Here is a 54,888-nt window from a genome sequence, read left to right as displayed (position 1 = left end):
TCACAGTCTTCGCCTCGACGCTGGGCATTTACATCTATCTCGTTTTCTACCTGCCCTCCGGCGTTGCCCATCTCTGGGATACGCTGAAGAGCCTGTTCGAGAAGCCGGACCAATGGCGTTTCGAGACCGGGCCTGATGTCGTGGCGCTGTTCATGCGTCTTGGCTGGGAATCGACGGCGATCGTGGCCCCTGCCTTCATCCTGATGGCGACCTTCGGCGTCGGCGCCTCGGTGTTACAGAACCTGCCGAGCCCGGTGCTCGAGCGTATCGCGCCGAAATTCTCGCGCCTCAATCCAGTCTCCGGCTTCCAGCGCATCTTCGGCCTGCCAGGCTATGTCGAGTTCGGCAAGTCACTGGTCAAGGTGTTGGTTGTCGGGACGGTGGTCGTGCTGACGCTCAAGACCGAGTACTTCAAGTCGCTCGATGCAATGTTCTCGGACCCCTATTTTCTGATGAGCAAGCTGAGTTCCGACGTCCGGACAATCCTGCTGATCGTGCTGATCGCGTCGGGCGTCGTCGGTATCACCGACTATTTCTGGACCCATCATCAATGGTTCACCGAGCTGAAGATGACCAAGGAAGAGGTCAAGGAAGAGCGCAAGCAGATGGATGGCGACCCCATCATCAAGCAGCGCCAGCGCTCATTCGCCCGTGACCTCGCCCGCAAGCGCATGATGGCCTCGGTGCCGCGCGCCACGCTGGTCATCGCCAACCCGACGCACTTCGCGGTCGCGCTGCGTTATGTCCGCGAGGAGGATGCGGCACCGGTGGTGATCGCCAAGGGCCAGGATCTGATCGCGCTCAAGATCCGTTCCATTGCCGAAGAAAATGGGATCCCGGTCTTCGAGGATCCACCGCTTGCGCGTTCCATGTTTGCGCAAGTCTCCATCGATAGTGTGATTCCGTCGGTCTTCTACAAGGCGGTCGCCGAACTTCTGCAGAAGATCTACGCATCGAAGAGCACGAAGAGACGGATCAACGGATAGCAATGAAAAAATGCACCTATTCTGCCGAGCGCGAGAAAATCGTGGCGGAAGCGCTTCGCCCTATCGCCACCGAGTTGCGGCTGATCGATGCCGCCGACCTCGTCTCGTTGCTCAGGTATGAACGCTGGGGGAATCTGGCCGATCTCGTCTCATCGGCAGCGGAACTCTATTTCCTGCCCGGAACCGTGCGTTTCGGCGTCGGCGGCGATTATCATCTCGACTGGAACAGCCAGCCGGAAATCCTGCTCGACCTCGAGATCAAGCCTGAAGGCGTCAGCATCTACGCCAAGCTGTCGCTGACCGACGAACTCGCTGGCCTGGAAATCTCGCACATCGCCTTCCAGGACCCCTCCCCTGACCAGGACATCAACACCGCTTTCCTGGCCGAAAGCCTGCAGAAGGCGCGCTTCGTCGTGCCGCCACCGATAGCCAGCCTCAACTAAGGCGCGTCGCGTTTTTTAAATTCGGCTCCAGGCGCTTTAGTTCTTTGTTTTTTGCATGTCTCCCGAAACCGGTGACCACTTTCGGGAGACATGCGCTAAAAACTGCGATCAGGCGATATAGCCGAGGCGGATCGCCTTGGCGATCGCCTGGATGCGGTTGACGGAATCGAGCTTCACCGTCGCTGAGGCGAGGTAGGCGTTCACCGTATGCACCGAGAGTCCGAGCTGGCCGGCGATCTCCTCGCTGACCAGGCCGTCACCGGCGAGCTGCAAGCAGGCGATCTCGCGATTGGAGAGCACCTCATCCGGCGCCGAACGGCGCTCGTCGAGCACGAGCAGGTCCATCATCATCTGATGGCTGCGGGCGTGCAGGTCGATGATGATCTCACTGGTGATATCGAGATAGTTGGCGGCGAACACGGTATAGCCGTTGCCCATCGATCCCAGGCGGACCGGCAGCGCGATACCGCAGACCGGCAGGACCCGGTTCTTCAGGCGCATGACAAAGGCGGAGAAATCCGGCGTCTCCGCCGTCTGCGTGTCTTCCTTGCCATTCCATAAGAGCGGCAGCGACGAGACTTCGAGATGCTCGAGCAATGTCGGGCCATAAACGTCGAGGATGGAAGAGGCGCCAACTTCGCTGTCGCTGGGGAAATTGTCGAGGATGCAGGTCAGCTTGCGGCGGCTCGGCAGACCGGAATTGTTGGTCTTGAGGACGGCAAAATTGCGCGCATGGGCGAAGCGCTGCATCGCCACCAGGCGGGGAAAGAAATCCGAGCGGCTGACAGCCTTCATCTGCCGCTTTGTCGGTTCAGCGAAGCTTTTGGATTCCCGGGCACGGCTTTCAGTCATCAGCTAAACCAGATTGTGGCGGACCGCATAGGCGATCGCCTCCGAGCGCGTCCTCGTGGCGGTCTTGCGCATCACGCTGGTGATGTAATTGTTGATCGTATTTTTCGAAATACCAATAATGGTGGCAATTTCGTCGCTGGTCTTGCCCTCAGCGATCCAATAAAGGCATTCAAGCTCCCGATCGGTCAGGTCCATGTCCCGCGACGTGCGCGTCGTATCCTGGAAGAGCAGGCTGGCGAAATAGCTCGCGAGTACCCCCGTCTCCCTGAGACGCTGCTGCGACAGGATGACATCCGTCGGGCAGATAAACATCAGGACGTAGCGGTTGCGGCCGGAATTGAAGATGATTGTGCAATATTCGCGGCTGGAGCCTGCCGGCAATTCGCTTTCTTCCGGCAGCATCGAAAAGGCCGGATGCAGCGTCGACAGGCACTTGTCGAGCTCGGTCGTGCGCGAAAGCTGCGTGATCAGCTCGATACCACGCTTGCAGACAAGATCGAACGGCCAGTCGGACGAGATGACGTTGTCGAGGCCATTCTCGCTATTGAGCTCGTGGCGCGCCAGCAGATAGCCGTCGGCACCGACATAGTTCGCCAGGACACGCAAGCCGGCGGAGACATCAGCCGCCTCAGCGCTCGCCCTGAGACGCTCGATCAATTGCTCGGCCGATAAGGGGCGCCGGGCTGCCGCAGCCGGGGGGATTGCCGGCACTTCCTGCATGTCTCTGTCCAGTTTCGCGCTTGCCACAAAATCACCCAATAGACGGCGCTTCTGCTCAATAGACCGGCAAATGTTCGCAACGAGTGGCGAAATCTTAGTTTGGTCGTTCGAACCGGTACCTATTGATGGAATGTGCTGATTCGTCGCGAAATACAAATAATTATTATCCAAAATCGATCGGAACGGTGTTCGAACAAGTCTCCGTAACAGGAGTGCACGGTTCTCCAACGAAAAGGTAGAAATCTAATACCTATTTTGACAGCGGTATTTTTTTAGTATTTCGCTACGTCTTGGCTCATTATACTTGCGATCAAAAATACATTGCGCCGACGATGGATCGCCGGCGCAAGCATTGCTTGTTCTGAAACTGTGCGGATCAGCCGACCTTTTCCGGGATCGCCCATTTGCGCAGGATCTTGGCAGCACGCTCTTCGCTGATCTCGACCATGCGCGTGAGGCGGCGTTCCGGGCCTTCCTTGACGCGCTTGGCGATGCCGCTGCCATCGTCCTCGCCGGAGAGAAGGTCGTCGGTCGAGTCGAAGCCGAAGTCCGAACCGAAACCTTCCATGAGGGCCGAGCCAGGCCCGCCCATCGGCGGCGAGAAGTCCGGTAGTTCGAGGCCGGCGGTCTCGCCCGTGGGCAGGGTCGCCGGGGCACCGATGCCGGCAGCGGCCATTTCAGGTCCGCCGATAGCCTTGATAAGCGGCCGGAAGCCCAGCCAGACGATCAGGAAAGCAACCAGGACGAAGGCGCCGGCATTGATCATGCTGCCCATGTTGCGCATGAAGACATCCATGAAGGATTCGCCTGATGATGCCGTGTCCTGAAGCAGTTCATTTTCAAGGAAATTGACAGAGGAGACGTTGACCACGTCGCCGCGCTTGCCATCGACGCCGACGGCCGACGAGACGATCGCCTGCATCTGCGCCAGGAAGGCGTCATACTTGGTCTGGTCGAAGGGCGAGCCGATCAGCTTTTCGACACGGCCGCGGTTCAGCACGACGGCGATCGACAGCTTGTCGATCGTATAGCCGTTGCGCACCGTGGCGACAGTCTTCTGGTTGATCTCGTAATTGGTCTGCTCTTCCTTCTTATTGTTGGAGTCGGATGACTTCGGACCCGTCGTGGTACTCTGGTTGCCCTGCGGCACGTTCTGTTCGACAGTGGTCGCCTGATCGGCGTTCTGCTGTTCCGATTTCTGGTCTTCCTTGGTCGTGCGTACCGAGCGCTCGACTTTGGAATCCGGATCGAAAGTGGTTTCCTGGGTCTGCTGCGCGTCTGTATTGAGCTTGGCAGTCACCGAGGTGCGGAAATTGTCCATGCCGAGGAACGGCGCCAGCGCATTGTCGATCTTGCCTTCCATTTCGGTCTGCAGGTTCTGCTCGACGCTCAGCGAGCGGTTGAGCGCGCTGTTGGATGGATCGTCGCCGGAAGCCAGGAGCTGGCCGGCTGAATCGAGGATGGTCACGTCATCGACCGAGAGCCCCGGGACTGCTGCCGCGACGAGATGTCGGATGGAGGTTGCGGCCTGCCGGCCGGTCTGCTGCGATGCCCGGATCATGACCGAAGCGGTCGGCTTCTGCTCCTGCTGGCGAAAGGAGCCGCGGTCTGCCATGACGATATGAACGCGAGCGGAGCTGATGCCGTCGATGGTCTGGATGGTGCGGGCGATTTCGCCTTCCAGCGCGCGGACCCGGGTGACTTCCTGCATGAAGGAGGTGAGCCCCAGCGAGCCGACATTGTCGAACAGCTCATAGCCGGCATTGGTCGAACTCGGCAGCCCCTTCTGGGCAAGCATCAGGCGGGCTTTGCCCGTCATGCCGACAGGCACCTGGAGCGACGTGCCGTCGGTGCCGACCTTGAAGTCGACGCCGTCCTCGGCGAGCGCGATGCTGATCTGGTTGAGGTCAGCGGTTTCGAGACCGACATAGAGCGTCTCGTAGCCCGGCCGGTTGACGTAGTAAGTGCCCACCAGGATGACCAACAGCGTGACCGCGCCGACGATGCCGAGCGCGATGAGGCGCCCCATTCCCAGTTGGGTCAGGTTCTTCAGGATTGCCGTGAGCTGATTCAACAGATTCATTCTGTTCTCGCAAGATTGTGCAAAGCCAAGCCTGGGGCATATCATTCCCCGCTCGCACCCTACGCAGCCAAGCTTGCGCGAAGGTTTTCGTTTTTCAGCTCAGAGCTGGATTCGGGATGCCTTTGCCGAGGCTGCAATTTTCCGGCGGTCGGCCCATAAGCCGTTCCTCATACCAGTCGACCCATGCGTCCCAGCGCCTATGCCGCGCAGATGGCAACCCGCGAAACGTTCCTATGAGCTCCGACAATTCGGGCTGTTCGGTTTTGATGTCGATATTCGTCCCCCAGGCCGGCGCCATGGCAAGCGCCTGTGCGGCAGTTCCGGCCTCGACCAGACCAATGTCGGCGTCGAGCGCCTGCCAGAAGACGGCCTGACGCGCTGATGCCAGCGCAGGGTCAACAATTGCGGAAAGCGCCGAGCACGCCGTATAGGCGATTTCACCTGCCGGTCGACCCGTCGTCGCGTCACTGATGGCGTAGACCGCATAGACCGAGCCTGCGGGAGCAAGCGCGAAGGTGTCGCCGTGATCACGCAAGCCTTTGTTCTGGAGACCGGAGACGATGGAGGCCGCCCTCGCAGACGAAACAAAGGCAATGTTTCGAAGCCTCGAAGCATTCACGGCATCGATCGAGGAAAGCCACAGCGCGGATGAAGCGCGGGCGATGGACCGCGTCAGCCCCTCACGCCAGCTATCCTTGCCGTCCGGCTTGCCAGACATGGCGCGGAGGCCTGGAAGCACCCGCAGCGCCATTCTCATCGTCAAGACGGGTGACAAGGCGGCTTCTTGTCCTGAATCCAGGCGATAGAGCCACTGCTCGAAGTCTGTGCCGCCGCGGATCCGACTCATCTATACCTGCCTTCAGTTGCGTCGGCTGACGTGACCTGGACAATGCCACTCAAAATGAGGAGAGTCTATGAAAGGCAGGAAGAGACTGGCTTGCTTTAACTGCGCCGAAGAATTTGGCTGCGGCAAATTCTTCGAACAGACTTTTTTAATTAAAACAGGTCGAAATCGCCGACGGCGCGGGTGATGGGTTGCGAATGGCCATGGCGCAGGCCGCCGGCCAGCGCCTTCTGCATGTCGGCGAGCTTGACCAGATTGAGCGCGGTTGTGACGTCGACGAGAATCTCTTCGGGAATGGCCGCGGTCACCGTGTCGATGAATTCGGCAAGGCCGCGCGCCTTCTGAACGGCCAGGTCGATGCCCTGCATGACCATCATGCGGTCGGCGGTGTCGAGTATGCCACCTTCGGCATTGGTCAGAAACGGCTCGATGCGTTCAATCAGATAGGCGACATCATGCAGCTCGGACACCACACGCATCAGAACTTCGGGAAGCGACTCCTCGGTTGGGGTCAAGTGCGACGCGAGACTGGACTGCATAAGATTGACCCTTTTTGAACTCAGAAGAACTCGATTGAACTTTCGGCGGGCTTCGGCGTGGAAACGGTGCGGGTTTCCAGTTGCACGGTGCGCTGCGTTTCAGCGCCGTTCAACGCATATTGACGGGCGCGGCCGGAGACCGGCCAGAATTCCAACTTGCGGCCGGCGTCACCGCCGGTCGATCCACCGACGAGCTTGATGCCTTCGTCGCGTAGAAACTGCGTGGCGAAATCGGCGTTCTGCTGGCCGACATTGGAGAAGGAGGCGATCGTCTTGGCGCCGCCGAAAATCTTGGCCTCCAGCCGGTCGCGGCGGGCGCCCTGTTTCAACAGACCATTGATCAAGAGTTCCATGAGATGCACGCCGTAGCGCGAGACATCGCCGCCCTGGGCCATGGCTTCAACCGAGCCGGGCAGGAGAAAGTGGTTCATGCCACCGATGCCGGCCGTCGGGTCGCGCAGACAGGCCGCGACGCACGAGCCCAGAACCGTCGACAAAACGACATCAGGATCCTTTGAAACTTTCCACTCGCCTTGGATAACGTGCTGTCGGCGGAAGCCATCCGTGTTCATTTGAGCGACCCGAACACGGCTTCGATAGCAGCCTTCATCTTGTCGATGGTGAAGGGTTTGGCGAGCACGTTGTTGGCGCCGAGACTGGCGGCCTTCTGGACCAGCGCCCGGTCACCCTGTGCTGTGAGGATGATGAACGCCGCCTTTTTGGTGGTCGGGTTGGCTCGAACCGCCTGAAGGAAGTTGATGCCATCCATCTTCGGCATGTTGAAATCCGAGATCACCAGGTGGTGTGGCTGCTCGGCCATGATCTTCATGCCCTGCTCGCCGTCGCCCGCCGAGGTGATCTGCTTGAAGCCCAGCTGGGTCAAGGCGTCGCTCAACAGTAGGCGGCTCGTTACCTGGTCGTCCACGATAAGGACTTTGATCTTCTCAGCGATAGACATTAGTCACTTCCTTCTTTACGCGCGGCCGTAAGTTTCAATATTTCTTCTCCGATGCCGCCGAGAGGCAGCTGCGTTTCCACAGCGCCGATCTCGAACGCCACACGGGGCATTCCGTACACCACGCAAGTCTTCTCGTTCTGCCCGACGGTGCGGGCGCCCGCGTGACGCATCTTCAACAGACCCGTAGCCCCATCCCGCCCCATGCCGGTGAGGATCACTCCTACGGCATTGCGACCGGCGAGCTCGGCCACAGAGTCGAACAACACATCCACTGACGGCCGATGTCCGTTGACCGGCGGCTTTTCGATCAGCCGGATCGTCGGAGCATGGGGATTGGCCACGGCCATATGCCGTTCCCCGCCGGGCGCCAGGTAGATGCGACCGATCTCGAGCCTTGCGCCGTCGGTCGCTTCATTGACCTGGGGTGCGCAAAGTCGATTCAGCCTTTCCGCGAAACTCTTGGTGAATGTCGGCGGCATATGCTGAGTGATGACGGTCGGAGGGCAATTAACCGGAAACTTCTTAAGAACTTCTATCAATGCCTCGACGCCACCCGTCGAAGAGCCGATTGCGACGATCTTTCGGCCGACGCGATACTCCGAAGCCACATTCGCATTGGCTGGCGACGTCGGCTGTGCCTGCGGCGTGCGTGTGTACTGATGGCGATAGCTCGACTTGGCTGCCGCCTTGACCTTCTCGATCAGTTCGTGGAACGGGCGCGAGTCACCCGGCGCCGGCTTGCCGATGCAATCGAAGGCGCCGATCTCCAACGCGGAGATCGAGGCTTCGGCGCCGCGATGGGTCAGCGACGAGACCATGATCACCGGCATCGGCCGCAGCGTCATGATCTTTTCGAGGAATTCGAGGCCGTTCATGTTCGGCATCTCGATGTCGAGCGTCACGACGTCGGGGTTGAGCTCCTTGATGGCGGCGCGCGCTTCCATGGCATCGCTCGCCTGACCGACGACGCTGACATCCGGATCGGAATTGAGCACCGCAGAAATCAGTCCCCGCATGGTCGCGGAGTCGTCAACCACAAGAACTCTCGCTGGTGACATCATGTCCTCCTTCCGCCGGCCTTGCCGATGAACTTGTAGGTGGTGATGCCGGTATTATCGAACAGCGCCTTGGCTTCACCCGATACACGCTCGGAATGACCGATGTAGAGATGACCGCCCTCGGGCAGCAGTTCCGAGAAACGCGACCAAATGCGCATCTGGGTCGGCTCGTCGAAATAGATCACCACGTTGCGGCAGAAGATCACGTCGAACTTGCCCTTGAACGGCCAATTGGCCATCAGGTTGAGCTCGTTATAGGTGATCAGCCGCTTGACGGCGTCGGTGACCTGCCACTTTTGCTTGCCGTCGACGACGACCTGCTGGAAATATTGCTTGCGCATCGCCGGGCTGACGGTTTCCAGCGAGGCCTCGTCATAGGCGCCGAGCCGGGCGGCGGCCAGGATCTTCGGGTCGATGTCGGTCGCCAGGATCTTGAAATCGTAGTCGGCAATGTTGGGCAGCACGGAAAGCGCGGTCAGAGCGATCGAATAAGGCTCCTGGCCGTCCGATGACGCCGCCGACCAGATGCGAGCCCGGCCGCCGGCCTTGACGCGGGATACGAGACCCGGCAGCACTTCAGTCCTCAGATGGTCGAAGTGATGGTTCTCGCGGAAGAAGCGGGTGAAGTTGGTGGTGAGAAAAGACAGCATCTCGCGGCGTTCGGCTGCCCCCGCCTGCGAGGAAACCAAATCGCAATAAGAGCGGAAATCCTTGAGGCCAAGCTGGCGGATATGCTTGGAGAGACGCGAATAGACGAGCGAGGCCTTCGTCTCGTTGAGGTAGATGCCGGCGTCGGAATAGATCATCGCAGCAATGTCGGCGAGATCCTTGCGGGTCAGCGGGAATTCTCCTCCGGCGAGGATTTCCTCCTGACTGCGGCGCGGGTCCAGGGCAAGGCTCATCAGGCAGCTTCACTTTCGGTTTGCGGGAAGATGGCCTCGAGCTCGACAAGGCAGATCATGCGATTCTCAAGAGCAATGATGCCGCGCGCGAACGACTTTTCGAGGTCGGAGGCGACTTCCGGTACGGGTTGGACGTTATCGTCGGTGATCGTCAGAATATCGGAAACGCCATCGACCAGCAGGCCAACCATGGTCTCGCGTACCTGAACGACGATGATGACATGCCGAGCGGTCGGCGCGGCCGGCTTCATACCCAACCGCGCGGAGAGATCGACGATCGGCAGCACGACGCCGCGGAGGTTGATCACGCCCATCATGTAATTGGGCGAGTGGGGCATGGGAGTTGCCGTCGTCCAGCCGCGAATCTCGCGGACAGCCATGACATTCACGGTAAATTCCTGCTCGCCGATCCGGAAAGCGATAAGCTCGCGGCCGCCTTGCGATATGGATTTTGCGGTGTACGTCATGCCGGCTCGCTCCAACTCCTACGCTTTATTTACCCAACAGCTGCAAGTGCGCCGTCTATCTTCAAACCCTGCCCCCGCGATGCGGCGACCACCGAGTCCACGTCGAGGATGAGCGCCACGCGCCCGTCGCCGAGAATGGTTGCCGCGGCGATGCCCGGCACATGGGTATAGTTTGCCTCAAGACTCTTAATAACCACCTGACGCTGGCCCTGAATCGCATCGACCATCAGCGCACGCTGGCCGCCGCCTTCGGATTCGACCAGAAGGGCGACACCATCCACCGGATTGGCGGCATTGGCGCGGTAGTTGAGGATGCGGCCGACATCGACAAGCGGGCAGAAGGAGTTGCGGATGGCGATCAGTTTCTGCGACGCGCCGAAGGAGTGGATGGCCGACGCCTCCGGCTGAAGTGTTTCGACGATGGCCGTCAGCGGCACGACCAGTGTCTGGTTGGCGACCGTGACCACCATGCCATCGAGCACGGCGAGCGTCAGCGGCAGGCTCATGATGAAGCTGGAGCCATGGCCCGGGCGCGACTGGATGGAGATGCGGCCGCCGAGTGCCTGGATCGAACGCTTGACGACGTCCATGCCGACGCCACGGCCCGACACGTCGGAGATCTTGTCGGCTGTCGAAAAGCCCGGCATGAAGATGATGTTGTCGATTTCCTCGTCCGACAGGTTGGCGTCGGCAGGGATGAGGTCGTTGTCGATCGCCTTCTGCTTGACCTTTTCGCGGTTGATGCCGGCGCCGTCGTCGGAGAGTTCGATGACGATGCGGCCGGAACGGTGCTTGGCGGTCAGCTTGACCGTGCCTTCCGGGTTCTTGCCGGCCGCCTTGCGCTTTTCGGGCGATTCGAGACCGTGGTCGACGGCGTTGCGGATCATGTGGGTCAGCGGCTCGGCAAGCTTGTCGATGACCGTCTTGTCGACTTCGGTGTTTTCACCTTCGGTGACCAGGCGGACCGACTTGCCGACCATGTCGGCGACTTCGCGGACGATACGCGACATGCGCTGGAAGACAGGCTTCACCGGCTGGGCGCGGATCGCCATGACCGAATCCTGGATCTCGCGGGTGAGCTGCTGCAGCTCGTCGAGCCCCATATTGATGCCTTGGGTACCGCTCTGGTCGTTCTCGATGACGCTCTGAGCCAGCATGGCCTGGTTGATGACAAGTTCGCCCACCAGATTGATAAGGCGGTCGACGCGGTCGAGATCGACGCGGATGGTCGGGTTGCCGCCAGCGTCGCCACCCTTGGCGGCAGCCGCTTCGCGCTTTTCCGCCGGTGCTTCGCGCGGCGTGGCGGCCTTGGCGGAGATTGTCTCGCTGGCTGCGACTTCCTGGGCAGCCGTGGCGGCGAGCAGGGCCGAGGCGGCTTCCTCGTGGTTCTCTTCCTGCTCAACCGCCATAATCGGCTCTTCGTCGAGCATCGCCAGGTCGAACGGCACCGGCTGCATCGGCAGCTCTTCGTCGCTGCCCGCATGGGCGTCCGGTGCGTCGTCGAGTGAGCGGATTTCGAGTTCGCAATCCCATTCGGCGAATTCGAAGACCTGGCGGATACCGTCCTCGCCCTTTTCCGTGGCGATGTGGATCTTCCAGGAGAAATAGGCTGCTTCCGGGTCCATGTCCGTAAGCGACGGCAGTGCGGACATGTCGCAATGGATGCTCATGTCGCCGAGGCGGCGCAGGTCGCGCAGCAGGAGAGCTGCGTCGTTGCCCTTGGAATAGAGGTCCGAGCGGGGCTTGAAGATGACTTCGAACGACGGTGCGCCTACAGCCTCTTCATCGCCGCCGAAATCGTCGAATGAGAAGGGAACGGGCTGGAAACCGCTATCGTCGGTCGGCTTCGGCGTCGCCTCCGGTGCGGCAGCCTTTGGGGCGGGTGCAGCTGCCGCCGGCTTCGGAGCAGGTGCCTTGGCAACCGGTTCGGCGGAACCTCCAGAGGGCGCTTCGCCACGGGCGAGCGCTTCGAGATCCTTGACCAGGCCGGTGGTGCGGCTCGGGTCGACCTTGCCGCCGTCACGGGCGGCATTGGTGAGGTCGGCGAGCACGTCGGCCGACTTCAGCATGACCTTCATCACATCCGGACCCGGATCGAGCTTATTGGAACGAACGCAATCCAGAGTCGTCTCGAACACGTGGGCAAAGGCCACGAGATCGTCAAGACCGAAGGCGCCGGCGCCGCCCTTGATCGAATGAACGGCCCGGAACACGGCATTGACCGTCTCCGAATCCGTCTCGCCGTCATTCATCTTGAGCAGACCGGATTCCAGTTCAGCGAGCTGTTCCTCGCACTCCTGGAAGAAGATCTCTTTGATTTCGTTCATATCCATAGGAGTAATTCCCGTTAGGCGGTTACGCGCTCAATGGCATCGATAAGCTTGGTAGGATCGAACGGCTTGACGATCCAACCGGTCGCGCCGGCCTGGCGGGCGCGATTCTTCTTTTCCGCATCACTTTCGGTCGTCAGGACAAGGATCGGAATCGCCCGGTATTTATCATTTCGGCGCACGCCTTCGATGAAGCCGAAGCCATCGAGACGGGGCATGTTGATGTCGGTGACGATGACGTCCGGATTGCACTGTTCCAAGACTTCAAGGCCCTCGACGCCATCCTCGGCCTGGATCGTTTCGAAACCGGCATTGTTGAGGGTGACCAGCAACATGTTCCGGATCGTTCTGGAATCGTCGACTGTCAGAACTTTCTTCTTCATTATTTGCTCTCCTTTGCGAGCAGATGGTCGTAGTTGACGCCGATGAGCTGCATGGTTTTCGCCATGGCGTCAGACATTTTGGAGAAGGTGAAAGAGTGCTGCTCTTCCTCCCAGCTTTTAGCCGCGGACATCAGAACCTGAACGCAGAGCGCTCCGGCCCGTTCGACGGGCGAGGCATCGATGCTGACATTGCTGCCCCTGAGGGCCATGAGCTTGCCGTGAAGGGCCTGGGCCTCGTTGAGGTCCAGCACCTTTTCCAGGCTCAATTTCTTTGCTGCTGATTTGCCAGTCATATGATGATCCCTGATTGCCTGGTCCTCGGGACCAGGTTCGTCCTGTCAATCGTCTGCCGGGGACCGGCATGAAGAAGTTCATCGGCGCCCCGCCATCTTCCGAACCGAAGGCGATCCATCGCCATCCGTCCATTCCGCACGCTCATCTGACACCTCCGACCATCCTGGGCAGGACGGCATCGCCGGAGATATCGTCAAACATCGGCGGAATGGCTGCGACGACTGCCGCGGACGGCAAGGGCGTAATGCCCGCGTCCACCGGCCGCGCCGGTCTTTGAGGATAATTTTCGAGGCGGAACCGGCGGATCATGTCGCCAAGCTCATCGATTGTCGTCTTGATGTCGCCGGACTGCGTCAGCGTCTCGCGCGCGGCTTCCGCGCAACGCATCAGATCGTCGCCGACCGTACCGGCCGATTTCGACACCATCGCCACGCCGTCGGCCGCTTCCTTCGTCTCGCGGGCCAGGCCGGCGACCGCGTCGTTGATGGCGGCGACCTGTTCGGCGATGTCGCCGATGGCGGACTGCGTCTTCGTCACCATGGCGACGCCGCTGTCGACCTGCACCTTGGTGCCGGTCACCAGGTCCTTGATCTCGCGTGCCGCCTCGGCAGAGCGCTGCGCCAGTGCCCGGACTTCCTGGGCGACGACGGCAAAGCCGCGACCGGACTCGCCGGCGCGTGCGGCTTCGATACCGGCATTGAGCGCCAGCAGATTGGTCTGGAAGGCGATCTCGTCAATCACGCCAATGATCTGGCCGATCTTCTCGGCGGACTTCTCGATATCGGTCATGGCGTTCATCGCCTGGCCGGCGACGGTGCCGCTGTCGATTGCCGCCGCACGCGCCTTGCCGGAAGCCGTTTCAGCGCCACGGGCGCTGGCGGCGGTCATGCCCACCTTGGCGGCAATACCATCGATCTCCGTGACGATGCCGGCCAATGCCGCAGCCGACTGGCTATTGCGGCTTGCAAGGGTATCGGCGGAAAGAGCGATCCGGCCGGAGGCATGACTTAACCGCTCGGTATTGCTTTTCGACGACGCGAGGGATGTCGATATTTCAGTCAGCGCCGCCGTCAGGCTGTCGGCGATATCGCGATAATCCTCGGGGACATCCAGCGCGACCGGTGTGGAGAAATCCTTTTCGGTCAGGCGCTCAGCAACCTGGGAGAGGATGGCGCGCGTCTCGATTCTGTGCTTGTCGGCTGCTGCCGACAACGACTGCTGATGACTGAGGCGGACTTCGTTGAAGCGCAGCGAGGTCGAAATTTCGAGATCGACCATGACCGCGCGGATCAAGGCACGCAGGAGATCGGTGAGCTTTTCACGCACGCGACCGCCGGTGCTGAACATCGAGTTCGGCCAGAACTCGTCAAGCAGCCCCGCCACCAGATGTTCGAGCACCACGGAATGGCCGGCGATGTGCCAGCGCGGATCGAGGCCGATGCGGCTCTCGGTATCGGACAGAACCTTGACCCGCTCGGCATAGAGGCTGTCGAAGCGGGCATCGGTGAGCACGTCCCAGTGCGACTGGGTGAGATCGTAGAGGCGGTCGATCTGGGCTTCGCTCTGAAAATTGCGGGCGGCGTCGGGAAAGGTCTGCAGGCGCTGGAAGAGGTCGCGCAGCGCCAGTTTCACATGCGGCAGCAATTTGCTGCGGCTGTCGCGGACGAGTGCGGTCTGCTCGGCGTCAAGAGCGGCAAAGCGCAGCCGGCTCGCGAGGCCACCGCCATCGCGCCGCTCCTTTTCCGCCTGTCCTGCCGCCTCTACCAAAATCGATCCCCGTCAAAACGCACGACGCCAGCCGACGGGCTGACATGCCCCTCACACAACTCCAGGCGGACATGCGCCGCACACCCTCGGCCAAGAGAGCGGCCAGCGCGGCAAATCCGGGCCTTGGAGGCCAAATTTCCAGTGAATTCCGGGCTTTGCATACCGGGACGACGAAGCGGCATCATGCCTATGGATTGGCACACCAATCCCATTCCGGCGTAATACCCATGTTTATGGTTAATTCCTTGCCTGAAGGTTAACGGGGGGTAGAAACATAGCGTAATCAATAAATAAAGTTTGTCGGTAAACTTTGATTAGCCTCTTTGCGAGACCCTCCTGAACCGCGCGGTAAGCCAGGGACAAGTCAATCGCGCTAGCTCAACCTGGCAAAATGACTATGACGTCATGCGAGGTATGAGCAATGATTGTTCTCGGGCTGAGCGCAACGCTTTTCGCCACCTGCACTTTGGCAGCATTCTCCCTTCTTCTGAATATCGACTTTGGCCGAAAGGCTGCGGGTAGCCGTATTTTCTAACGAAGCCCTATCTCAAGATCGATACTGCCTTATGCATGAATGCGCCGGTCTCATGGATTGGCGCATTCGGTTATTTGGGCTATAGGGCAAACTATATCTTCCGATGCATTCCTTCCTGCCGGCAGTGATCCATGAGCGTCCAATCCGTCAAAGCCTTCTTCGCCGAACATGCGCCTGATCTTCATGTCATAGAACTCGATGTCTCGACGGCCACCGTCGGAGAGGCGGCGGCCGGGCATAATGTCGAACCCGGCCAGATCGCCAAGACGCTCGCAATCCGCATCGGCGACGAGGTCGTGCTGCTCGTTGCCAAGGGCACGTCGCGGCTCGACAACAAGAAGTTCAAGACGCAATTTTCCGCCAAACCGCGCATGCTGGGCCTCGACGAAGTCGAACACGAAACCGGGCATCCGGTCGGCGGCGTCTGCCCGTTCGGGCTCGCAAAACCGCTCAAGATCTATTGCGACGTGGCGCTGAGGGAATATGACGAAGTCGTGCCGGCGGCGGGTGGCACCAAGGCGGCTGTCAGGATTGCTCCCGAGCGCATCGCCGTGCTGACAAAAGCCGAATGGATCGATGTCTGCGAGCACTGAGGAGAGCGTGATGATTACCTATTCGCAGTGCCGAGCCGCCAGGGCGCTTACCGAGATCACCTGCGATATGCTCGCAGAGCGTTCGGGCGTAGATGCCGCTGACATTGCCGATTTCGAGCGCAAGCTTGTCGAGCTCGACGACGCGAGCATCCAGAAACTGCAAACGGCGCTCGAGAGCTTCGGCGCGCAGTTCATCGCCGAGAATGGCGGCGGTATCGGCGTCCGGCTGAAATTCACGCAAAGCGAATCCCGGCGCTTGCAGTCGCTCGAAAATGAAGGCGGCACTGCCGGCGACGACGAGGTTCCCTGAAAGAAGCATATGGCAACCGAAGCTCCCTGGCGGTTCGACAAGGGCCGCGCCGCCCTCCTGGTCATCGACATGCAACGCGACTTCGTCGACGAAGGCGCGATCATGGAAGTGCCGATGGCACGGGAATGCCTGCCGGAGATGCGGCGCGTTCTCGACCGCTGCCGCGCGGAGGGCGTGCCTGTGTTCTTCACCCGGCATGTGCTGAGCGACCGCTTCGACGTCTCGCCCTTGGAGACGACCTATATCCCGCGGCTGAAAGCCGCCGGCATGCGCGAGGGCACGCCCGGCGTCGAGGTGGTCGATGCGCTAAGGCCCCTGGCGGGCGAGACGATTGTCGACAAGCACCGCTATGACGCCTTTTACAACACGCAGTTGGACACCGCGTTGCGCAATGTCCGCGGACCGAACGGCGTCGACACCGTGATCATCATCGGCACGGTCACCAATATCTGCTGCGAATCCACTGCCCGCAGCGCCTTTATGCGCGATTACAAGGTCGCCTTCATCAGCGACGCCAATGGCGGTCTCGATCAGGCCTCGCATGAGGCGACACTCGGCATCATCGGCCAGGTTTTCGGGCGGGTGATGACGACGGAAGAACTGCTCGCCGAAATGGTTTGAGCCATAGAATTTGAGCCACAGAAGGGGAAGGTCATCGTGTTTGCCATTTCGAAGTTCGCCGAGCAGTTCGTGATCCCGTCGAATTTCCTGCTGCTCCTTGGTCTGCTCGGTATCGTGCTGACGATCTTCCGGCGACGGCGCCTGGGCGGATGGCTGACGGCAATGGCCGTGGTCCTGCTGGCTGTCTGCGGCTGGGGCGGGGTGGAAACACCGGCGCTGGCGCCGCTCGAAAACCACTATCCCATCCCCGATCTGACCACGCCGCCGACCGGCATCATCATGCTCGGTGGCGGCGTTGACATCCACCTGACGGCCGACCGCAAGATGGTGACTATAAACGATGCCGGCGAGCGTCTGACAGAGACGGCGATGCTCGCTTATCGCTTCCCGACTGCGCGCATCTTCCTGTCCGGTGGCTTCGGCCAGCCGGGCAGCCAGGCCGATCCGTCTGAATCGACGGTTGCCAGGCAATTCCTCACCGGTGTCGGTATTGCCGCGGATCGCATCGGCATGGACGAGAAATCCCGCACCACCTGCGAGAACGCGGCGGAAAGCGCCAGGGCGCTGTCGCCGAAACCTGGCGAAACCTGGCTTCTGGTGACCTCGGCCTGGCATATGCCGCGCGCGATGGCCTGCTTCAACGCGCAAAAGTTTCCGGTCGTGCCCTATCCGGTCGATTTCCGGACCCTTGCCGGGCGTGGGCGCCTTCCCAATCACACCGCCGCCCAGCGCCTCGACGACATCGATAGGGCTTTCCACGAATGGATCGGCCTGTTCGGCTACTGGCTAACGGGGAAAACAAGCGAATTGCTACCCTCGTGAGAATTTTCGCCGGCCATCATGCAGCTTTGTGAAGCTCGGCCGGGAACATCAGGTTATAGCGCACGTCGAACGGTGCTATCTGGTATTCGGCGCGGCCGTTGACCGATGCGGGGACCACCCGCTCGAGAATCGCCGTGCCGAGCCGCCGGACCGGGATGTCGGCACCGGCCTCAATGCTGCGGAAGCGCGGGTTGACCGGCTCCCTCCAGTCCACGCGGATATGCTTGATGCTGTCCACGTCGGCAATCGAGCAGCCGACCCGGATCACATCGCCAGCGGTGAGGAACGTGCCGTAGTTGATCGCATTGATCAGCAGTTCGTGGAAGGCCAAGCCGAGATGCATGGTCACATTGGGCGACAGCAGGATATTCTCGCCCTCGAAGGCGATCAGATCCTGGCCGCTCGGAATATAGGCGGAAACCTGCTGATCGAGCAATTCGTGGACGAAAGCGCCGCGCCAACCGGAATCGGTGACAAGGTCCTGCGAGCGCGACAGGGAAAAAATCCGTCCGCGCAGCTTTTGCACATAGGCATCGATCGTGTCGGTATATTGCGAGGTCTGCGTGGCGATGCTCTGGATGATCGCCAGCAGATTCTTCGAACGATGGCTGACATCGCGCAACAGCGATTGCAGGATTTTTTCGCGGCGCCGCTCCTCGGTGCGATCGATGATCGTGGTGATCAATTGCGTGCGGTTCAGCCGGCCGGTGAAGGCGAGGACGCGGAATTCAAAAATCCTGGCTTCATCCAGCTCGATCTCGATGATTTCGGTAAGGCCGGATTGCCGCGCCCGGTTTTTCGCCGCGGCAAGCTGGAGCGCGATCGTGTCGCCAAAAATATTCGGGTCCGCCGGCTCCGAGAAATTGTCGATCCGCCAAAGGTCCGGCAGGCTCGTCACCATCAGGTAGCTATCGTCGGAATCTTGGAGAATCAGGCTGGCATTCATGTCCAAAAGCGCAGCGACGAAAAATGGACTGAGCTCATTTTCCGTCATGTCTTTTGCGTGCCAAAGAAATCGCTGCACTGCACCCACCTCGAAAACAGCCTATCGCGTCCGGCTTGCCCCACCCGAACATGCGGCGGGACACATCCCGCCGTCAATTGCGATATCTGATAGCGTCACGACCGTGTCAGGCTGACAGCGCCTGATACGTCTTGGCGCTCTCGTTGAAGAACAAGGCCTGGCTGATCAGCGCCTTGAGCATATCAGGATTATAGGGTTTGGTGACCAGGAAGGTCGGCTCGGCCCGCTCTCCGGTCAACAGTCTTTCCGGAAAGGCGGTGATGAAAATCACCGGGATGCTCGCCACTTTGAGGATATCATTGATCGCATCGATACCCGAGCTGCCGTCGGCGAGATGGATGTCCGCCAGAATCATGCCGGGACTGGTCCGCCGATAGAGGTCCACCGCCTCGGAATGGGTGCGCGCAATGCCACTCACGGTATGGCCGAGATCAAGGACGATATGCTCGATGTCGAGCGCTATCAGCGGCTCGTCCTCGATGATCATGATCTCGGTCGAGATATGGCGGGCGATCTCCCTGGTGGCCTCGTCGATGAGCCGCCGCACCTCGTCGACATTCACGGACAGGATCTCAGCCGTCTCGGACATCGAAAATCCCTCTACCGATACAAGCAGGAAAGCATGTCGCGCCTGGGTGGGCACGGAAGCCAGGTTCGACACCGCGCGCTTCTCCCAGGCGTAGGGCGAGATGATCTGCGGGACGTCTACCGAAGCCGATTTCAGAATCCGTGCAAACAGCTTGTAAAGCGCCACTCTGTCGGAAGACGCGTTTGGAAATATCGAAATGTCGGCGATCAAAGCTTCCAGTGTTGCGGCGACGAAAGCATCGCCCGAAGTCTGTGAGCCGGTTATTGCGCGGGAATAACGACGCAGAAACGGAAGATGTGCTGCCACGCGCTCGGTTAACGTCATGAATTTTCTCCCCAGATACAAGCGGACGAATTGGCCGGATAACCATACTAACGCGTCAGATATTTCATTGTTCCATTTGTTTACGATTTTTGCTTGCGCGACCCGAAGATACAAGCCGACACCACAGGTGGTTACAGGAAACCATCATAGCGTCGCGGGACCCTTGCCTTCCTCGATGGCAGGATCTAGGCCGAGCCGTTCGAGAGCAAGCTCGATATCGCGCAAATTGGAATTCAACCCATCGTCCTCGATCATGCCGCCCTCCGAGGCAAGCCGCTGCTCCGCGCGGGCATCCTCACGCAGCCTCATCAGCTTTTGGATGCGGTCACGGCGAGACAGTTCCGGGTTCCGCAAAATGGAGGCGACCCTATCGCTTCTGAGCTTTTCAAACATGGCACTCTCTCCATCCCAGACTCATTGCAGTAAGATTCCATCATTTTCGATGCTGCGTCGAGCGCTGCAACAGGAAACCCGCCGCCGCAGCGACGATGAGAACGCCGAGCGGATTCTTTTGCAGCATGATCGGCAATGCCGTGGCGGCGGTGTCGGCCAGCGACGGCTGGGCGGCAAGCCGGCGAAGCTGCATCTTGCGGCGCAGGCTGCGCTTGCGCAAAGACAGCCAAGCAATGGTCATCAGGCCCAACAGGGCCGCGACGACACCGATGACAACCCCTGCCACGACCGGGCCATAAGCCTCCGTCAGAGCGACTGCTGCCGCATAGATGAAGGCTGCGATGGCAAGGATGAACAGCAATGCGGCGACGAAATACGTGATCACCGTCAGCATTGCGCGTTCGCCGGAGTCCTGCAGTCTGAGCGCCAAGGCTTGGAACAGTGCCGCCATGCTCACCGCCGTGTCAAAAGAGCGGCGAGGAAGCCCACGCCGAGCGCGATCCCGATCGATTGCAAAGGGCGGGCGCGAACATGCTCCTCAAAGCTCTCTTCCAGGGACGCGGCCTCGTCGCGCGCGCTGTGCAGTGCATTGAGCGAGGCCTGCACGGCGTCCGACGCGATGCCCTCGATGCCGGAGCGATATTCGTCCGCCTTGGCCTGACCGAAGGCAGCGATATTCTTGGTGAGTGACGCGATCTCCCGGCGCAATTCGGTGATCTGGGCTTCAAGATCCTCGACGGACGGCGCCGTCTCCTTGTCGGACAGGATTTTGGACATGGTTGCCATGGTCTATCTCCTTGTTTTTGTCAGCATCAGATCACCCGCATCAACATCAGAATAACGGCGATGAGCAGGATAGTGCCTATGAGCCCCGTAGGGCCGTAGCTCCAGTTGCGGGAATGCGGCCATGTCGGGAGCGCGCCGATCAGCAGAAGGATAAGAACGATGATGAGTATGGTTGCCATGCTGTCCTCATCCGCCTCACCTTGTCGGCGCTCGACTGTCTCCCGGCCCTTGCAAGGCAGCGGTTGCCGCATTCGGTTGCTAAATGCGAATCCCACAGACGTTGTTCCGCGGACGAATGTTTTTTCGTGCGCTGACATGGCGGAGAAGATGCGGAAACGGAAGTGCAGAAAATAGAAAGGAGAGAACCGTTCCGGCGGAAGGGAAGGGTTCTCTCCTTGATGGGCGCCTTCGGGGGGTGAAGGGGCGGATGAGGCGCCGCGAAGCAAAAACAGACGAGGGGAATCCGTTCTTGCAACTCTAAAACTCTCGTCACGCGATCTGGTTCCATGGGTTTACAAAAAAATTTGATTTTAAATGAAACCCGAAATTCCGGCACTTAGATCGCAGTCTCGAACGGCAAGACCGGACCTTTCAGCCCGGTCTGCCTTTGTCGGACGCACGTCGTCAGACGCTGCGAATTGCCCGGATGATCAAGGAGATGACCAGGAATGCCAGGAACAGGAAAAACAAGACCTGAGCGATACCCGCCGACGTGCCGGCGAGGCCGGAGAACCCAAGTACACCGGCAACAATCGCAACCACCAGGAACAGAAGCGCATAGTAAAGCATGATATTCTCCTTTCCAACTCTTGCGATGGAAATGCACGAGAACGGCCCAGGTTCCAGAAGGTGCTCGGCTGCTTGTCGATTTCGCCATAGCCAGCTTGAAAGACTTGAAAAATTTGTTTCACAATGCCGGAACTTTTCCCGCATAAACAGCGTTTTGGCGTCTGGATCAAACCAACCCGCAAACCATGCGAGCACGATACCCAATGAAAAATAATCAATCAGATAGAATGGAGGGTCATGGTCTACCCGGACCATTTGGCGAAATTCCCAGAAAGCTGAAGGAGTACTACGATTCTTTGCAGGAGCAGGCGATCCCCGATCGCTTCCTGGACTTGCTCGAACGTCTGGATGAGGCGGAACGAGCAGCGATGGACGCGGCAAGGGTCAAGGAGACTGAATAATGGCGGCCGAGGTCGAAACCGAGACCGACAAGGATTTCAAGCGAGCGCTGCTGGGCTGTCTCGGCAGCTTGCGCGCGTTCGGCGTTTCGCTCACCGGCCGGCATGACCGTGCCGACGACCTGGTGCAGGACACGATCATGAAAGCCTGGGCCAAGAAAAGTTCGTTCGAGCCAGGCACCAATATGAAGGCCTGGCTATTCACCATTCTGCGCAACGAGTTTTACAGTCAGGTGCGCAAGGCCGGCCGTGAGATCCAGGATTCGGAAGGTTACTATACCGAGCAGCTCGCAACCAATCCGGGCCAATACGGCGCGCTTGATCTGCAGGATTTCAAAGTAGCGCTGGAAAAACTGCCGGACGACCAGCGCGAGGCCATCATCTTGATCGGCGCATCCGGCTTCTCCTACGAGGAGGCGGCAGAAATTTGCCAATGCGCCATCGGCACGATCAAGAGCCGCGTCAACCGGGCACGTACGCGACTTGCCGAACTTCTGAATGTCGAGGGAGAGGCCGATTACGGGCCGGATTCCGATTCGCTCGCCGTGACAACGCGCACCTTCGTCGGCTGAGCCAAGCCATACTGCAGCACCATCTCCAAGCCGGCTTGCAAGACAGGCCGGCTTCTTCTTTGTTGCTGCACAGTCATCAGAGGTCGAGCGTGACCTCGGCACGGGTGCCCTGCATGCGGGACACATAGCGTATGCCGCTGCCAATGGTTTTCGCCATCGAGGCCACGACGCGCGACCCAAGCCCCGTTCCCTGGATCGGACCTTCGGGATCAAAGCCCACCCCATCGTCCTCGACTGCGAGCAGCGCCTTTTCCGGCGAGATGCGCGTCAATTCCACACGAATTTCGCCATCTTCGTCATCGGCATAGGCATATTTGATCGCGTTGGTCAGAAGTTCGGTAACGATCATGCCCACCGAGACGGCGCGATCGGATGCGAGCGACATCGGATCGAGCATACAGACGATATTGGACTTGCGCTTGTCCTTGGCCATGGATTCTGCAAGTTCGTTGGCGAGCGTGCTGATATAGCGGTCCATTTCGACATGGCGGACATCGTCATTGGTATAGAGGCTGCGGTGCATGCTGGCGATGGCGGAAATGCGCGCCTGGGTTTCGCTGAGTGCTGCCTTGACCGCCTCGTCCGCATGGCTGCCTGCCTGCAAGCGGATGAGCCCCGCGACCAGGGACAGGCTGTTGGCGACGCGATGATTGACTTCCGCAAGCAGGATTTCGGCGCGTTCCTTGCCGGCCCTGATCTCATTTTCAGCGCGTATCTGCGCCGCCCGCAATTCGGCATTTTCCAGCGCCTGTTCTATGGCATTGGCGAGCAGTTGCCAGAAATCGTCCCCGACCGTCTTGATGACATAATCCGCAGCCCCTGCTTTCAATGCCTCCACGGCAATCGTTGCTTCGCTGGAGCCGGTAACATAGACGACGGGAATGTCGACATGCCGCTCTTTCAGGATGTGCAACAGATCGAGACCCGTCGAGCCTGTCATATAATGGTCGAGGATAATCGCGTCGATGCCGCCGCGCTCAAGACGCGACAGCCCGGCCTGGGGGTCGTGGGCATGCTCGACGTCGAACCCTGCACGGCCAAGCGTTTTCTCGGCAAGCCGCACGAGCGCGTCATCGTCGTCGATATAAAGAAGCGTCCTAGCCATCGAGGCCGTCAGGGAATCTGCATAACGGAAAAGAACAGCCCGAGCTGGCGGGTCGCGTGAGCGAAATTCTCATAATCCACCGGCTTGGTGATGTAGACATTGGCCCCCAGATCATAGCAACGCTGAATCTCCCGCTCATCGTCGGTCGTGGTCAAGATAATGACCGGCAGCCGCTTCGTATGCTGGTTCGACTTGACCTTCTCCAGGATGTCGATGCCCGACATGTCGGGCAGGTTGAGATCTAGCAGGATCAGGAGATAGCGGTCGATACTGGCGTCGCCGCTTCGGTCCTTGCCAAGCAGGAAATCGAGCGCGCTATTGCCGTCGGTAAAGGGCATGATCTGGTTGCTGACGCCGGCGCGACGCACATTCTTCTCGATCAGGCGCGCATGGCCTTCGTCATCCTCGATCATCACGATCGTGACTTGTTTGCCGGCAGCCATCATCGGCGGTCACTCCCAACAATCTCTCGAATTGTAAGGTAGCCGTAGCATGTCGCCTATGGATTTTCAAAGAATGCGTACGCTTCCGCACGGTATTTTCATGCCGTGCAGGCCCGACGGCAACTCGGTCTGGGATCAACTCGCCAGGCTGGCCGGGCGCTGGAGCCATCGACGCTCCCTGACAAAAGTCAGGAGTTCCGCCGGGCTGAGCGGCTTGGAGAGGGCGTAACCCTGCAGAACCTGGCAGCCGAGATCACGCAGAATGGCGGCATGCTGCATCGTCTCGACGCCTTCGGSAACGATCTCGATTCCCCGCGCCCGACCGATGTCGATGATCGAGCGCACCAGGCGCTGGTGCTCAGTGGACTCGATGATCGGGGCGATCAGCTGACGGTCGATCTTCAGCCGTCGGGGCGTGAGTTTCAGGAAGGTCACGATCGAGGCATAACCGGTGCCGAAATCGTCGATCTCGATATCGATGCCCAAGGCGCGAATCCTGTCTATCTGCGGGATGAGTTCCCCGTCATGGCCGTCGAAGGACGTCGATTCAAGCAGTTCGAAGGAGAGCGTGCCCGGCTGGAACGAGAGTGCTTTCAGTTTGTCTATCAGCGTCTCGTCACGCAGGCGCTGGGCGGAGACATTGACCGACACTTTCGGTATGTTGATGCCGTTCGCCTCCAGCCTGTAACGCTGCAGCAGCGCCTGGGTCAGCACGACGTCGTCGATCGCCGAAACCACTTTCATACTCTCGGCGATCTTCAGAAAGGCGTCGGGGGCAAGCACACCCTTGGACGGATGGTCCCAGCGCGCCAGTGCCTCGATGCCGACGATCTCCAGACTATTGGCGTCGAACTGCGGCTGGAACCAGGCCACGAACTCGTTTTGCTCGAGTCCGCGCAGGATCTCGTCGGCGGTCTTCTTGGTGTTCACAGCCGCGAGCTTGAGCGCGTCGGAGAATTTTTCCACGCGGTTGCGGCCGCGTCGTTTGGCCTCGTAGAGGGCGATGTCAGCATTGACCAACAATTGATCGAGCTTCTCGTCATGGCTGCGCGTGGCGATGCCGATGCTGGCGCCGACCCGGCATTCATGGCCTTCATAGTCGACTGGCCTGCTGATCGCATCGATCAGGCGCGCCGCGATTTCGGTATAGTCCTCGGCGCCGGCAGGCTCGCGCGAAATGATGACGAATTCATCGCCGCCGATGCGGGCGATGAAATCACCCGGACGAATGCTTTCGCCGAGCGTGGTCGAGGCGTGCCTGAGGATCAGGTCGCCGGCGGCATGGCCGAGCGTATCATTGATATCCTTGAAGCGGTCGAGATCGATATGCAGGACGGTGGTCGGCAGGCTGGGGTCGGCCTCGTCCATTTCCACCATGATCTGGTCGAGATAGCGCCGATTGGGCAGCCCGGTCAGTGCATCATGGAGAGCGGCACTCTCCATGCGCAGGCGCGCCTTTTCCAGTTCGAGGTTCTGCTGGTCGGTCCTGAGCTTGGCGTCGCGGAGATCGGCCTGCAGATGGATATCCGTCGTCACGTCCCAGTTGACGCCGACAATCTTCTTGCCGCCACGAGAATCGGCATAGGTCGTGCCGATCGCGCGGATGTAGCGAATGGAGCCATCGCGGGCAACGACACGAAACTGGTCCCGATATTCGCCATTGGTCGCGATCACATCGGCGAATTTGCGTTTCGCCAGTACGAGATCATCGGGATGCAGAGCGCGTTCCCAGTCCTCATAGACGGCAATCGCCCTTTCCGGCGGGACACCATAGAGATCCTTCATGCGATCGTCCCAGATCAGCTTGTCGGCGATGATGTCAAATTCCCAGATGCCGATCTTGGAGGTCTCGAGCGCGATCTGCAGACGATGGGAGAGCAGGCGCATCTGGTCGTCGCGCTGCTCCAGCGTGCGCATGTTGCGCTGACGCTCCTCCATCAGCCGTCCGGCCCAGATCATCGGCAGGATGATGATGAATTCACCGAACAGCAGGATGAGGCGGAAGCGCCAGACATCGATCATCGGCAGGTCCCAGCCATCCTTGGGGGCAGCAGCGATCAACCAATCTTCATGTCCGACGCGCACGACCGTGCGCACGGGGTCGCGGGTCATGACATCCGGCTTGCCGTAAAACAGCCGGTTCGACACCTGATCGCGCGAGATCGTGGTCAGCGTGACGTCAAGCGACGGGTCGACGCCGAGAAGCCCACTTTGGTGGTAAAGCGACTGTAAGGAGATGACCGCCGAGACAATTCCCCAAAAGCGCGGTTCGCCATTGGCCTGCATGCTCGTTACCGGAAACCGCGCGATCAGACCTTCGCCTCCCTGTATCAGGCGGACAGGGCCGGTTACGATGACGCGACCGGTGTCGCGCGCCTGCAACGCCGCGGGACGCTGGGCATCATTCTTCAGATAGTCCAGGCCGATCACGGATCTGTTCGGCTCGAAGGGATAGACCATGCGAACGACGAAGCCGGGGGCTGCCGCGATGTTGCGGAACTGCGTCTTGCCGTCGAGCACACGCCTGGCGAGCTCGGAATAGTGCGCCTGGTCCATGTCGGGATTGACTTCGAGCGCACCGACCAGGCCGCGCACGACCTCGACATCGACCTGAATGCTGTCCTCGATCTTGGTCTGAAGCAGGCCGATCTGTTCCGACGCCTTGGCGCGCTTCTCGGCGCGTGCACTCGACTGGTTCTGCAGGTCCGCATAAACCATGATGCCGACCATGGCGACGATCGCCACGAATGCCGGCAGATAATGCAACGAAAATAAGCGCGGCAGACGGCCTCGGTCACCGCTTTTAATTTTTGTTTCGCTGGACATTACGCGACCGTGACACCCCTGACGGAAAGCTGCTTTAACGCGGCGAGGAAATATTCCCGCGACAGTCGCATAAATCTCTTAAAAAGAAATTTATTTAGCAAAATCTAATACTTCCGGCAGCTGCGCAAAGGTTCAAGAGCCGGGAGCGAGGACGTGTCGAAGATGATCGAGGATCAGGTCACGCCCCTTGTCGCCCAGTTCCTTGGAGGCCTGCGCGGCGCTGCGCGTGAACCAGTCGCCGTCCGACAAACGCGCCATGTCCACTGCTTCCGGGCAGAGCGACAGCATCAGCGACGTCTCGCCGATGCCGGCGTGATCGAAGGGGTATTGCGCGCGGATGTCCGCCGTCATCAGCGGATGTGTCTTGATCCAGTTGAACGGATCGGATCCAGCAGCCTGTTTGGCATAGTAATCAGCAAGCGTCTCATCGCCCCACCAGCCCTCGCCGCGCTCTTTTTCGATGAATGCGAAAATCGCTTGGCGCGCGGCGAATTTGAACGCCAGATCGGTCGGCATGCCGACCTCGAAATTCTCCGTCTGGTGGTGGATGAAGCCATGGATATTGCGGAAGCCGATCCGGAGCAGGCCCGTATAGATCTGCTTGGCCATCGGCATGACCGCCTCGGCGTCGACATGCAACGAGCCCTTTGCGGGGCTAGCGACAGCATAGCTTGCGGCGCCGTAATAATAAGCGGGCATCACGACCATTGGCATCTCCTGTTCGAGGATGTCGATGATCTTGGTCACTGCCAGCGTATCCATTCCGACAGCCATGTGCTCGCCATGATATTCGAGCACGCCCAATTGCAGCACGACCGGCCAGTTTTCCGCGATCGCCTGGCGGACATGGTGCGGCAACATCAATTCGAAACGCATGTCTCCCTCCCAAATGGCTCAATGAATGCAGCCATTTATAAAGATGATCGAGCGGGTGTCACGCGTTTCAGGACGAATTGAACATGCCGGCTTCAGAGCGTCACGCGGTCGAGCGGCTGGTCGCTCTGCATGCGGTTTTCCGGTGTGCCTGGATAGACAATCTTGGCCGCCGGCACCCAGCCGCGCTGACCATCCGCCATCACCTCACACCAGCCCTTATCCTGACAGCCGAGCACCTTGAGGCCCTGCCCCCAGGTTATGAGACCGATGCGGGGATAATTCATCGAGGGTCCGCCGAAGAGACGCATGGAATTCTTTGCGAGAGCGATGTCCTGCGCCTGGGCAAGGCCGGACATAAATGCGACACTGACAATGGCCGCAGACACAACGCGTGCGATCATGTTTTTCTCCTTGAACGGCGAGGTTTCTCGGCCGTTCACCGCTAATTTCACTGGCAGGACAACTCATCAAAAAATCAAAAGTTCCTTAGCTTTTGTCTTGACATGTCGCAGATGGACTGAGGGACGTGCACGATCGTGCGAGCCGTGACAGTGCTGGAACTTGACAGTCCGATGCGAGCATAGTCTGCATTCCATGATGCCAAGGGAGACGGATATGAGCGAAGAGCAGACGCCCGCCGACAGCAAGCTGACCACCTCAAAGCGCCGCTGGGCGACCGAGCACAAATTCCTCACCGGACGTATATCCCGCCCCGAAACCGAGCGACTGCCGCCCGGGCAGCACCTGGTGAAGAATTGGCCGGTGCTCGACCTCGGCCAGACGCCATCCGTCTCGACYGACAGTTGGCGGCTCGAAGTCCGTGGCCTCGTGGAGACGCCTCTGACGCTGAAATGGGCGGAATTCCAGGCGCTGGAGCAGAGCAAAAAGCTGAGCGACATCCACTGCGTCACGACATGGTCGCGCTATGACAACGAATGGAAGGGCGTCTCCACCCGCGACCTGCTCGACCTCGCCATGCCCAGGCCGGAAGCGACGCACGTAATGCTGACGAGCTATGACGGCTATACGACCAACCTGCCGCTCGAGGATTTTGCCTCGGAAGACGCCATCCTCGCCACCCATTGGGAAGGCACGCCGATCACCCGCGACCATGGCGGCCCGATGCGGCTGGTCGTGCCGCATCTCTATTTCTGGAAAAGCGCCAAATGGCTGCGGCGGATCGACGTGATGGCGGGCGACAGAGCAGGGTTCTGGGAGCAGAACGGGTATCACATGTATGGCGATCCGTGGCGGGAGGAGCGGTACTCGGAGGATTGAGGCTGCCATAATCTCATCTGCCGGGGTTGCTCTTCACCTGCAAGGCCGGGAGAGGCGCAGCCGATCGCTTAGTCGCGCTTGGCGAGGGGTAAGAGAACGCCCAAACGCGCCCTATTGGCCGCGCAGCCCCCTTGTTGCCCCCAAATCCACGCTCCCATCAGCGCCAACAACCACCCCGAAATACGCCTTCGCCTCTTCAGGAGAATACCGCTCCAGCCGTACATCCTCGGCCACGACCTCCGGATCGCGTTTCATGGGATCGCCATAGCCGCCACCGCCCGGCGTACCCACCCGGACACGATCGCCAGGCTTCATCGGAATATCCTGCGCCTTGGAGAGATGTTCGGGCACAAGCGCTTTGTCCCCCTGCCAAACCGTCACCGTGTTCGGCCGGCCGTCCTTGCCGCCGAGCACGCCGGGCGGGCCGAAGCGGCCGTGGTCCATGACGAAGCTCGCAGTGGCTTCGCCGCGCCGCAGTTCGATCTCATAGTCGAGGCCGAAGCCGCCGCGATGTTTTCCAGCCCCGCCGGAGCCTTCTCGCAGCGCGTAGCGATGATAGAGAACCGGGAACTGCTGTTCCATGATCTCCACCGGCGGCGCCTTGGAAATGCCAATAGTCGAGCAGCCGTTCGCCAGCCCGTCGTGATCGGCATTGCCGCCATAGCCGCCGCCGGAAATCTGGTACATGACGAAGCCGCGGTTGCGCTCCGGATCATGGCCGCCGAGGGCGAAATTGCCGGAACTGCCAGCGGGCGCCGCCGTCACCCGATCCGGCAACGCCTCGACCAAAGCCAGGAACACGGCCTCGGCGATGCGCTGGCTGACCTCGGCGGCACAACCCGAGACCGGCCGCGGATATTGCGCGTCGAGGAATGTGCTCTCCGGCCGAATGACTCTCAGCGGTTCGAAGGCGCCGGCGCTGATCGGCACGTCGGGGAAGATGTGACGCATGCCGAGATAGACGGCCGAAAGCGTTGTCGCCAGCACGGAATTCATCGGCCCGGCGCAGGGTTTTGACGAGCCGGTGAAGTCGAAATCGAGCACGCCATCCGTTGCCGTGATCGCGAGCCGAATTTCCAGCGGCACATTGACCACGCCATCGCTGTCGACATAGGCGACTGACTTGTAAACGCCGTCCGGGATCAGCCGGCAATTGGCACGCATCTGTTCGGCGGCGCGCTTGCGCAGTTCGGCAATCGCCTCCTTCACCGTGTCGTCGCCATAGCGGTCGAGAATGCGGGCAAGCCGCTTCTCGCCCACCAGCAGTGCCGCTGCCTGCGCCTTGACATCGCCGATGCGCTGGTCGGCGACGCGGATATTCGAGCAGATGATCGCGTAGATTTCGGGGTCGAGCAGGCCCTGTTTGAAGAGCCGCACCGGCGGCAGGCGCAGCCCTTCCTGCTCGACAGATGTCGCCGAGGCGGAAAAGCCGCCGGGCACCGCTCCGCCCGTATCCGGCCAATGGCCGGTATTGGAAAGCCAGCAGAAGATTTCGCCATTGCGATAGACCGGCATGGCGAAACGCACGTCCATGAGATGCGTGCCGCCGAGATAGGGATCGTTGACGATATAAATGTCGCCCGGCTTGGGTGCCGCCGCCTTGCCCGATGCGATCATCTCGATCAGCACACGGGTGGAATATTGCATCGTGCCGACGAAGACCGGCAGGCCTGCCGAGCCCTGGGCGATCAGCGAACCGTCGACGGCGGAATAGATGCCGTCGGAGCGGTCATTGGCTTCGGCGATGACGGGCGAGAAGGCGGCGCGGGAAAAGCTCAGGTCCATCTCGTCGCAGACCTGCTGCAGACCGGACTGGATGACGGAAAGCGTGATGGGATCGAGCGTCATGTGGCACCTCCGACCGTAATGATGATATTACCGTCATGATCCTGCGCCGCCTGGTCGCCGGGTTCGATGATGATGGTCGTGTCCATCTGCTCGATGATCGCGGGACCGGAAATGGCCGCAGCGGGCGGCAGATGGTCGCGCCAATAGACCGGCGTGTCGATCCACTGTCCGAACCAGACCTGGCGGCGGCCGGTCTCGGCCTCGACAAGCGTCGCCTTACGGCCCGCGGGATCGATCAGTACGGAAAGGTCGATTTCGGCGCGTCGGCCGATCACCGATGTGTTGACGTTGACGAGATTGGCGCGGATTTCGTTGAGTTCGACATGGAACCGGTTGAAATAGGCTTCTTCGAAGCGCTGCTGCAATTCCTCGACGCTCGGCGTCGGACCGGGAAGCGGCACGCGCAGCAAATGCGTCTGGCCGATGAACTGCATGTCGACGGAACAGATTTCTCGGATTTCGCTGATCGCAACTGCTTCCTTGCCGATCAGCCGCCTGCCTTCCTCCGATTGCCGGGCGAAGAGCGCATGCACGGCAGCGATATCGACCACCGCGAGCGGCCGGTTGACCGTGTTGACGAAATCGTGCCGGAGGTCTGCGACGACGCAGCCTAGAGCGTTGGTTATCCCTGGCCGGGACGGCGCCAGCACCCTGGGAATGCCGAGTTCGCGGGCAATGGCCGAGGCGTGCAGCGGCCCTGCCCCACCGAAGGCAAACAGTGCGAAATCGCGCGGATCCTCGCCGAGGCTGACCGAGACCATGCGCACCGCATCCGACATGCGCGCATTGGCGATACGGATGACGGCATCGGCCGCACCGGTCGCATCGAGGCCGAGCCGATCACCCAACTCCTTCTGGAAGATTGACCTGATGTCATCGAGCGACATGCCGCCCGGCACCGAATTCAGCCGCGCCGGATTGAGCCGGCCAAGCAGCAGATTGGCGTCGGAAATGGTCGGCCGCGTGCCGCCTCGGCCATAGCAGATCGGCCCCGGCGAGGCGCCGGCGCTTTCCGGCCCGACCTGCAGCAGTCCGGCCGCCGTGACGCGGGCGATCGAGCCGCCGCCGGCGCCGACGGTGCGGACATCGACCATCGGCACATGGATCGGCATGGCATATTCGATTTCGATCTCGTTCGACACAGCCGGTTCGGCATCGCGGATCAGCGCCACGTCCGTCGAAGTACCACCCATGTCATAGGTGATGAGATTGGGGATGCCGGCGCGGCGGCCGGTATAGGCTGCGGCCATGACGCCCGAGGCTGGGCCTGACATCACGGTCTTCGCCGCCTCGACCGCGACATGGCGGGCCGAGACCATGCCGCCATTGCCGTTCATCACCAGCACGTCATGCTTGTAGCCGCGGCTCGCCAACTGGTCGGCCAGACGTTCGACGTAGCGGCGCAACAGCGGCTGCACCGAGGCATTGACTGCGGCGGTGACGCCACGTTCGAACTCGCGGCTCTCTGAAAGCAGCGCGTGGCCCATGGTAATATTGTCGTTCGGCCAGATTTCCCGCGCCAGTTCGGCGGCGCGAAGTTCATGTGCCGGATTGGCATAGGCGTGCAGGAAATGAATGACCAGGGCTTCGCAGTCGCGGTCGATCAGCGTCTGCAAGGCGGCCTTCAACGCATCCTCGTCCAGCGGCGTCAGGATTTTGCCCGCGGCATCCATGCGCTCAGGGATCTCGAGTCGAAGGTCGCGCGGGATGATCGGCCGGAACTCGCCCTTCATGCCATAGGGCTGCGGACGGGTGCGGCGGCCGAGTTCCAGCACATCGCGAAAGCCCATCGTGGTGATCAGGCCGGTGCGGCAGAGATTGCGCTCCAGCACTGCATTTGTGGTGGTGGTTGTTCCATGGACGATGAGGTCGAGGGCAGCGATATCGACCTTGGCCGCATCCAGCGCGTCCAGCACGCCAAAAGACTGGTTGGGAAGCGTGGTCGGCACCTTGGCGAGCCGCACCGTGCCATGCGCGGCATCGAACAGAACAAGATCGGTAAAGGTGCCGCCGACATCGATGCCCGCGACCTGGCTCTGCTGAGCCTCGGATTCCTCTCGAAATTCGGACATGATGACTCCCAGAATTCATTCGTATACAAATGAAATTGACCGCGAAAGCCAGAGCTGTCAAGCTGTTATCTCAAGCCGTCTTTGCCTTCGATTTCACTGGCCTTCAGCCCACCGATCCGCGCCAATGGCCGGCCGCTATCGGTCACGGCGACAGCGACCATAATCTCGCCGGCGCGCGGCGCATCGTTGAGAAAAACCCGCATCGCGTCGAAATGACTACGGACATAGGCCGCATCCTTATGCCCGAGCGGGATATCGAGCATATCGCCAGGTTTCCCGATCGCCTTGGATGACGGCACGAGGGCTGCCCCCTTTTCGACCGCCTCGCGCAACGGCTTGCCGAGCGAAGGATGCAGGATGGCGGCGGCGTGTTCGAGTTCGCCATCTTCGCCGACCATTGCCGCCTTGCCATAGCTCTGCGCTTCGCCCGGCGCTATGCCCAGCGCCTCGACGCATTTGCGACCGAGCAGGCCGCCGAGTTCGGCGCCGATGTCGATCAGTGCGCTCAGATCGTCGACATATTGGCCGGCGAAGGGATTGCGGATGACGGCCACGGCTGCGGCCTTGCGGGTGGGTGGCGAGACCGCCTGCCCCATCTCGCCATGCGTTTCCTCGACGAAAACAGCGAGTTTGCGGATTTCGGCACGCAGGCCGGTCACCGCAGGCCGTCCTCACCCTTGATGTCTTCGGCCTTCAAGCCGCCGGCGCGATTGTGGACGCGGGCGCCCGTGGTCATCACCAGAACCAGCAGGATTTCATTGGCGCGCGGCGCGTCGGCAATGCCGACTTCGATCGAGTCGAAATGACTGCGGACATAGGAGGCATTGATATGCGTCACCGGCACGTCGAGCTTTGTGCCTGGACCGCCGACCTTCTTGGTTGACGGCACGATGGCCTTGGCGTCACCGAGCACGGCGCGCGTGCTGTAGCCGCCCGGCGCATGCCAGAGGGCGCCGTGTTCGAGTTCGCCGGCCGTGCCGACGATGGCGCCCTTGCCATAGCCTTCGACCACATTCTTGTCGCCGCCAAGCGCGGCAACCAGACGATTGGCCATGTCGAGGCCGAGCGGCTCCAGGTCCTTCATGAAGCCGGTGATGTCCTCGACATAGCGGCCGGCAAACGGATTTTCGATGACGGCAACCACCGCACCGCGCTTGAGCGGCTTGTCGACCACCGGCCCGCCCTCGTGAAAAATCTCCTCGACGGAGGTGAAGATCTTACGGATTTTTGGTTCAGGCATAGCGTTTCGTCTCCGGAAGGGAAATCTCGGCATCAATGGCCGGGCCATCAGCGGCGAGGCCATCGGCCACCCGGCCGTGACCTTTCAGGAAAAGACCGGCGCGATGGATAAGGCCTGCAGCGATAAAGCGCTCCGCCTCTGCGGCGCCCGATGCAAGTGCGGCCTCGCAGTCCTCGCGGCTCAGATCCCCGCAGCCGGTGACCACCAGATGCTCGCCAAGGTCGCTGTCATCGATCACGTCGACGGCGCGGGCGCGGCGTATGGCTGGATGTCGCGGCAGGTCGACGGCATTGCCGACCAGCGAGGCCGCGGCATCCGCGGCGGCGGCATCGCGGGCAAGGATGGTGACGGAATCGGCAATGCCCATCGAAAGGCTGCGGCCACCGCGGCCCGACGTAGCGACACCGCGTATCGGATGATCTGCTGCGACGACGAAAGCGCCGAGCGCTGCACCGTCTTCGCGCGCCATGCCAACACGGAATTCGGCATTCTGATCGAGATGCAGGGCAATGTCGCCGCCATTGTTGACATAGATGCGGGCCGGCCGCTGGTCGGCGGGAAAGCCGGCCAGCATGGCAGCCAGGATCTCGTCTGCGACAGCGCCGGCCACGGCCGCCATCGGCGTGATGAAATGGGTTTCGGCATAGGGCCTGACCGCCGCCATCATCCGCTGCGCAGTCGTGCCCTTTGGCTCGACGCTATCGCGACGCATCTGGGATTTCAGCAGCGGCAGTTCGGCAACCAGCTCTTCCAAAATGGTCTTGAAGCGGCGGTTGGCGAGCGCAAAGGCATGGTGCCGAAAATAGGCTTCGAGCTCCAGCGAGATCGCCCCGTCGACGCCGATGATCAGGTCGATCGGCCCGTGCTGCAGGTGCAGCCGTCCGTTCTGGTCACCGTCGATAAACTGGGCAGTCGGGCCGATCATCATTCAACTCTTACCGAGGCTCACGCGCCCCATTTGAAATTCTGTTCCGCCGTCGGCCAGGCGCCATGCGAGACCGGAGCGATCTTGCGCTCGGCCAGCGCGAGCGCCTCCTCGATCGGCACGATGGCCTCCATATGGCCGCCGAGCGCGCGATAATCTTCGAGTCGCATGGTGAATTCAATGGGCGCCACCAGCGCCGGCGTCGGCACATAGCCGAAGGAATTGGAGGGCATTTCGGTCACGTCGGCCATGACGGTGATGCCGCCACCGGGCCAGACATAGGCCGGTGCACCACCGCAGGAGACGTGGGTCAGCGCTTCTCGCACCGAGCGGGTCAGCCGCACCGGGTTGGTCGTGACACCGGCGCGCAGACTGCCGCCGGCACCGCCCATGAAGAGCACCGTCGACAGCGCCGGCTCGCAATTCTCGGCGATGATTTCGACGGATTCCTGGATCGGCGCGGGCAGCACGGATTGCAGTTGCGGCTTCAGGTTCTCATCGAGGATATAGTAGCCATATTGCTCGCCGGTGGTCGACACCATCAGCATCCGGAGACCCGGATAGGCAACTTTGGGGTCGAAATCGCCCAGAATCGTCAGCGGATCGGCGATATTGGTGCCGCCCCAGCCAGTGCCAGGTTCGGCGACCTGGAAATAGCGGCCGGGGGTCGAGCGACGGCCCTTGATCTTGATCCCGGTCGACGGAATGTTGAGCAGTTTGCCGGCCTGGTGCTCGGAAAGCACCCCGGTAATGTGGTCGTCGACGACAACGACCTCATCGACCATGTCCCGCCACTGGCGGGCGAACATGCCGATGGTGGCTGATCCGCAGCCGACGCGCATGCGATGCTCCTCGACCTCATTGATAACAGGCGCCTTGCCGGCCTGGACGACGATGCTGGCCCCGCCGTCGATCGTCAGTTCGACGGGTTCGCTGTTACAGAGTCTTAACAGCGCATCGCAGGTGACGCGCCCCTCCTTCTTGGAGCCGCCGGTCAGATGATGGACGCCGCCGAGCGACAGCATCTGTGAACCATATTCGCCGGTCATGACATGGCCGATCGCCTCGCCGTCGACGCGCACGGCCGCCGTTTCCGGGCCGAGGAAGCGGTCGGTGTCGATCTTCACCTTGGCGCCGCAATAAGAAAAGATGCCTTCGGTGACCACGGTCACCATATCGACGCCGTTCTGCTTCTGCGAAACGATGAAGGGCGCGGGCTTGTAGTCCGGATAGGTGGTGCCGGCGCCAACGGCGGTGACGAAGGGCTTGCGCGCATGCACGAGGTCGCCGTTCCAGTCCTCGCCGGGCTCGTCGGGCATGAAGGGCACGACCTTGCCGCCGGCCGAAACCGTGCCTTCGATGATAGTCAGTGGATCGACGCGGATCAGTTCGCCGCCCTGATTGGCGTAACGGTCGCAGGCACCGGCCCGGCCGTCGGCAATGTAGCACATGACCGGACAGGCATCGCAACGGATCTTGCCGTTCTCGGCGGCTTCGACGACCTGCTTGACCATCCCGAAACTCCTGCCTTTGTCGATCTGGACAATTTCATTTGTATGCAAACGAGTATCGGACTCACTTCGCCTTCTGTCAAGCAATCCATTGGGGATCGCGATGCTTCGTTGACAAATGAATTCCGCCCATTAAACCACTCCTTCAGCAGATGGCAATGACGACCGGAATGCCGATGGATACCATGGACGAGAGTGTAGAGCCGGCGGACAATGCAAAGCCGAACGGCGAAGAATACCACGTCGAGCGTCAGATCGGTTTCCTGCTGCGCCAGGCGAACCAACGACATGTGGCCATCTTCTCCGGCATGATGGGCGACAGGCTGACGACGACGCAATGGGCGGCTCTCTCAAAATTGCGGGAAATCCAGCCCAGTTCGCAGAATCAGCTCGGCCGAGAAACCGCGATGGACGTCGCCACCATCAAGGGCGTGGTCGACCGGCTCGTGGCGCGCGGACTGGTGACGACCGAGGCGGACCCGAAGGACGGGCGGCGGCTGGTGCTGTCGCTGACAGACGATGGCCAGAGCACGATCGCCCGCAACATCGAGACTGCTGCGACGGTGACGGACGAAACGCTCTCGCCGTTGACGTCGGCTGAGCGGATGATGCTGCTGGAGCTGTTGAAAAAGATTTGTTGAACGTTGTTTGAGCGGTGGATTTGCCTGTTGTGGATGTCCGTTTTGGGCTCACCAAACATAGGCGTCGGCGGCAAAGCGGACCACAATATTCGTTTGCATACCAACGAGCGTTGGATAAGATGCCGGCAATGGGTATCGACAGCAAAAGCCCAATGGGGAATGTGAAAATGGGTCATCCGCGCGACAGGGGCTTGCGGGCCGATGCCGTGCCGGCGGGATGCTGCCCATGAAGACGCGGCCGATTTCGCTGACTGTCAACGGCGAGAGCCGCACCCTGGATGTCACGCCCGATACGCGGCTGATCTACATTCTGCGCAATGATTTCGAGCTCAACGGACCGAAATTCGGCTGCGGCCTCGGTGAATGCGGCGCCTGTGCCGTGCTGGTCGACGGCCGTTCGGTACGCTCCTGCACCATTTCGGTCGCAGCCGTCGAGGGGCGCGAGATCATCACGCTCGAAGGCCTTGGGACAGCGGCCGAGCCGCATCCGGTCCAGCGCGCCTTCATCGAAATGCAGGCGGCGCAATGCGGCTATTGCCTGAACGGCATGATCGTCGCCACAGTGGGCCTGCTCTATCGCAATCCCGCTCCGGATGAGGATGAGATCCGGCAGGCGCTCAGCCGGCATCTCTGTCGCTGCGGCACGCATATCGAAATCCTCGCCGCCGCCCGCCGCGCCGCCGAGCTCATGAGGCCTGCCACATGAGCCTTCGCGAAACACCGCGTGAACACTATCTCGAAGCGCCTGACATCCTGCTCGTCGTCCGGCCCGGCACATCCAACGAGCCGGACATTTATCTCGCCATGCATGCGGATGGCACGATCAGTGCCTTCAACGGCCATGTCGATCTTGGCACGGGAATCCGCACAGCACTGGGCCAGGTCGTCGCCGAAGAGCTCGACGTGGCTTTCGAGCAGGTGCGACTGGTGCTCGGCACGACCTCGGCCGCGCCCGACCAGGGGCCGACGATTGCCAGCGAGACGATCCAGATCTCGGCCATTCCCTTGCGACAGGCGGCAGCAACGGCGCGCCTGCATCTGCTCGGCAAGGCAGCGCAATTGCGCAATATCGAGACCAATGGCTTCACGGTCGAGAATGGCGTCATTCATCATGGCGACTGGTCGATCCGCTATGCGGACCTGATCGCCGGCCAACATGAAAGGATCGAGATCGATCCGGATGTGCCGATCAAACCGGTAGAAGCCTATCGGGTCGTCGGCAAGGCCCAGCGCCGCAATGACATCGCCGCCAAGGCCCTGGGTGAATGGACCTATGTGCATGATGTTCGCGTGCCCGGCATGCTGCACGGCCGCGTCGTCCGCCCGCCCTATGCCGGCTTCGATCACGGCGAGATGGTCGGTGACAGCCTGATCTCGGTCGACGAAAGCTCGGTTGCCGATATTCCAGGCCTGGTCGGCGTGGTCGCGGTCGGCGATTTCGTCGGCGTCGTCGCCACGCGCGAAGAAAATGCCGTCGAAGCGATGAAGCGGCTCAAAGTGCTCTGGCGGGAGCAGCCGGAGCGGCCCGACCTCAGCGACGTCGAGCAGGCGCTACGCGACAATCCCACACTGAAGACCCGTCTGCTTAGGGAACAGGGCGACATCGACACGGCACTGGCAACGGCTTCGCCGGCCATGTCGCGCACCTATGTCTGGCCCTATCAGATTCACGGCTCGATCGGCCCCTCCTGTGCTGTCGCCGACTGGCGCGACGGCCGACTGACCACGTGGTCGGGCACGCAGAACCCGCACTGGATGCGGCGCGACCTGGCGCAATTGCTTGATATGGCCGAGGATGACATCGTCGTCGAACGGCTGGAGGCGGCGGGCTGCTATGGCCGCAACTGCGCCGACGATGTCACGGCCGATGCCGCCCTGCTCTCCCGCGCCGTCGGCCGGCCGGTACGCGTGCAGCTCAGCCGCGAGCAGGAGCATGCCTGGGAGCCGAAGGGTGCGGGCCAGGTCATCGACGTGCGCGGTGGGCTCGATCTCGAAGGCGGGCCGATCGGCTATGATTTCGAGACGCGCTATCCGTCCAACCTCGCGCCGACGCTGGCGCTGGTGCTGACCGGAAAGATCCGCGGCAATGAGACGATGGAGATGGGCGACCGCACTGCGATCCCGCCCTATGCTTTCGGCAATATGCGCATCCAGGTGCATGATATGCCGCCGATTGCCCGCGCCTCCTGGTTCCGCGGCGTCTCGGCCCTGCCGAATTCCTTTGCGCATGAAAGCTTCATCGACGAACTCGCCGCGGCGGCTGGCGTCGATCCCGTCGAATATCGGCTGCGCTATCTGACCGATCCGCGCGCCATCGATCTCGTCCACGCCGTCGCCGAACGGGCGAAATGGACGCCACGCAACCACTGGGGTTCCGAGGGCAGCGAGGGCGATCTGCTCTATGGCCGCGGCTTCGCCTATGCGCTTTACGTGCATGGACGATTTCCCGGCACGCCAGCGGCATGGTCGGCCTGGGTGGCCGATGTTGCCGTCAACCGCAAGACAGGCGAGATCGCCGTCACCCGCGTCACGGTCGGCCAGGACACCGGCATGATGATCAATCCGGATGGCGTGCGGCATCAGATCCACGGCAATGTCATCCAGTCGGTCAGCCGGGTGCTGAAGGAAAAGGTGGATTTCTCCAGGACCGAGGTCGAGAGTGTCGAATGGGGCGGCTATCCGATCCTGACCTTCCCGGAAGTCCCTGATATCGATGTGCTGATGCTGCCGCGTCCGAACGAAGAGCCGCGCGGTGCGGGCGAATCTGCTTCGGTGCCGAGTGCGGCCGCGATCGTCAACGCCGTCTATGACGCCACCGGCATCCGCTTCCGCGAATTGCCGCTGACGCCGGACCGGGTGCTGGAGGCGCTTGAAGGCCGCAAGCGGGAAAAGGCGCGGGCGACAAAGTTCAGGACCAGACGCTGGTGGCAGGTCGGCCTCGGTATAACCGGCCTGGCGGGCATTGCGGCCGGCGGACTGGCTGTCATGTCGCCGATCCGCCCTGCCTATCCGGAGATCGTGCGGCCCGATCCTGGCGCCTTCAGCACGGCGACGATCGAGCGCGGGCGGCTGGCTGCAGCAGTGGGTGCCTGCAATATTTGCCATGTGGGCAATGATGACACTGCCTTCGCTGGCGGCCGAGTATTCGAGACGCCGTTCGGCCGCGTGGTCGCCGCCAATATCTCGCCGGACGTGAAGAGCGGCATCGGCGCCTGGTCCTATCCCGCCTTCGAACGGGCGATGCGGGAAGGCGTGTCGCGCGACGGCCATCACCTCTATCCGGTCCACCCCTATACCAGCTTCGTCAATGCCGATGAGGCAGATATCCAGGCGCTCTACGCCTTCCTGATGGCCGAAACACCGTCCGCCAACAAGCCGCCGGCATCCGACCTCTATTTCCCCTTGAGCATCCGCGGACTGATGGCCGGCTGGAACACCCTGTTCCTGCGGCCGACCAGCGTCAGCAATACCAGCAAGAGCGAAGCCTGGAACCGCGGCGCCTATCTGGTGGAAAGTCTTGGCCATTGTTCGGCCTGCCATACCGAGCGCAATCTCGTCGGCGCCGAACTGACCGGCAAGGCACATCTCGCCGGCGGTTTCGCCGATGGCTGGGAGGCTCCCGCCATCTTGGGGACGACAACGGGGCCGGTTGGATGGACGGAGCAGGCGCTGTTCGATTATCTTCGCGATGGACATTCCAGTGACCATGGCAGCGCCAATGGTCCGATGACTGAGGTGGTGAAGTCGCTCTCGGCTTTGCCCGATGAGGACATAAGGGCGATGGCGACTTACCTCGCAAGCCCGATGTCGGTGGATGCTGCGTTACAACAGAAGCAAGCGGCGATCACCGCCGCCAACGAGGCAAAGACGGCGGCGGCCCTCGCCGAGCCGGCAGGTGCCAGGATTTTTGACGGCGCCTGCGCCGCCTGCCATACGGATGGGACGCCGCTCGCCAACCTCGCGCTCAACACGGCACTTCACAGCGACAAGCCGGACAACGTATTGCAGGCCATCCTTCATGGTACAGAAGCACCTGCCCGGCTGGCGCGGCAAGCCAAGGCGGAGCAGGTCGAGATCATGTCGATGCCCGGCTTTGCCCAGAGTTTCAGTGATCGGCAACTGGCTGATCTCGCCGCTTATCTCAGGGCCAGGTTTGCGCCGGGCAAGGCGCCCTGGGCGGATTTGCAGGACGCGGCAACGCGGGTGCGAGGCGCGACGGAATGAGGTGGGGGTGGTTTGGCTTGGTCGATCGGCATGACCTGTCCGGCTTCCTTCCATCACCATGTCACCCCAGAGGGAGCCGCTTCCGCACCGCGATAAGCCTCCCACTTGCTCTTGCCCTCCTTTCGCTCCCCACCCTCGCTTTCGCGCATGGCGGCGAGGCTGCAATCATCCTGCTTCTGCCGACAGGTTACTATCTCCTCGGCGCAGCTTTTGCCGTCGCCGCTTCATTCTTCCTGTTGGCGCTCACTCCGGCGCGGCTGACGCAATCGGTCGCCGGCGGGCATCTGCGGCTCGGAATGATCCTGAATGTCCCGCCAGCCATCCCCAGCTTGGTCTCTTTCGTGCTCCTCGCGATCCTTCTCCTGGCCGGCACCTTCGGTACCCGCGACCCGGTTGAAAATCCGCTGCCGACGATGTTCTGGACCGTCTGGTGGGTATGTTTCACCGTGCTGCAGGCGATCACGGGATCGCTCTGGCCGCAACTCAATCCCTGGTCGGGACCGATCGCACTCGTCCGCCGCTTCAATCCCGTCCCACATGCCGATCTGCCCCGGCGCTTCGGCCATCTCATCGCCATCGCCCAATTCGCCGCTTTCGCCTGGTTCGAGCTCGTCGATCCGGCGCCGAGCGACCCGACCCGGCTGGCAAGCGTGATCTTCCTTTACTGGTTCTTCAACTTGGCGGGCGCGCTGATCTTCGGTGAAACCGTGTGGATGGGACGCGCCGAGCCCTTTTCGATACTCCTCAGCCTGGTTGGCCGGCTCTCTCCCTTTCACCGGCAGGCGGAAGGCATGGCGCGCACCGGGATCGACCTCGTCTGGCCAGGTATGAGCCTCGTGACGCATACCGCACTACCGCTCACCGGCGTGCTTTTCGTCCTGTTGACCCTCTCCACCGTCTCGTTCGATGGGCTGTCGCGCACCTTCCTCTGGCTCGGCGAGATCGGCGTCAATCCGCTGGAATTTCCGGGCCGCAGCGCCGTCATGGTGTCCGGTACGTTCGGACTGATCGGCATGTTCGCGGTGCTTGCGGCTGTCTTTCTCGCCGCGGTGATAGTCGGCTGTGCGCTTGCCGGCAGATGGGAAATCTGGCGGGAGGCGGCCGGACGGCTCGTCTATTCAATCGTCCCGATCGCCGTCGGTTTCCAGGGCGCGCATTATCTCACCAGCGTGCTTATTGACGGGCAGAATGCGCTGATTGCAGTCAGCGACCCATTTGCGCTTGGCTGGAACCTGTTCGGTACGGCGCACTGGCAAACCACGACATCGTTCCTCAACACGCTCGATGGCGTGACCTGGATTTTCGATCTAGAGACGATATTCATCACGCTCGGCCATGTCATCGGCATCGTCATTGCGCATCTGATTGCGATGAGGCTGTTTCCAACCCCACGGCAGGCGATCCTCAGCCAGATGCCGCTGGCGGCGCTGATGGTGTTCTATACCGGGTTCGGGCTATGGCTGTTGTCGACGCCGCAGATTTAGCGCAAGTCTTCGACAAGCTCCGGGTGCTTATCCAATAGCCGCAGCAATTGGCTGGTTGGGCCGCTGGGCTCGACAAGGCCTCGCTCGTACTTGTCGAATGCATTCTCACCAACTTTCAAAAGTCCGCCGGCCTCACGCTGCGAAAGCTTTAGCTTTTTCCGGACGCGCTTGATCGTGGAGGGCGACGGAATACCTTCTAATTCTTCCTTGAGTTGACGAAGCGCTGCGTCCGTAACCGACATATCGCTGCCAACATGAACGCCTTCATCGCTCGCTTCCGAATAGTAGCCGGGAAGTTGAACCGTAACACTCTTGCTCTTGTATGTGACCAGGAAAGGCCGCACCCCACGATGCAGCAATTCGCCGTTCTCCGGCGAAACCATCGTCTCCGGCAACTCCCTGCTCAGTTGCTGCATCACGATCTCTCCTTGAACGACATGACCCTGAATTCGGTGACCACGTCAGACTGAAACTTCACATAGAGGACCATGCCCTCGGCTGGTATATGATAAACATCCTGCCAGACACGATGATCGGCGAAGGTCGTCATCGATTTGTAAAACATTCGCCGATCGATGCCCGATATGGTGGCTGCGACGCCCGCCCGATCAAAACCTAGCCCGATTGCATCACGAAGCGCCGTCGACGTCATGGCCAGCGTTTCGACAGAGCCAAGCGTCGCTTTGATTGCTTCCAGATCATAAGTCGGTCGGCTTTTGTCCATGTCAATATGTCACCATTATGGTGGCAGTCAAGTCAATGCTATCAGTGCCCCACGCCCAGATATTTCTGCACCAACGACGCGTCCGCCCGCACAGCGTCCACTCCATATTCTGCCCGCACGACACCTTGCTCCATGAAGGCGATACGGTCGGCCACCGGCAGCACCGCGTCGATGCGTTGCTCGACCAGCAGAACGGCCACCCCGTCGTTGCGCAGCCTGGCCACGACATCGCGGATCGCCTGGATCATCGAGGGCATCAGGCCTTCGGTCGGCTCGTCGWGCATGATCAGCTTGGGTGCGACGCAGAGCGCGCGGGCGATCGCCACCATGGACTGTTCGCCGCCGGACAGCGTGCCGGCGCGCTGGCCCATGCGTTCGGCAAGCGCCGGGAAGTAGGAAAGAGCACGCTGAAGCACGTCCGGTCCGGATTTGCGGGTCATCAGGCCGACTTCGAGATTTTCCCGCACCGTCAGTTCCTTGAACAAGCGTCGGCCTTGCGGCACATAGCCGATGCCGGAGCGCGGGATTTTTTCTGCCGAGAGCCCTGTCAGATCCGCTCCGTCGAGCACCAGCCTGCCCCGCCGCGGCGGCACGAGGCCGAGGATGGATTTGAGCGCGGTGGTCTTGCCGGCGCCGTTGCGGCCGAGCAGGCAGACGATCTCGCCGGCGGCGACGGAGATCGAAAAGCCGCGCAGCACCTGCAACTCACCGTAATAAGTATCGAAGCCCTCCACCTTCAGCATCATGAGCCCGTCCCCAGATAGGCGGCCTGGACTTCGGCATTGGCGCTGATCTCGGCGGGCGTTCCCTCAGCCAGTGTCCGGCCACGATTGAGCACGGTGATGCGGTGGGCAAGCTGCATGACCACATCCATATTGTGCTCGATCAGCAGGATCGTAGCGGTGGTGGAGATGCGTTTGACCAGCTTGCAGAAATTGGCGACCTCGGAATCCGACAGGCCCTGCGTCGGCTCGTCGAGAATGAGCAGTGTCGGCGACAGCGCCAGGCCCATTGCCACTTCGACAAGCCGCTGGTGGCCATAGGCGAGTTCGCCAACGCGGATATCGGCACGGTGGGCCAGTTCCACGGCATCGAGCGCTGCCAAAGTCTCGCGTTCGAAATTGACCTTGTCACCTCGCTGGGTACGGCCGAGCGTGGCCATGCGGATATTCTCCGCGACGGTGAGTTTTGGATAGATGTTGGTGATCTGGAATGTGTAGGCGATGCCGCGCCGCACGCGCCGAAAAGCCGGCAGGCGGGTGATGTCCTCGCCGCGGAAGGTGATGCGGCCGTCGGTCACCGGCGTCCGGCCGGCGAGCAGGCTGACGAACGTCGTCTTGCCGGCGCCGTTCGGGCCGATAATGGCGCGGATTTCGCCTTCCTCAAGGGTGAAATCGACGCTGTCGACGGCGTGCAAGCCGCCGAAATAGCGCTTCAGCCCCTCCGTCCTCAGGATCACATCAGCCATGGCAGCCACCTCTCGCGGATCGTGCCGAGAATGCCCTTCGGGAACCAGATGACGAGGACGATCAGCATCACGCCGACGACCAGTAGATAAGCCGTGGTCACTTCGCTCAACCGGTCGATCATCGTCGTCATCAGGGCGACGCCGATCACTGGTCCAAGCAATGTGCCGGCACCGCCCAGCAGCGTGAACAGCAGCACCTCGATCGAATATTGGATCGAGGCGAAGGTCGAGCCGACATAGCCATCCAGCAGGCCGTAGGCGGCCCCGCCGGCGCCGGCGATGGCGCCGGAATAGAGAAAAGCTTCCAACTTGGCGGCGAAGACATTGAAGCCAAGCATTTCGGTGCGGCCTTCGTTTTCGCGGATCGCCGCGAAGATGCGGCCGCGACGGCTGACAAGGACGAAGAAGGAGATGGCCAGCGCCACCAGCAGCAGGCCGAAGGCGAGATTGAAACGGACGATTTCGTTGGTGAGATCGAAGGTCAGGCCGGCGAACTGAAAGCTGCGGGCCGCATGCGGCAATTTCAGGCCATCCTGCCCGCCGGTCGCATCGGCGAAATAGAGCGTCATCAGGAAGCCGACCTGCGAGAACATCAGCGTCACGATCATGAAGGAAACACGCTGCGTGCGGAGCGACAGGGAGCCGATGACCAAGGCCAGGAGCAGAGCGGCGATCACGCCGCCAAGGAAAGCCAATGGCACCGCAATGCCGAAATGATAGGTCAGCAGGCCGGCGCCATAGAGGCCGGCGGCAAAGAACATCGCGTGTCCCAGGCTCATCAGCCCGACATAGCCGAGCAGCATGTTGTAGCCGACTGCGAAGACGGCGAGCGTCATCATGTGGGTGATCGTCAGCACATAATAATCCGGCACGACGAATTGCAGCAGGAACAGTGCTGCCAGCACGACGACGAGCAGAATGAAGTTGCGGCGCGCGATTGCCGGGGTCATCGCTCGGCCTTTCCGAACAGTCCGTTCGGCCGGATCACCAGCACGAGCGCGACGAGCAGCGTCGAGACCATTTTCGCCAGCGTCGGCGAGAAAAATACGGATAGAATGCCATCCGACAGCCCGATCAGGATCGCTGCGACCACCGTTCCCGGAAGGCTGCCGAGGCCGCCGATGATCACCACGATGAAGGACAGTAACAGCGGGTCGAGGCCCATCAGGTAATGCGCCTGCTGGATCGGCACGACCAGCACGGCCGCTATGGCGGCCAGCATGCCGCCGAAGGCAAAGACGGTGGCGGAGACGCTGTCGACATCGATGCCGAAAGCCCGCGCCGTCTCGCGATCGAGCTGGGTGGCGCGCATAACGAGGCCGATCTTCGTGCGGCGCATCATAAACCAGACGCCGAGCATGAGGACGATCGCAGCGGCGATGATGAACAGCTTATAGCCATCATAGCCGAACCAGGGGAAGCGAATGCGCCAGTAGAAGGGCGGCTCGACGGCCTTGGCGTCCGGTCCGAAGAAGATCAGGGCGGATTGCTGGAGGATGTAGAGCAGGCCGATCGTGGCGACGATCGTCGCCTCGGGATCATAGCTCAGCCGCTTGAGGATCAGCCTGTCGGTGGCGTAGGCGATGGCGCCCACCAGCAATGGCGCGACGATCAGCGCCAGGACGAAGCCGAGCGCCGGATTGTCCGGAAACAGGCTCGACAGGAACCAGGCGAAGACCGCGCCGAGCATGAAGAACTCGCCATGGGCGACATTGACCACACGCATGACGCCGAAGACCAGCGACAGGCCGACAGCCGTCACGGTCAGCACCGATGCCTGCACCAGGCCTTCCAGGATTGCGAGAAAGAGATAGGGGCCAAGACCCATGAGCGACGGCACTTTCGGCAGGCGAACGGGATTGCCCCGCCAGCATTGCAGCCGGCGAGGCTGGATCGTGTTCCGAAATCAGAGGTCCATCTTGGTATAGTCGACTTCGGGCTCGTACATGCCGTCCTCGATCGAGGTCGTGTGCACGACGGTCAGCTTGGTGTTCTCGACCTTGGAAATGTGCTGCTTGCCGAACACCTGGTGGGTCTTGCCGTCGAAGACTTTTTCGCCCTGCGGATGCTCGTTGCTTTCCGGGAATTTCTGCAGCGATTCCAGCGCGACGATGAAATCCTTCTTCTGCTCTGGTCCCTTGTACTTCGCCATCTCCATCGCTTGTTTGATCACAAACAATGTTTCCCATGTCGAAAACATATGGGAATAGGTCGAAATGTCCTTGGGATCGCTGGCGCTGGCGCCATTGGCGTCGAGACCGACCTTTTCGCGGTAGAACTTGTCGAACTCGGTCTGGTCCTTCTGCGCATAACGCGGGAAGGCTTCCCAGAAATAGGTGCCGTCGAGATAATCGAGCTGCGGTGTGGCGAGATCGACGGCTTCCAGCGAGTCGATGAAGCCGAAGATCTGTGGCCGCGAACTGCCGAAATGATCGCCGAGTTCCTTGACGAAAGTCAGAACGGCCGGACCGACCATGACATGGTAGATCACCTCGGTCTCGGCCGGGATCTGCGGGAAATAGCGGGTAAACGAGCTTTCCGTCGGCGGGATCGGGATCAGGCCGGCAATCGAGCCCCCCTGCGCCTTGATCGCGGCGGAGAAATAGTCGCGATGATCGTGGCCGAAGGCATAGTCGGGGAAGATCATCGTGACCTTCTTGCCGAGGTTCTTCGAAATCCACGGCGCCATCGACGACACCTGCGACTTCACATCGGTGATGCCCGGCTGGAAGGTATAGCGGTTCAGGCCGCCCGAGGCGAGCTGATGGCCTTCCGAACAGACGAGATAGGGCACCTTGAGTTCACCGGCGCGCGGGCCGGCCGCAGCAACGACATGCGAGAACAGGTGACCGAAAATCGCATCGACCTTGTATTCGGTGGCAAATTTCTCGACCACCTCGGTGCCGCGCTTGGGATCGGTGCCGTCATCCTCGACGATCATCTCGATCGGCATGCCGTTGATGCCGCCGGCATCGTTGATCAGCTTGACCGCGGCTTGCGCGGTGCGCTCATACCAGCGGCCGTAGGAGGCGCCGATGCCGGTGCGGTGGAAGGGCGCGCCTAGCTTGATCGTGCCGCCTTCCGCGCCGCGCGCAACATAGGGTGAGGCGATCAGTGTCGCCGCACCCGCGGCCATGGTCTTGAGCGCCGTGCGGCGCGTGATGGCAGAGCCTGCCGAAAAGATCGAATTGGTCATTTGGCGTTCCCCAGTTTTCGTTTTGAACCTATGTCGACGCAAAATCGGACGTAAACAGAACCCCAGAGGGCTCATTCCCCATACGGAGCTCTCCGGCTCCTTAGATCGTATGTGTACGAAAGATTATGCGGGTTTGCAGACGGCTGTCAATTGTTTTGCTGGGGCCCGATCCTGTCATAAAAAGCGGCCATCAATCGACCTTGCGGAAGGCACGGCTGGAAACCGAAATGGAGTTCAGGCAGGGATCTTTGGCGTTGGCGAAAGAGTAGCCGTCGGCCTGATGAATCGGGCCGAATTCAAGCCCGTTCCCGGCACTTCGGGCGCAGAAGGCTTCGACGTCTTCGACATCGAAGCTAAGCTTGACGATCGTCTGGCCGCCGCTCTTCTGGCTCTTGGCCGCCGGATGCAGCAGAATGTTGGCGCCGCCGTCCTGCGCGACAAGTTCGAGAATGCGGTCGCCAGGCAATTGCCGTCGCTGGAAGCCGAAATGCTTCTCGTAGAAAAGAGCCGTCGCCTCCATGTTCCTGGCGTAAATAAGCAGTCTGTTGAGCGGCATGTCAAACCTTTGCCTGCGATTGCACCGCAGGCAAAGTAAACGCCGAAAGAGGATTGCGCCAGTCCGCGTGATGGTCGCAATCAAGGCTTGAGATTGAACAGGCCGAGACCGCTGCCATCCATGGCGAAGGGCACCGATTCATGCTCATGCGCGATCTTCCAGCCCGAAGGCATCCTTACCAGACCGAGCGTCAGGCGGTACCAGAGATCGACCTTATAACCATCAGTCTTGGTGCCGCTCATGTTGACGAAGCCGGTCCAGAAGGCGACATTGTCGCCGATGGTCAGCTTTGCATCGCGGACATCGCCGCCGACCCCGCTTTGCCAGGTGTCGAACCAGGCCTGCAGACCCTTCTCATCCTTACCTTTCGTGCCCAGCGGCGCGGCCAGGGAATAGTGTACGACATCGTCGGTGACATAGGACATCGCCCCCGCCGCGTCCTTGCTTGCGAACGCCTCTGCCCGGGCGATCAACATGGCATTGATTTCATTTTCGATAGACTGTCTGTCGGTCATAACCTTCTCCTTCCTCGGTTTCCCCTATGACGCGGGAGGAGGCACCGTTTCGACAAAAGCTGTGAAAATGTTTCTAGCGACTGGCTGGGGTGCGGCCGTAGAGGAGCAACATGACGATGATGACAACGCCATAGATGATCTGACGGCCTGCCTCCGGCATCTGCATCACAGCCAGGATCGATTGCAGCAGTGTGATCAGGATGACGCCGGCGATCGTGCCAAGATAGGAGCCTTTGCCGCCGAGGATCGACGTGCCGCCCAAGACGACAGCCGCGATCGAAGGCAGGAGATAGGCGTCGCCCATCGACTGCGCGGCCTTGGACGCATAGCCCGCCACCAGCACGCCGGCGAAAGCGCTGAGCGCGCCGGAGATGACAAAGGCAGTCATGACGATGCGACGGGTGTTGAGGCCGGAGAGATAGGCTGCGCGCTCGCTGTTGCCGATGCCGTAGATCGAGCGGCCATAGGTGGTGCGGCTATAGAGGAAGACCATGACCGCGCTGACGATCGCCCAGACGATCACCGCATTCGGCAGGCCGGGAATGATGAAGCCGGTCGCCAGCCAACGCACCGCGGGCGGGGCGGAATCCTGCGGCGAGAAGCCGCCGGTATAGAGCACCATCAGTCCCGACGCGACCACATTGGTCGCCAGTGTGACGATCATCGACGGGATGCGCATATAGGCGACGCCATAGCCGTTGATCAGACCGAAAAGCGCGCCGCAAAACACGCCGACAGGGATGGAAAGGATATGGCCGGTGAGCCCAAAGCCGGCGGTGGCGCAGGCCATCATCGCGCCCATGGTCATCACCCAGGGCACGGAAAGGTCGATCTGGCCGAGCAGGATCACCAGCATCATGCCCGCCGCGACGACACCGAGGAAGGAGGCGACCTTCAATTGTTGCACGAGATATTCGAGCGACAGGAAATTGCTGGAATAGAGCGAACCGAGGATCAGCAGCAGAATGATGCAGCCGAAGGCGGTTGCCACTGCCGGGTCGACGCGGCGAAGGAAGGCAGGCAGGCGGAGAGCCGAGGGCGCGCGTTCTTCTGTCATGTCGCTCATTGAAACCATTCCAAACGGTTGCGGACACGCAGGAGACCGATGGCGCCGATGCTGATCGCGATCACCAGCACCATGCCTTGCAGCAGTGGCTGCCAGAGCGGGTCGACGTCGAAGACGAAGAGCATGTCACCCGTGGTGCGGGCGGCAAAGGCTCCGAAGATCGCGCCGATGGCGCTGCCGCGCCCGCCGAAGAGCGACACGCCGCCGAGCACGACAGCGGCGATCGACCAGAGCGTATAGGTGCCGCCGGACTGATAAGCCGCCTCGCCCGAATAAGTCGAGAATGTCAGGAACAGGCCAGCCAGACCGGAGAACAGGCCACCGAGCACATAGGCGGCAAACTTGCCACGCCGGATCGGCATGCCCGACATGAAGGCCGCTTGCTCGGAAGAGCCGGCGGCATAGGCGGCGCGGCCCCAGACGGAGCGGCGGAACGGCACCCAGACCACGATGACGACGACCAGCAGCAGGATCAGGCTGGTGGGGATGACGTCATAGGTCTGGCCGGTGATGAAATCCGCGAGGTCTTCATTGGTCTCGCCGCCGGGAATCGGGCGGAGCAGCAGTGCGATGCCATAATAAATGGCCGAGGTGGCAATAGTGGCGACGATCGGCTGAAGCCGGCCATAGATGACCAGACCACCATTCAGCGCGCCACAGGCCATGCCGGCGAGCAGGACACCGATGATGCCGATCGTCGTCTGCCATCCATCGCCAACGACGATATAGGAGGCAAGGCAATTGGTCAGGATAAAGACCATGCCGACCGAGAGATCGATGCCGGCGGTGAGCACGACCAGTGTCTGCGCCATGGCGACGAAGGCGAGCAGCACGCCCTTGTTGGCAGCGGTCTGGACCACGTCGGCGGAGAAGCCGGCGGGATGGTTGGCGATATAGATCGTGAACATGATCAGGAACAGCGCCAGCCCCATCAGCGTGCCGCGTTGTTCGTTGAACCAGTAACGCCATTCCTTCATCCGGCCGTCTCCAGTCTGGGCGCATTCTCGACATTGAGCGCGCTGGCGATCAATGCATGTTCGGTCATCCCCTCGCCTTCCAGCTCGCGCACGACGCGGCCGTCATAGAGAACCAGCACGCGGTCACAGCAGCCGATCAACTCGTCATAGTCGGTCGAATAGAAAAGAATGGATGCGCCGGCGTCGGCGAGCCGGCGAAGCAGCTGATAGATCTCCTGCTTGGTGCCGACATCGATGCCGCGGGTGGGATCGTTGAGCAGGATGATGCGGGGATCGCGCATCAGCCATTTGGCAATCACCACTTTCTGCTGGTTACCGCCCGACAGCGTACCGACCGGGATGTCCGCTCCGGCGGTTTTGATGGCGAGCAGCTTGATCATCCGGTCGAGCAGGTCGTTTTCCTTCGGGCGATCGATGATGCCGGCATTGGACATGCGGTCGAGATTGGCGAAGGAGAGGTTTTCGCGCACCGTCATCGGCAGCATCAGGCCTTCGGTCTTGCGATCCTCGGGGATCAGCGCCATGCCGTTGCGTTCGTCGCGCGCCTGGGCGGGGCTGTTCAGGCTCACCGGCTTGCCGTCGATGGCGATGCTGCCGGTGGTGCCGCGCAGCACGCCGAACAGTGCCAGCAGCAGCTCGCGCTGGCCCTGGCCATCAAGGCCGCCAAGGCCGACGATCTCGCCCTTGCCGATCTTGAAAGAAATGTTGTTGAGCCGGTCGGTCCAACCGAGGTCCCGGCATTCCAGCACCGGTATGCCGATCTCATGACGCGGCGGCTTGGGCGGAAAGACATTGGAATATTCGCGGCCGATCATCATCTCGACCACTTCGTTGTCGCTCTTGGTACCGTATTTGTAGCCTTCGACACGGCGGCCGTTGCGGAACACGGTGCAATCATCGGCCAGTTCGGCGATCTCGTGCATGCGGTGCGATATATAAAGCAGTGCCAGTCCCTCGCCGCGCAGGCGCTTCAGCACCGCGAACACCTTGGTGACGTCGCTTGCCGTTAGCGCCGATGTCGCCTCGTCGAGGATCAGAACACGCGGCCGCCAGGCGAGTGCCTTGGCGATTTCGACCATCTGCCGGCGTGACAGCGGCAGGTCGCGGATCATGGCGCGGGGGTGAATGTCCTCGGCTCCCGCGCGCGCCAGCGCCTCCTCGGCAATGGCACGTTGGGCGCCGCGGTCGATGAGGCCGAAATGCTTTGGCGGGTTGGAAATGGAGATGTTGTCAGCGACGGAAAGGTCGGGGATCAGCGACAGTTCCTGAAAGACGCAGGCAATGCCGGCGCGCGCCGCCTCGGCCGGTGAGCGGAAGCGGACATCGCGGCCCTCCATCAGCATGCGGCCTTCATCCGGAGCAACGACGCCGGACATGATCTTAATCAGCGTCGATTTACCGGCGCCGTTCTCGCCGAGAATGGCATGGATGCGGCCGGCGTGAACGTCCAGAGACGCATTCTCCAAAGCCCGTACGCCGCCATAGCGCTTCGAAATGCCTTCCATACGGAAAAGCGGCGTGGTGGTTTCTGACTCTGCTACGGCCATGTACTATCCGTTTCACTGCTTCAGGGAGCGGCCCGCTCTGGGGGCCTGAGTTCATCCAAGGGCAGCCATTCTCAAGGGAAGGGTTATCGCCTGTAGCAAAGACCCTCTCTGGCCTGCCGGCCATCTCCCCCACAAGGGAGGAGAAGACTTGCGGCTTGCTCCCTGCCTCAATCGGGGCATAGCGGTGCCGCGGGTTAAGCCCCTCCCCCTTGTGGGGAGGGGGCTTCGCGCCATAAGCGACATCCTGAGAGACGTGCCTTCACCGCGGGCTTTCGCCCGCGGTACCTATTTCAAGCGAACCAGCAAGAGCTCACTGGTTTTCCTTCGTCTGGCCCATGATTTCCTGGGCAGAGAAGTTGATCTTGCAGGTCGGGAAGGAGTTGCCGACGAAGAAATTGTCGGACTGCTTCGGATAGTAATCCTGATCCGCCTTGAAGTTCGGGTCTTCGACGATAGCGAGCGGCAGCTTGACCGACTGCGGCACAACTTCACCCTCAAGTGCTGCGATCGCCGTCTTGATGGCAACCGCGACCTGTGCCGGGCCGGTGCCCGCTGACGAGCATTTCAGGCCATCGCCGGCAAATTTGGCGCAGAACTTGCGGAAGCCATTCTCGGTTTCGCCGCCGAATGGCACGAACGGATGCTTGGCATCGATCATCGCCTGCACGACGCCGGTGTCACCACCCTGTGCAGTGATGGCGTCGAACTTCTTGTGCACGGCGATCGCATCGGCGGTTGCCTTCTGCGCGGTCGGGTCATCCCATTTGCCGAGCACTTCGACGACGTCCCATTTCTTGCCACTGGCATCGAACGTCTCCTTGATGCCGTTGTGGCGGTCGGTATCGACAGACGTGCCGGGAACGCCACGCACTTCCAGCACCTTGCCGCCATTGGGGACGTGGTCGACGATCCACTTGGCCCAGAGCGCGCCGAGGCCCTTCTGGTCGACATTGACGTTGATCGCATCCTGCGTGTCGAGGATATTGTCGAAAGCGACGAGCACGACACCCGCCTTCTTGGCGCGCTTGATCACCGGTCCGAAGGCAGTCGGATTCTGTGCGTTGACGACGATCGCATCATAGCCGGAATCGATGAAGTTGTTGATCGCGGCGAGCTGCGCAGGCACGTCTTCGCCGGTCGAGACGACCTTGAATTCCTTGAGCTTGGCCTTGACGTCCGGCTGCGACGCATAGGCCTTGGCAGTCTGGATCATCTGGATGCGCCAGGTATTGGCGATGTAGCCGTTGGCGAGCGCGATCCGATATGGGCCTTTCTTTTTCTTGAACTGGAAGAACTTGGTCTTGTCCGACCAGGGCACGAAGCATTCCGGATCCGCTGACGGTCCCTTGACGATTTTCGGTCCTGCGGCATGAGCTGAAGTCGTCGCCATGAGCGCGAATACAGCAGCGGCAGCAAAGCCGCCGACGATAGTCTTGATCATTGAATTCCTCCCAAATGTTGCCAAGACCGGCCGTCGACCATCCGCCGCCAGGCACGCTCCAAAGGAACTGGAGCACTCGGCCCCGGTGTCTGGGTATCGTATCGTTTTAGGCAAGCCTTAGACGCCCCCGGGCTCCTCTCCCTCGGCGTCATGGGAAAGGATGGTAGCGCTACCAAAACCAATTGTAAAGGGGCGTCCGCCGCAGCTCACGCGACTATATCAACGCAGCGTGCTGGCGCGGATTCTTAGTTCGAAGCCAAGGTCGACGATGCGGTCCCTGACCGTCTGGCCATTGAGCTCGGCCAAGGCCATGGCAATGGCGCGACGGCCGATCTCGTAGCGCGGCGTGCGCACGCTGGTGATCGGCGGATAGGCCGCTTCCATCATTTCCAGATCGTTGAAACCGGCGATGCACATGCGCGACGGCACGGCGATGCCGGAACGGTTGCAGGCGAAGAGCACGCCGAGTGCGATGTCGTCATTGTTGCAGACCACGCCGTCGAGCCCCGGCACGCGCTCGATCGCCTCATGAAACAGGCGCAT

The 54,888-nt window shown here is 61.1% G+C and carries 59 protein-coding genes (2 of these 59 cut by a window edge); 13 read left to right on the top strand and 46 right to left on the bottom strand.

What is annotated here, in order from left to right:
- Both flhB and AC1DYF_RS15360 read left to right on the top strand, forming a co-directional pair.
- Positions 1–986, top strand: the 3' portion of a protein-coding gene (gene flhB, locus AC1DYF_RS15365) for a flagellar biosynthesis protein FlhB (protein WP_477877593.1). It extends 100 nt beyond the left edge of the window; only the last 986 of its 1,086 coding nucleotides appear in the window; its start codon lies off the left edge, out of view; the stop codon is at positions 984–986.
- Between the two features lie 2 nt (positions 987–988).
- Positions 989–1,429 carry a hypothetical protein gene (locus AC1DYF_RS15360; protein ID WP_477877592.1) on the top strand — a complete coding sequence of 147 codons (441 nt, stop codon included), beginning with the start codon at positions 989–991 and terminating at the stop codon, positions 1,427–1,429.
- Between the two features lie 108 nt (positions 1,430–1,537).
- On the opposite strand, the gene visR is transcribed toward AC1DYF_RS15360, so the two are convergent.
- The 14 genes from visR to AC1DYF_RS15290 all read right to left on the bottom strand — a co-directional run bounded on the left by visR (position 1,538) and on the right by AC1DYF_RS15290 (position 14,629).
- Positions 1,538–2,281 carry a transcriptional regulator VisR gene (gene visR / locus AC1DYF_RS15355; protein WP_477877591.1) on the bottom strand — a complete coding sequence of 248 codons (744 nt, stop codon included), beginning with the start codon at positions 2,279–2,281 and terminating at the stop codon, positions 1,538–1,540.
- A 3-nt stretch (positions 2,282–2,284) separates the two neighbouring features.
- Complete coding sequence (visN, locus tag AC1DYF_RS15350; RefSeq protein ID WP_477877590.1) at positions 2,285–3,001, bottom strand: transcriptional regulator VisN; 717 nt, start codon at positions 2,999–3,001, stop codon at positions 2,285–2,287.
- 376 nt (positions 3,002–3,377) lie between these two features.
- Positions 3,378–5,084 (bottom strand): flagellar basal-body MS-ring/collar protein FliF, encoded by a 1,707-nt coding sequence (fliF, locus tag AC1DYF_RS15345; RefSeq protein WP_477877589.1) that lies wholly within the window; start codon positions 5,082–5,084, stop codon positions 3,378–3,380.
- Between the two features lie 94 nt (positions 5,085–5,178).
- Positions 5,179–5,931, bottom strand: coding sequence for a hypothetical protein (locus AC1DYF_RS15340; protein ID WP_477877588.1), 753 nt, complete (start codon positions 5,929–5,931; stop codon positions 5,179–5,181).
- A 149-nt stretch (positions 5,932–6,080) separates the two neighbouring features.
- Positions 6,081–6,467: a chemotaxis protein CheT gene (gene cheT / locus AC1DYF_RS15335; RefSeq protein WP_477877587.1), complete on the bottom strand. Its 387-nt coding sequence runs from the start codon at positions 6,465–6,467 to the stop codon at positions 6,081–6,083.
- 20 nt (positions 6,468–6,487) lie between these two features.
- The gene (gene cheD / locus AC1DYF_RS15330; RefSeq protein WP_477877586.1) at positions 6,488–7,039 is read right to left on the bottom strand and encodes a chemoreceptor glutamine deamidase CheD; all 552 of its coding nucleotides are present in this window, start codon (positions 7,037–7,039) and stop codon (positions 6,488–6,490) included.
- The gene (locus AC1DYF_RS15325; protein WP_477877585.1) at positions 7,036–7,425 is read right to left on the bottom strand and encodes a response regulator; all 390 of its coding nucleotides are present in this window, start codon (positions 7,423–7,425) and stop codon (positions 7,036–7,038) included. Before AC1DYF_RS15325 ends, cheD begins: the two co-directional genes overlap by 4 nt.
- A complete protein-coding gene (locus AC1DYF_RS15320; protein WP_477877584.1) occupies positions 7,425–8,486 on the bottom strand; it encodes a protein-glutamate methylesterase/protein-glutamine glutaminase in 1,062 nt (353 codons plus the stop codon). Before AC1DYF_RS15320 ends, AC1DYF_RS15325 begins: the two co-directional genes overlap by 1 nt.
- On the bottom strand, positions 8,483–9,385 hold the full coding sequence (locus AC1DYF_RS15315) for a protein-glutamate O-methyltransferase (protein ID WP_477877583.1): 903 nt from the start codon (positions 9,383–9,385) through the stop codon (positions 8,483–8,485). The genes AC1DYF_RS15320 and AC1DYF_RS15315 overlap by 4 nt, the downstream gene beginning before the upstream one ends.
- Positions 9,385–9,852: a chemotaxis protein CheW gene (locus AC1DYF_RS15310; RefSeq protein ID WP_477877582.1), complete on the bottom strand. Its 468-nt coding sequence runs from the start codon at positions 9,850–9,852 to the stop codon at positions 9,385–9,387. The genes AC1DYF_RS15315 and AC1DYF_RS15310 overlap by 1 nt, the downstream gene beginning before the upstream one ends.
- A gap of 29 nt (positions 9,853–9,881) precedes the next feature.
- Positions 9,882–12,185, bottom strand: coding sequence for a chemotaxis protein CheA (locus tag AC1DYF_RS15305; protein WP_477877581.1), 2,304 nt, complete (start codon positions 12,183–12,185; stop codon positions 9,882–9,884).
- A 14-nt stretch (positions 12,186–12,199) separates the two neighbouring features.
- Positions 12,200–12,565: a chemotaxis response regulator CheY1 gene (gene cheY1, locus AC1DYF_RS15300; RefSeq protein ID WP_477877580.1), complete on the bottom strand. Its 366-nt coding sequence runs from the start codon at positions 12,563–12,565 to the stop codon at positions 12,200–12,202.
- Positions 12,565–12,858: an STAS domain-containing protein gene (locus tag AC1DYF_RS15295; RefSeq protein WP_477877579.1), complete on the bottom strand. Its 294-nt coding sequence runs from the start codon at positions 12,856–12,858 to the stop codon at positions 12,565–12,567. Before AC1DYF_RS15295 ends, cheY1 begins: the two co-directional genes overlap by 1 nt.
- Positions 12,859–13,000: 142 nt before the next feature.
- On the bottom strand, positions 13,001–14,629 hold the full coding sequence (locus AC1DYF_RS15290) for a methyl-accepting chemotaxis protein (RefSeq protein WP_477877625.1): 1,629 nt from the start codon (positions 14,627–14,629) through the stop codon (positions 13,001–13,003).
- Between the two features lie 663 nt (positions 14,630–15,292).
- On the opposite strand from AC1DYF_RS15290, the gene AC1DYF_RS15285 reads away from it, so the two are divergent.
- The 4 genes from AC1DYF_RS15285 to AC1DYF_RS15270 are packed head-to-tail and all read left to right on the top strand — an operon-like array spanning position 15,293 to position 17,507.
- A complete protein-coding gene (locus AC1DYF_RS15285; RefSeq protein WP_477877578.1) occupies positions 15,293–15,754 on the top strand; it encodes a YbaK/EbsC family protein in 462 nt (153 codons plus the stop codon).
- A 10-nt stretch (positions 15,755–15,764) separates the two neighbouring features.
- Positions 15,765–16,064, top strand: a complete 300-nt coding sequence (locus AC1DYF_RS15280) for a helix-turn-helix domain-containing protein (RefSeq protein ID WP_477877577.1) — start codon at positions 15,765–15,767, stop codon at positions 16,062–16,064.
- A 9-nt stretch (positions 16,065–16,073) separates the two neighbouring features.
- Entirely contained in the window at positions 16,074–16,685 is a 612-nt protein-coding gene (locus tag AC1DYF_RS15275; RefSeq protein ID WP_477877576.1) for an isochorismatase family protein, read from the top strand.
- A 36-nt stretch (positions 16,686–16,721) separates the two neighbouring features.
- The gene (locus tag AC1DYF_RS15270) at positions 16,722–17,507 is read left to right on the top strand and encodes a YdcF family protein (protein WP_477877575.1); all 786 of its coding nucleotides are present in this window, start codon (positions 16,722–16,724) and stop codon (positions 17,505–17,507) included.
- A gap of 16 nt (positions 17,508–17,523) precedes the next feature.
- Here the strand turns inward: AC1DYF_RS15270 and AC1DYF_RS15265 are convergent, their stop codons facing one another.
- The 7 genes from AC1DYF_RS15265 to AC1DYF_RS15235 all read right to left on the bottom strand — a co-directional run bounded on the left by AC1DYF_RS15265 (position 17,524) and on the right by AC1DYF_RS15235 (position 21,412).
- Positions 17,524–18,501, bottom strand: coding sequence for a sensor histidine kinase (locus AC1DYF_RS15265; RefSeq protein WP_477877574.1), 978 nt, complete (start codon positions 18,499–18,501; stop codon positions 17,524–17,526).
- Positions 18,502–18,637: 136 nt separating this feature from the next.
- Positions 18,638–19,444: a response regulator gene (locus tag AC1DYF_RS15260; RefSeq protein ID WP_477877573.1), complete on the bottom strand. Its 807-nt coding sequence runs from the start codon at positions 19,442–19,444 to the stop codon at positions 18,638–18,640.
- A gap of 144 nt (positions 19,445–19,588) precedes the next feature.
- The gene (locus AC1DYF_RS15255) at positions 19,589–19,837 is read right to left on the bottom strand and encodes a hypothetical protein (RefSeq protein WP_477877572.1); all 249 of its coding nucleotides are present in this window, start codon (positions 19,835–19,837) and stop codon (positions 19,589–19,591) included.
- A gap of 40 nt (positions 19,838–19,877) precedes the next feature.
- Positions 19,878–20,288: a hypothetical protein gene (locus AC1DYF_RS15250; RefSeq protein WP_477877571.1), complete on the bottom strand. Its 411-nt coding sequence runs from the start codon at positions 20,286–20,288 to the stop codon at positions 19,878–19,880.
- Positions 20,289–20,290: 2 nt separating this feature from the next.
- Complete coding sequence (locus AC1DYF_RS15245) at positions 20,291–20,623, bottom strand: ElaB/YgaM/YqjD family protein (protein ID WP_477877570.1); 333 nt, start codon at positions 20,621–20,623, stop codon at positions 20,291–20,293.
- Positions 20,624–20,649: 26 nt separating this feature from the next.
- Positions 20,650–20,802, bottom strand: a complete 153-nt coding sequence (locus AC1DYF_RS15240; RefSeq protein ID WP_477877569.1) for a DUF3309 domain-containing protein — start codon at positions 20,800–20,802, stop codon at positions 20,650–20,652.
- 445 nt (positions 20,803–21,247) lie between these two features.
- Complete coding sequence (locus AC1DYF_RS15235) at positions 21,248–21,412, bottom strand: DUF1328 domain-containing protein (RefSeq protein WP_477877568.1); 165 nt, start codon at positions 21,410–21,412, stop codon at positions 21,248–21,250.
- 185 nt (positions 21,413–21,597) lie between these two features.
- Between AC1DYF_RS15235 and AC1DYF_RS15230 the strand changes: the two genes are divergently transcribed.
- Together AC1DYF_RS15230 and AC1DYF_RS15225 are read left to right on the top strand one after the other, a co-directional pair.
- The gene (locus AC1DYF_RS15230; RefSeq protein ID WP_477877567.1) at positions 21,598–21,813 is read left to right on the top strand and encodes a NepR family anti-sigma factor; all 216 of its coding nucleotides are present in this window, start codon (positions 21,598–21,600) and stop codon (positions 21,811–21,813) included.
- Positions 21,813–22,382 carry an RNA polymerase sigma factor gene (locus tag AC1DYF_RS15225; protein WP_477877566.1) on the top strand — a complete coding sequence of 190 codons (570 nt, stop codon included), beginning with the start codon at positions 21,813–21,815 and terminating at the stop codon, positions 22,380–22,382. Before AC1DYF_RS15230 ends, AC1DYF_RS15225 begins: the two co-directional genes overlap by 1 nt.
- 76 nt (positions 22,383–22,458) lie before the next feature.
- Here AC1DYF_RS15225 and AC1DYF_RS15220 read toward each other — a convergent pair whose 3' ends face one another.
- From AC1DYF_RS15220 to AC1DYF_RS15200, 5 genes are all read right to left on the bottom strand, one after another.
- Positions 22,459–23,487 carry a sensor histidine kinase gene (locus AC1DYF_RS15220; RefSeq protein ID WP_477877565.1) on the bottom strand — a complete coding sequence of 343 codons (1,029 nt, stop codon included), beginning with the start codon at positions 23,485–23,487 and terminating at the stop codon, positions 22,459–22,461.
- 8 nt (positions 23,488–23,495) lie between these two features.
- Positions 23,496–23,933, bottom strand: a complete 438-nt coding sequence (locus tag AC1DYF_RS15215) for a response regulator (protein WP_477877564.1) — start codon at positions 23,931–23,933, stop codon at positions 23,496–23,498.
- 132 nt (positions 23,934–24,065) lie between these two features.
- Positions 24,066–26,756 (bottom strand): bifunctional diguanylate cyclase/phosphodiesterase, encoded by a 2,691-nt coding sequence (locus tag AC1DYF_RS15210; RefSeq protein ID WP_477877563.1) that lies wholly within the window; start codon positions 26,754–26,756, stop codon positions 24,066–24,068.
- 132 nt (positions 26,757–26,888) lie between these two features.
- The gene (locus tag AC1DYF_RS15205) at positions 26,889–27,632 is read right to left on the bottom strand and encodes a creatininase family protein (RefSeq protein WP_477877562.1); all 744 of its coding nucleotides are present in this window, start codon (positions 27,630–27,632) and stop codon (positions 26,889–26,891) included.
- Positions 27,633–27,724: 92 nt separating this feature from the next.
- Positions 27,725–28,033 carry an SH3 domain-containing protein gene (locus tag AC1DYF_RS15200; protein ID WP_477877561.1) on the bottom strand — a complete coding sequence of 103 codons (309 nt, stop codon included), beginning with the start codon at positions 28,031–28,033 and terminating at the stop codon, positions 27,725–27,727.
- Between the two features lie 214 nt (positions 28,034–28,247).
- On the opposite strand from AC1DYF_RS15200, the gene AC1DYF_RS15195 reads away from it, so the two are divergent.
- On the top strand, positions 28,248–28,910 hold the full coding sequence (locus AC1DYF_RS15195; protein ID WP_477877560.1) for a sulfite oxidase-like oxidoreductase: 663 nt from the start codon (positions 28,248–28,250) through the stop codon (positions 28,908–28,910).
- A gap of 111 nt (positions 28,911–29,021) precedes the next feature.
- On the opposite strand, the gene AC1DYF_RS15190 is transcribed toward AC1DYF_RS15195, so the two are convergent.
- From AC1DYF_RS15190 to AC1DYF_RS15165, 6 genes are all read right to left on the bottom strand, one after another.
- Positions 29,022–30,758, bottom strand: a complete 1,737-nt coding sequence (locus AC1DYF_RS15190; RefSeq protein WP_477877559.1) for a hydantoinase B/oxoprolinase family protein — start codon at positions 30,756–30,758, stop codon at positions 29,022–29,024.
- Positions 30,755–32,830 carry a hydantoinase/oxoprolinase family protein gene (locus AC1DYF_RS15185; protein WP_477877558.1) on the bottom strand — a complete coding sequence of 692 codons (2,076 nt, stop codon included), beginning with the start codon at positions 32,828–32,830 and terminating at the stop codon, positions 30,755–30,757. The genes AC1DYF_RS15190 and AC1DYF_RS15185 overlap by 4 nt, the downstream gene beginning before the upstream one ends.
- Positions 32,831–32,895: 65 nt before the next feature.
- Complete coding sequence (locus AC1DYF_RS15180) at positions 32,896–33,480, bottom strand: amino acid synthesis family protein (RefSeq protein ID WP_477877624.1); 585 nt, start codon at positions 33,478–33,480, stop codon at positions 32,896–32,898.
- 5 nt (positions 33,481–33,485) lie between these two features.
- A complete protein-coding gene (locus tag AC1DYF_RS15175; protein WP_477877557.1) occupies positions 33,486–34,070 on the bottom strand; it encodes an amino acid synthesis family protein in 585 nt (194 codons plus the stop codon).
- Entirely contained in the window at positions 34,063–34,995 is a 933-nt protein-coding gene (locus AC1DYF_RS15170; protein ID WP_477877556.1) for a UPF0280 family protein, read from the bottom strand. Before AC1DYF_RS15170 ends, AC1DYF_RS15175 begins: the two co-directional genes overlap by 8 nt.
- A 20-nt stretch (positions 34,996–35,015) precedes the next feature.
- Positions 35,016–36,509: a 6-hydroxynicotinate reductase gene (locus tag AC1DYF_RS15165; protein WP_477877555.1), complete on the bottom strand. Its 1,494-nt coding sequence runs from the start codon at positions 36,507–36,509 to the stop codon at positions 35,016–35,018.
- Positions 36,510–36,691: 182 nt separating this feature from the next.
- On the opposite strand from AC1DYF_RS15165, the gene AC1DYF_RS15160 reads away from it, so the two are divergent.
- The 4 genes from AC1DYF_RS15160 (at position 36,692) to AC1DYF_RS15145 (ending at position 42,855) form a co-directional block, all read left to right on the top strand.
- Positions 36,692–37,147 (top strand): MarR family winged helix-turn-helix transcriptional regulator, encoded by a 456-nt coding sequence (locus AC1DYF_RS15160; RefSeq protein WP_477877623.1) that lies wholly within the window; start codon positions 36,692–36,694, stop codon positions 37,145–37,147.
- A gap of 226 nt (positions 37,148–37,373) precedes the next feature.
- Positions 37,374–37,853 carry a (2Fe-2S)-binding protein gene (locus AC1DYF_RS15155; RefSeq protein ID WP_477877554.1) on the top strand — a complete coding sequence of 160 codons (480 nt, stop codon included), beginning with the start codon at positions 37,374–37,376 and terminating at the stop codon, positions 37,851–37,853.
- The gene (locus tag AC1DYF_RS15150; RefSeq protein WP_477877553.1) at positions 37,850–41,371 is read left to right on the top strand and encodes a molybdopterin cofactor-binding domain-containing protein; all 3,522 of its coding nucleotides are present in this window, start codon (positions 37,850–37,852) and stop codon (positions 41,369–41,371) included. The genes AC1DYF_RS15155 and AC1DYF_RS15150 overlap by 4 nt, the downstream gene beginning before the upstream one ends.
- 17 nt (positions 41,372–41,388) lie before the next feature.
- Positions 41,389–42,855: a hypothetical protein gene (locus AC1DYF_RS15145; protein ID WP_477877552.1), complete on the top strand. Its 1,467-nt coding sequence runs from the start codon at positions 41,389–41,391 to the stop codon at positions 42,853–42,855.
- Here AC1DYF_RS15145 and AC1DYF_RS15140 read toward each other — a convergent pair.
- From AC1DYF_RS15140 to gntR, 14 genes are all read right to left on the bottom strand, one after another.
- Positions 42,852–43,271, bottom strand: coding sequence for a type II toxin-antitoxin system MqsA family antitoxin (locus tag AC1DYF_RS15140; protein WP_477877551.1), 420 nt, complete (start codon positions 43,269–43,271; stop codon positions 42,852–42,854). The two genes, AC1DYF_RS15145 and AC1DYF_RS15140, sit on opposite strands and share 4 nt — an antisense overlap.
- Positions 43,271–43,579: a type II toxin-antitoxin system MqsR family toxin gene (locus tag AC1DYF_RS15135; protein ID WP_477877550.1), complete on the bottom strand. Its 309-nt coding sequence runs from the start codon at positions 43,577–43,579 to the stop codon at positions 43,271–43,273. The genes AC1DYF_RS15140 and AC1DYF_RS15135 overlap by 1 nt, the downstream gene beginning before the upstream one ends.
- A 41-nt stretch (positions 43,580–43,620) precedes the next feature.
- Positions 43,621–44,325: an ABC transporter ATP-binding protein gene (locus AC1DYF_RS15130; protein WP_477877549.1), complete on the bottom strand. Its 705-nt coding sequence runs from the start codon at positions 44,323–44,325 to the stop codon at positions 43,621–43,623.
- Positions 44,322–45,047 carry an ABC transporter ATP-binding protein gene (locus tag AC1DYF_RS15125; protein ID WP_477877548.1) on the bottom strand — a complete coding sequence of 242 codons (726 nt, stop codon included), beginning with the start codon at positions 45,045–45,047 and terminating at the stop codon, positions 44,322–44,324. The genes AC1DYF_RS15130 and AC1DYF_RS15125 overlap by 4 nt, the downstream gene beginning before the upstream one ends.
- Positions 45,035–45,997, bottom strand: coding sequence for a branched-chain amino acid ABC transporter permease (locus tag AC1DYF_RS15120; RefSeq protein ID WP_477877547.1), 963 nt, complete (start codon positions 45,995–45,997; stop codon positions 45,035–45,037). The genes AC1DYF_RS15125 and AC1DYF_RS15120 overlap by 13 nt, the downstream gene beginning before the upstream one ends.
- A complete protein-coding gene (locus AC1DYF_RS15115; protein WP_477877546.1) occupies positions 45,994–46,875 on the bottom strand; it encodes a branched-chain amino acid ABC transporter permease in 882 nt (293 codons plus the stop codon). Before AC1DYF_RS15115 ends, AC1DYF_RS15120 begins: the two co-directional genes overlap by 4 nt.
- Before the next feature lie 78 nt (positions 46,876–46,953).
- Positions 46,954–48,243, bottom strand: a complete 1,290-nt coding sequence (locus tag AC1DYF_RS15110; protein ID WP_477877545.1) for an ABC transporter substrate-binding protein — start codon at positions 48,241–48,243, stop codon at positions 46,954–46,956.
- Between the two features lie 190 nt (positions 48,244–48,433).
- Entirely contained in the window at positions 48,434–48,799 is a 366-nt protein-coding gene (locus tag AC1DYF_RS15105; protein WP_477877544.1) for a VOC family protein, read from the bottom strand.
- 80 nt (positions 48,800–48,879) lie between these two features.
- Positions 48,880–49,314, bottom strand: coding sequence for a YybH family protein (locus AC1DYF_RS15100; RefSeq protein ID WP_477877543.1), 435 nt, complete (start codon positions 49,312–49,314; stop codon positions 48,880–48,882).
- 73 nt (positions 49,315–49,387) lie between these two features.
- On the bottom strand, positions 49,388–50,380 hold the full coding sequence (locus AC1DYF_RS15095) for an ABC transporter permease (protein ID WP_477877542.1): 993 nt from the start codon (positions 50,378–50,380) through the stop codon (positions 49,388–49,390).
- Complete coding sequence (locus AC1DYF_RS15090) at positions 50,377–51,357, bottom strand: ABC transporter permease (RefSeq protein ID WP_477877541.1); 981 nt, start codon at positions 51,355–51,357, stop codon at positions 50,377–50,379. The genes AC1DYF_RS15095 and AC1DYF_RS15090 overlap by 4 nt, the downstream gene beginning before the upstream one ends.
- Positions 51,354–52,904 (bottom strand): sugar ABC transporter ATP-binding protein, encoded by a 1,551-nt coding sequence (locus AC1DYF_RS15085; RefSeq protein WP_477877540.1) that lies wholly within the window; start codon positions 52,902–52,904, stop codon positions 51,354–51,356. The genes AC1DYF_RS15090 and AC1DYF_RS15085 overlap by 4 nt, the downstream gene beginning before the upstream one ends.
- Before the next feature lie 310 nt (positions 52,905–53,214).
- On the bottom strand, positions 53,215–54,345 hold the full coding sequence (locus AC1DYF_RS15080) for a sugar ABC transporter substrate-binding protein (RefSeq protein ID WP_477877539.1): 1,131 nt from the start codon (positions 54,343–54,345) through the stop codon (positions 53,215–53,217).
- 219 nt (positions 54,346–54,564) lie between these two features.
- Positions 54,565–54,888, bottom strand: partial view of an HTH-type transcriptional regulator GntR gene (gntR, locus tag AC1DYF_RS15075; protein WP_477877538.1) — the 3' end only. The gene runs 708 nt beyond the window's last position; 324 of the gene's 1,032 nt are visible here — the last part of the coding sequence; its start codon lies off the right edge, out of view; it ends in the stop codon at positions 54,565–54,567.

The sequence above is a fragment of the Rhizobium sp. P2_G9 genome (assembly GCF_056403475.1).
The sequence above is the reverse complement of the archived record's forward strand: the minus strand, read 5'-3'. Positions and strand labels throughout refer to the sequence as shown.

What these genes read in the sequence shown, in the direction of transcription:
- AC1DYF_RS15320 (WP_477877584.1), bottom strand. Translation starts at nt 8,486, where the DNA reads ATGATGTCACCAGCGAGAGTTCTTGTGGTTGACGACTCCGCGACCATG.
- AC1DYF_RS15120 (WP_477877547.1), bottom strand. Translation starts at nt 45,997, where the DNA reads ATGACCCCGGCAATCGCGCGCCGCAACTTCATTCTGCTCGTCGTCGTG.
- AC1DYF_RS15215 (WP_477877564.1), bottom strand. Translation starts at nt 23,933, where the DNA reads ATGATGGCTGCCGGCAAACAAGTCACGATCGTGATGATCGAGGATGAC.
- fliF (WP_477877589.1), bottom strand. Translation starts at nt 5,084, where the DNA reads ATGAATCTGTTGAATCAGCTCACGGCAATCCTGAAGAACCTGACCCAA.
- AC1DYF_RS15260 (WP_477877573.1), bottom strand. Translation starts at nt 19,444, where the DNA reads ATGACGTTAACCGAGCGCGTGGCAGCACATCTTCCGTTTCTGCGTCGT.
- AC1DYF_RS15165 (WP_477877555.1), bottom strand. Translation starts at nt 36,509, where the DNA reads ATGGTCAAGCAGGTCGTCGAAGCCGCCGAGAACGGCAAGATCCGTTGC.
- cheT (WP_477877587.1), bottom strand. Translation starts at nt 6,467, where the DNA reads ATGCAGTCCAGTCTCGCGTCGCACTTGACCCCAACCGAGGAGTCGCTT.
- AC1DYF_RS15150 (WP_477877553.1), top strand. Translation starts at nt 37,850, where the DNA reads ATGAGCCTTCGCGAAACACCGCGTGAACACTATCTCGAAGCGCCTGAC.
- AC1DYF_RS15360 (WP_477877592.1), top strand. Translation starts at nt 989, where the DNA reads ATGAAAAAATGCACCTATTCTGCCGAGCGCGAGAAAATCGTGGCGGAA.
- AC1DYF_RS15235 (WP_477877568.1), bottom strand. Translation starts at nt 21,412, where the DNA reads ATGCTTTACTATGCGCTTCTGTTCCTGGTGGTTGCGATTGTTGCCGGT.
- AC1DYF_RS15245 (WP_477877570.1), bottom strand. Translation starts at nt 20,623, where the DNA reads ATGGCAACCATGTCCAAAATCCTGTCCGACAAGGAGACGGCGCCGTCC.
- AC1DYF_RS15080 (WP_477877539.1), bottom strand. Translation starts at nt 54,345, where the DNA reads ATGATCAAGACTATCGTCGGCGGCTTTGCTGCCGCTGCTGTATTCGCG.
- AC1DYF_RS15170 (WP_477877556.1), bottom strand. Translation starts at nt 34,995, where the DNA reads ATGATCGGCCCGACTGCCCAGTTTATCGACGGTGACCAGAACGGACGG.
- AC1DYF_RS15225 (WP_477877566.1), top strand. Translation starts at nt 21,813, where the DNA reads ATGGCGGCCGAGGTCGAAACCGAGACCGACAAGGATTTCAAGCGAGCG.
- AC1DYF_RS15100 (WP_477877543.1), bottom strand. Translation starts at nt 49,314, where the DNA reads ATGACCGACAGACAGTCTATCGAAAATGAAATCAATGCCATGTTGATC.
- AC1DYF_RS15230 (WP_477877567.1), top strand. Translation starts at nt 21,598, where the DNA reads ATGCGAGCACGATACCCAATGAAAAATAATCAATCAGATAGAATGGAG.
- AC1DYF_RS15240 (WP_477877569.1), bottom strand. Translation starts at nt 20,802, where the DNA reads ATGGCAACCATACTCATCATCGTTCTTATCCTTCTGCTGATCGGCGCG.
- AC1DYF_RS15185 (WP_477877558.1), bottom strand. Translation starts at nt 32,830, where the DNA reads ATGTCCGAATTTCGAGAGGAATCCGAGGCTCAGCAGAGCCAGGTCGCG.
- AC1DYF_RS15105 (WP_477877544.1), bottom strand. Translation starts at nt 48,799, where the DNA reads ATGCCGCTCAACAGACTGCTTATTTACGCCAGGAACATGGAGGCGACG.
- AC1DYF_RS15090 (WP_477877541.1), bottom strand. Translation starts at nt 51,357, where the DNA reads ATGAAGGAATGGCGTTACTGGTTCAACGAACAACGCGGCACGCTGATG.
- AC1DYF_RS15285 (WP_477877578.1), top strand. Translation starts at nt 15,293, where the DNA reads ATGAGCGTCCAATCCGTCAAAGCCTTCTTCGCCGAACATGCGCCTGAT.
- AC1DYF_RS15160 (WP_477877623.1), top strand. Translation starts at nt 36,692, where the DNA reads ATGGACGAGAGTGTAGAGCCGGCGGACAATGCAAAGCCGAACGGCGAA.
- AC1DYF_RS15115 (WP_477877546.1), bottom strand. Translation starts at nt 46,875, where the DNA reads ATGGGTCTTGGCCCCTATCTCTTTCTCGCAATCCTGGAAGGCCTGGTG.
- AC1DYF_RS15305 (WP_477877581.1), bottom strand. Translation starts at nt 12,185, where the DNA reads ATGGATATGAACGAAATCAAAGAGATCTTCTTCCAGGAGTGCGAGGAA.
- AC1DYF_RS15255 (WP_477877572.1), bottom strand. Translation starts at nt 19,837, where the DNA reads ATGTTTGAAAAGCTCAGAAGCGATAGGGTCGCCTCCATTTTGCGGAAC.
- cheD (WP_477877586.1), bottom strand. Translation starts at nt 7,039, where the DNA reads ATGAACACGGATGGCTTCCGCCGACAGCACGTTATCCAAGGCGAGTGG.
- AC1DYF_RS15140 (WP_477877551.1), bottom strand. Translation starts at nt 43,271, where the DNA reads ATGCAGCAACTGAGCAGGGAGTTGCCGGAGACGATGGTTTCGCCGGAG.
- AC1DYF_RS15135 (WP_477877550.1), bottom strand. Translation starts at nt 43,579, where the DNA reads ATGGACAAAAGCCGACCGACTTATGATCTGGAAGCAATCAAAGCGACG.
- visN (WP_477877590.1), bottom strand. Translation starts at nt 3,001, where the DNA reads ATGCAGGAAGTGCCGGCAATCCCCCCGGCTGCGGCAGCCCGGCGCCCC.
- AC1DYF_RS15190 (WP_477877559.1), bottom strand. Translation starts at nt 30,758, where the DNA reads ATGACGCTCGATCCCATCACGCTTTCCGTCATCCAGTCCGGTCTGCAG.
- AC1DYF_RS15220 (WP_477877565.1), bottom strand. Translation starts at nt 23,487, where the DNA reads ATGGCTAGGACGCTTCTTTATATCGACGACGATGACGCGCTCGTGCGG.
- AC1DYF_RS15315 (WP_477877583.1), bottom strand. Translation starts at nt 9,385, where the DNA reads ATGAGCCTTGCCCTGGACCCGCGCCGCAGTCAGGAGGAAATCCTCGCC.
- visR (WP_477877591.1), bottom strand. Translation starts at nt 2,281, where the DNA reads ATGACTGAAAGCCGTGCCCGGGAATCCAAAAGCTTCGCTGAACCGACA.
- AC1DYF_RS15085 (WP_477877540.1), bottom strand. Translation starts at nt 52,904, where the DNA reads ATGGCCGTAGCAGAGTCAGAAACCACCACGCCGCTTTTCCGTATGGAA.
- AC1DYF_RS15325 (WP_477877585.1), bottom strand. Translation starts at nt 7,425, where the DNA reads ATGTCTATCGCTGAGAAGATCAAAGTCCTTATCGTGGACGACCAGGTA.
- cheY1 (WP_477877580.1), bottom strand. Translation starts at nt 12,565, where the DNA reads ATGAAGAAGAAAGTTCTGACAGTCGACGATTCCAGAACGATCCGGAAC.
- AC1DYF_RS15205 (WP_477877562.1), bottom strand. Translation starts at nt 27,632, where the DNA reads ATGCGTTTCGAATTGATGTTGCCGCACCATGTCCGCCAGGCGATCGCG.
- AC1DYF_RS15295 (WP_477877579.1), bottom strand. Translation starts at nt 12,858, where the DNA reads ATGACTGGCAAATCAGCAGCAAAGAAATTGAGCCTGGAAAAGGTGCTG.
- AC1DYF_RS15175 (WP_477877557.1), bottom strand. Translation starts at nt 34,070, where the DNA reads ATGCCTGAACCAAAAATCCGTAAGATCTTCACCTCCGTCGAGGAGATT.
- AC1DYF_RS15275 (WP_477877576.1), top strand. Translation starts at nt 16,074, where the DNA reads ATGGCAACCGAAGCTCCCTGGCGGTTCGACAAGGGCCGCGCCGCCCTC.
- AC1DYF_RS15250 (WP_477877571.1), bottom strand. Translation starts at nt 20,288, where the DNA reads ATGGCGGCACTGTTCCAAGCCTTGGCGCTCAGACTGCAGGACTCCGGC.
- AC1DYF_RS15310 (WP_477877582.1), bottom strand. Translation starts at nt 9,852, where the DNA reads ATGACGTACACCGCAAAATCCATATCGCAAGGCGGCCGCGAGCTTATC.
- AC1DYF_RS15340 (WP_477877588.1), bottom strand. Translation starts at nt 5,931, where the DNA reads ATGAGTCGGATCCGCGGCGGCACAGACTTCGAGCAGTGGCTCTATCGC.
- AC1DYF_RS15095 (WP_477877542.1), bottom strand. Translation starts at nt 50,380, where the DNA reads ATGAGCGACATGACAGAAGAACGCGCGCCCTCGGCTCTCCGCCTGCCT.
- AC1DYF_RS15265 (WP_477877574.1), bottom strand. Translation starts at nt 18,501, where the DNA reads ATGACGGAAAATGAGCTCAGTCCATTTTTCGTCGCTGCGCTTTTGGAC.
- AC1DYF_RS15200 (WP_477877561.1), bottom strand. Translation starts at nt 28,033, where the DNA reads ATGATCGCACGCGTTGTGTCTGCGGCCATTGTCAGTGTCGCATTTATG.
- AC1DYF_RS15155 (WP_477877554.1), top strand. Translation starts at nt 37,374, where the DNA reads ATGAAGACGCGGCCGATTTCGCTGACTGTCAACGGCGAGAGCCGCACC.
- AC1DYF_RS15110 (WP_477877545.1), bottom strand. Translation starts at nt 48,243, where the DNA reads ATGACCAATTCGATCTTTTCGGCAGGCTCTGCCATCACGCGCCGCACG.
- AC1DYF_RS15125 (WP_477877548.1), bottom strand. Translation starts at nt 45,047, where the DNA reads ATGGCTGATGTGATCCTGAGGACGGAGGGGCTGAAGCGCTATTTCGGC.
- AC1DYF_RS15280 (WP_477877577.1), top strand. Translation starts at nt 15,765, where the DNA reads ATGATTACCTATTCGCAGTGCCGAGCCGCCAGGGCGCTTACCGAGATC.